Source organism: Pseudomonas sp. P110(2024) (assembly GCF_057480795.1).
Map to the genome: position 1 here is coordinate 1 of NZ_JBLIYT010000015.1, position 57,671 is coordinate 57,671.

The following is a 57,671-nucleotide window of genomic DNA, read 5'->3' on the forward strand; positions in this document are numbered from 1 at the left end:
GGATTCCAGGCGCTTGAGCCAGAGACAGAAACCGTTGCGCTCCCAATAGAGGATCTTCACGCGATTGCGCGGTTTGTTGAGGAACACGAAAAGAACCGGATCGAACACGGCCACCTTGATATCCAGTTCAACCAAGGCTGCGAGGCCATCGATGGATTTTCGAAAGTCGACGGGCTTTGGGTAGAGATAGACTTTTTCGACTTTGGCGTCGGGGCGCATCATGGTAGGCAGGCTCCAGAAAGAAATCGGGAGCACAGCATCGGGGATCAGGTAAGCGCTTTGAATGTGGGGTTCATGGAGCGCTTACGGAATAATTCTAAAAAACCGCTGAATCATGAACGGCACCGGCCGGGTTTTGTCTACAGTCCTCAAGATGACAAAGCCACTAATCAAGAAGAAAAGCGAACCCCCCATTCCACCCCCACCTAGATCCAGGTTGATCGCCCCCCATAATGCAATAGTGGAATGGATATTATCCTGAGGCGTTGTCGGTCCGAAGGCGAATCCCTTTACATCAGGGACCCAACCCCCACAGTCGGGAAGTCATTAATCCCAACTAGAAAAACATGCCCCCCACAACACCAAAAGTACCGCTACCGCTCGTAGTGCATCAAGAAAAACAATTCTAGGCTTCGCAACCTACATCGCGACGCTACTTTCCATCATGCTATTCCCCTAGCCTTCCAAAGCTCTAACTCCGAGAGCGGCCTGTTCTTATTTTTCCACAATGCTCATCACATCAAAACTATAACAATGAGATCAAGCGTAAGCAAAAACTCTCCCACCTCAATAGTACAACGCAGGAGAGACCCCCACCAAAGATATCGGGCACGTGGGGAAGGGGCTAGCCCAACCCCAGTAGAACTTCCTTAATTATCAACGCGTCCGTAGTTATCTTCAAAACGAACAATATCGTCTTCACCCAGATAATCACCGCTTTGCACTTCAATCAGTACAAGTTCGATGACTCCAGGGTTCTGCAACCGATGCTTGTGCCCAGCGCGAATAAACGTGGATTCGTTGGTGTGCAGCATCAGCTCCTGCTGATCATTGATGACCAGCGCAGTACCACTAACCACGATCCAATGCTCGCTACGATGATGGTGCATTTGCAGCGATAGCGACGCCTTGGGTTTCACGACAATACGCTTGATCTTGAAGCGCTCGCCATTCTCCAAGGTAGTATACGTGCCCCACGGCCGGTGCACGGTCTGGTGAAGCAAATGCGCTGCATGCCCATTAGATTTGAGCTGTTTGACGATATGCTTGACGTCCTGGGCATGATCCTTGTGGGCGATCAGCATCGCGTCCGGCGTGTCCACCACCAGCAGGTCCTGCACCCCAACCAGTGCCGTGAGTCGATCCTCACTGTTGACATAGTTGTTGGAGGAGCCATAGGCCAGCACTTCACCCTCAAAACGATTGCCCAAGTCATCAGCCGCCGTCAATTCACTGACAGCATTCCAGGATCCAATATCACTCCAGCCGATGTCGCAGGGTATGGTGGCAACCTTGCGGGACCGCTCCATCAACGCGTAATCGATGGAAATGTCCGGAACACTGGCAAATGACTCGGCATCAAGAGCCAGACAGCTATAACCAGACGACGAAGACGCTCGAGAGTTCTCCAGCGTGCTCTTAACGGCACTCAAGACATCTGGCGCATGCTCCTGCAACTCTTCGAGAACAGTCCCGATGCGGAAGCAGAACATACCTGCATTCCAGAAGTAATTACCGGCAGCGACATAAGCTTCAGCGGTTTTCAAATCAGGTTTTTCAACAAACCTTTCAACTTTCAAACCAACATCGAGGCTACCTCTTTTAGCGGCCTCAATATAACCAAAACCGGTTTCCGGATATTGGGGTTTGATGCCAAACGTCACCAGCCAGCCTTGTTGGGCCAGCTCGACAGCGTGGCTCACGGCAATGCTGAAGGCTGCTTCATCTTGGATAAGATGGTCAGCTGCAAGCACTAGCATATGCGCTTCTGGACCGTGCGTCTGTGCTAACTGCAGAGCCGCGGCCGCCACCGCTGCGGCGGTATTACGCCCGAATGGCTCGAGAATGTAGCCCTGTGCGTGGCCATCAATATTGATCGTCCTGTACTCATCTTCGGTCTTGAAAAGCAGTTCTCGGTTGGTAACTGTCAGTATCTCGGCTACGCCCTGCAGTTTTGCCGCACGCAAAAAAGTCTTCTGTATGAGATTCTGCCCATCAGGCAATGCCATGAACGGCTTGGGATGCGCCTCGCGTGATACTGGCCACAAGCGGCTGCCCACGCCACCGGAGAGAATTACCGGGATCAATTCCATATTTGAATCCTTAACGGCCACCTCATGTGCATCACATGTAGGATCTGGCTACTTCTGTTTGACCCGCCGCGCACGCAGCGGGAGACGTAATCAATGCAGCGCTAAAGGATGTCTAATTGCCATCTTGCGATGCCAAGTCTATCCCTGACAGCACAGAATAACAGAGTTCAATCCGAGTCGCTTGCAACAAGAGTTTTACGCAGGCGTGACTTGAGATCAGCTCCAATCACGGCTCTTGCCGCCGCTGCTGATAAATCCAGTCAACGATCTCCCCATCCGGCGCATAGCCACTCACCATCTCCCTCAGCAGTTGCCGCACCTGGGCGAAGTCATCCGCCGCAATGGCCTTGAGCAGCACGCCCAGCCGCTCCTTCAAACGCTCCCAGCCCAGGTAATCCTCCTGTGCGCTCATGATCATCGGATGCCGAGTAGACACCACGTTGTCACCGATCAGCAGCTCTTCAAAGAGCTTCTCCCCTGGCCGCAACCCGCTGAACTCGATGGAGATGTCGCCATGGGGATTGCTGTCCGAACGCACACTCAGGCCCGACAGGTGAATCATCTTCTCCGCCAGCTCGACAATCCGCACAGGCTCACCCATGTCGAGCACGAAGACGTCGCCCCCCTGCCCCATGGAGCCGGCCTGGATAACCAACTGCGCTGCCTCGGGAATGGTCATGAAATAACGGGTGATCTTCGGATGAGTCACCGTCAATGGCCCGCCCGCCTTGATCTGCTGATGGAACCGCGGAATCACCGACCCGGAGGAGCCCAGCACGTTTCCGAAGCGCACCATGGTGAAGCGAGTCTTGTTCACCCGTGCGACATTGGCCACATCGTTGAACAGCACCGGCGCCTGCTCACGGCTCAGCGCCTGCAGAACCATTTCCGCCAGGCGCTTGGTGCTACCCATGACATTTGTCGGGCGCACGGCCTTGTCGGTGGATATCAGCACGAAGTTGGACACACCCGCCTGCACAGCAGCCTGGGCCGAATTCAGGGTGCCCATGACATTGTTCAGCACGCCTTCGGCGATGTTGTGCTCGACCAACGGCACATGTTTGTACGCAGCCGCGTGATAGACAGTATCCACACGCCAGGTGGACATGACATCCAACAGCTGCACGGGATTACGCACGGAGCCAAGGATCGGCAGGATACGGGTTGGCGACGATGTGCGCTGAGCACAAGCCTCCAGCTCCGAGAGGATGCTGTACAGGTTGAATTCACCGTGGTCGAGCAACAGCAAGGTGCTAGGCTTGAGCGCGAGGATCTGCCGGCACAACTCCGAGCCAATCGAGCCGCCTGCGCCGGTCACCATCACCGTCTTGCCCTTCACGCAGTGCTCGAGAAGATCAGCCTGGGCCGGCACGGCATCGCGCCCCAGCAGGTCCGCAATATCCACTTCCTGCAGGTCATCGACCTTGACTCGGCCGCTGGCCAAGTCCATGAAGCCCGGCACGCTGCGCACATGCAGCGGGTAACCCTCGAGCAGCCCGAGAATCTCCCGCCGACGCGTGCGACTGATCGATGGCACGGCCAGCAACAACTCCTCGGCGCCGGTTTCCTCGATCATGCGCTGGATCTGCCTCGGCTTATAGACATGCAATCCGGCAATCACCCGCCCGGCAATGCTGTCGTCATCATCGATGAAGGCTACCGGACGCATTACCTTGCCCATGCGCAATGCCGCCACCAACTGGTTACCCGCCGATCCTGCGCCGTAGATGGCAACCTTGAGCAGACCATCGTCAAGATTGCTGAACGGTATATGCTGCGCAGCGGCAAACCAGTCGCCGAGGAAATACTGACGCATCGCCAGTCGCAGCCCGCCGATCAACACCAGGCTCAACCACCAGTAGTTGAAGATGACCGAACGCGGCACGAGGTACTGATGATTGGCGGACCAATAAACGATAAGACCGAGGATCAACGCCGACAAGGTCACCGCCTTGGCGATAACCACGAGCGCATCATTGCCGAAGTAACGCATCACCGCCCGGTACATGCCGAAGCGGATGAACAATGGAATCGAGACCAGTGGCGCGCAGGCGAATAGCCAAAGATGATCCTGGGCCAGCTCGAGGGACTCTGCGAAGCCCAGACGCACGACGAAGGCCAGCCACATGGCCATCCATACCAGCAGCACATCGGCCAGTACCTGAATCATTCGCTTCCTGGCCCGCGGCAGCCCTAGCAGAAATGCCCGCATTCTTTCCCAACCCCTTTCGTACACCGTTACTGTCCCTATCTGAGCAAATCTTTCTTGATCGTGAACGCACACACCTGCGTGCCGACCACCGACGTTACTCGACACCGCCCGCGTTGTAGGCCACCGCCAGCGCTACCAGCGGTACATAGGCGATGAGCAACCCGACAAATCCATCCATGCCGAACAGCATGACGCAGGCCGCCACCGGCAACAACCAGCACAGCGTGAGCAACGCAACCGCCACGGTCACAGGTAAATGGCCACCGACACGCCGCGATGCGAACTGATAGGCGTGGCTGCGGTGTGCTTCGTAGACCTTGTCGCCGCGAAACAACCGACGAATCAGCGTGAACGTGGCATCGACCACGAACACACCGAGCAGAATCAACCAGCACCAGAACAGCTGTGACGACGCCCAGGCTGCCTGCAAGGACAGCAGGCCAAGGGCAATGCCGAGGAACCCGCTGCCGGCATCACCCATGAATATCTTGGCGGGCGGGAAATTCCAATATAGAAAGCCGCCCACCGCCATGATCAGAATCACGGGCAGGGCCATCAATTGCTCGAAGCCACTCATCCAGTACAAGACACAAGCGCCCAGGCAGACGCAGGTGGCCTCGACGCTTGCGATGCCATCGATCCCATCCATGAAATTGTAGAGATTGAGCAGCCAGACCAGGTAAACCGCAGCAAGCACCGCGCCCACCCAGCCGAGATCGATCTCGACACCGAACACCGTCAGCGGCGGCAAGCCACCAAGCCAGAACAGCCCCCAGGCTGCAGCGATGAAGTGCCCCAGCAGTCGCCAACGAGCGGCGATATGGCCGTGATCATCCATGAAGCCGATGATAGCGATCAGACCTCCCGCACCGGCGACAGCGAACACCGTGTGCGGATCCAGCACACCTGCAACACCGAGCAGCACCAGTGCCAGCAGGAAAGAAACCACGATTGCCACACCTCCACCACGAGGCGTTGGCACCACATGAGAGCTGCGGGCATTGGGTATGTCGATAATACTTCTGGCCAGTGCATAACGACGCAAACCAGCGGTCATGAGCACGGAAATCAGCAGCACCAGCGGTGCCAGCCACCATTGAGTCATTTGTTCATGTGTCCCTGATAATGGCGGGCGGCTTTCGCCAGCGCCCGGTCCACACTCACGGGAGGCGTCCAGCCAAGCAGTGAGCGCGTTTTTTCGATATCGACCTGCAGCGACCCGCACAAACGCTGCGAGAGCGCACGCCGACCTAGCACGGTAGCGCCGAACGCCAGCAACGTGGCCGGCACAGGCAACAACCTTGCCGGTTTGCCAAGGGCCTTTGCCATACGCTGCAGCAGGCTGGTGGTGGACAGGTCTTCGCCATCGCTGACCAGGAAGGTCTGATTGGCGGCGCCCGGATGAGTCGTGCAGATACGTACCAGGTCGACGAGGTTGTCCAGGGCGACCAGGCTGCGACAGTTATGAATGGCCCCGAATGGCAGGGGTACGCCCCTGTCCAACCAGCGCATCATTGCCAGGAAGTTAGCCTTGACACCTGGGCCGTAGACCAGCACAGGGCGAATAATCACCACCTCCATGCCTGTGTCATTGGCCAGCTCGCGCAACCCCCGCTCCGCCTCCATTTTCGACACGCCGTAGGGGTCGACTGGCGCCGGCTCGTCGTCCGCGCGGTAGGGGCGCCCCGGCAAAGTCCCTTCACCATTGACCTTGATCGAACTGATGAAGATAAAACGCCGAACGCCCGCCGCCGCGGCTTGGCGGGCAAGATTGAGGGTGCCCTGGACATTGACCTTGCGAAAAGCGGCCAGGGGGTCGGCCTCGGTATCGTTCATCACATGCACGCGGGCGGCCGAGTGGATCACCACCTCGACACCGGCAAGGGCGGCCTGCCAGTCAGTCTCACCATCAATCCCGCTGATCGTGAATGCCGTCGCCGCGAGCCCGACCGGGGCCGCGCCACGGAAAGCGGCGTGCAAAGCATGGCCACGCGCAGCGAGTTCGGCCAAGAAAGCCTTGCCGACAAAACCGCTGGCACCGGTCAACAACACTGTGGAGCTCATCAGCAACTCGTCCTTCGCAACGAAGCACCACGCAACAGGGATTCCAGGCGCGACATCAGTTTTTCCTTGGCGTAGCGCTGTTCGTAGTACGCTCGCCCCGCTCGCCCCATGGCTTCCCGCTCAGTCTCACTGACCTGGGCCAGAGAGCAGGTAATTGCAGCCAGGCCGTCGGCATCGCCGGAGTTGCACGCAAAACCTGCGCCCGACTCCTCGATCACCCGAGCAGCCTCGCCATTGATCATGCCAAGCAAGGGCCGCCCCGACGCCAGGTAGGCCTGCACCTTGCCGGGGATGGTCTTTTCGAACACATCATTGGTTTTGAGCGACACCAGCAAAGCGTCAGCCTGGGCGAAAAGCCCCGGCATGGCTGCGAGGGGATGACGCCCGAGCAGATGCACATTATCGAGTTTGCGCAAGGCGACCTGCGCGCTTATCCACTCACTCATACGCCCATCACCAACGATCACCCAGCGTACCGCCACCTTGCCACGCAGGGCCTCAGCGGCATCAAGCACTGCGGGGAAGTCCTGAGCCTCGCCTAGATTGCCGGCGAATACCACGGTGAACAAACCAGGGGTGCGCTGGATCAGTGCAGGTCCGGAAAGGGACGCGAGAGAAAAGTCATCCTCTGCCCAGCTAGGGAAATAGACCAGACGATCTTCGGTGATCGGACGACTGCAATAACGACGTACATTTTCGAAAAAGCCATGGGACTGCAGTAGCAGGTAGTCGGTGCGGTTGTAGATCCACGAGACCACCTTGCCGACCAGTCCCAGCAGGCGAGGGTGCTTGACCACACCGACCGCTCGCAGGGTCTCGGGCCACAGATCCAGAACCCAGACAAATACCGGCGCGCGCTTCAGGCGACCGATCACCAGGGCCGGGATAGCCGCCAGGATGGGCGAGACGGCATACACGAATACAGCATCGAAACGCTGCTTGCGCAGCTTGAATGCGCCCAGCATGGTCGCGCTGAGCACGAATGACAGATAGTTCAACGCCAGGTTGAAACTGCGCTTTCCGCGTGGAACTAGGGGTACGCGAACAATTTCGGCACCCTCATATTGCGCAAACGCCTGAGGTTCTCGCCGGAAACGCTCGAACACCTCACCCTCCGGGTAGTTCGGGAGTCCGGTCAGAACCGTGACCTGATGTCCTTTGGCCGCCAGGTCACGGACCAGGTCATTGATCCGCATGTTTTCCGGCCAGAAGTACTGGGAAACCACCAGTACCCTCAAAGAAGTCTCTGACATGTTCGCTCGATCTGACTCAGTACCGCTTCCAGACGACGCGATTCACGTAGTCGGTATAGCTGTGGAGGATACGCACGACCTTGTCCGCCACATTCGGCATGCTGTAGTCCTCGACCAGACGCAGACTGCGGTTTTCACCCCGGTCCTGATCGGCGAGGATCGCAAGCCCCTGCAACACGCGATCGATTTCGAGGCCTACCATCATGGCGACCGCCTCTTCCATTCCCTCGGGACGCTCGTGAGCCTCTCGAATGTTCAACGCGGGGAAGTTGAGAATCGAGGCTTCCTCGCTGATGGTGCCACTGTCAGACAGTACCGCCCTGGCCTCCATCTGCAGCTTGTTGTAGTCCTTGAAACCCAGCGGTTTGAGCAGCCGCACGTTGCCATGAAATACCACGCCCATGCTGTCGACGCGCTTCTGTGTCCGCGGATGGGTCGAAACAATGACAGGCAGGTCGAATGTCTCGGCAACCGTGTTGAGTACATCCACCAGCTTAAGGAAGTTTTTGTCAGAGTCGATGTTCTCCTCTCGGTGCGCACTGACCACGAAGAACCGACCCTGCTCGAGCCCCAGACGAGCGAGCACATCGGAGGTGGCGATCCCCTCGCGATAGTGGTTAAGCACCTCGTACATCGGACTACCGGTCTTGATCACCCGATCCGGCGACAGGCCTTCGCGCAACAGGTAGTCGCGCGCAATCGTACTGTAAGTCAGGTTGATGTCGGCGGTGTGGTCGACGATGCGGCGATTGATTTCCTCCGGTACCCGCATGTCGAAACACCGGTTGCCGGCCTCCATGTGAAACGTCGGGATCTTCCGACGCTTGGCTGGGATCACCGCCATGCAACTGTTGGTATCGCCCAGTACCAGCAGCGCCTCGGGATCGACCTCGGATAACACGCGATCCACGGCAATGATCACATTGCCGATGGTCTCAGCCCCCGATGAGCCAGCCGCGTTGAGGAAGTGATCCGGTTTACGCATGCCCAGATCCTGAAAAAAGATCTCGTTCAGCTCGTAGTCATAATTCTGGCCGGTGTGGACCAGCACATGGTCACAGTACTCATCCAGCTTCGCCAACACGCGCGATAGGCGAATGATTTCCGGGCGAGTCCCCACCACGCTCATTACTTTCAGCTTTTTCATTGCAAATTCCTGTCGCCGCTCAGGCTTGTTTACCCACCGGACGGGCGTAGGTATCCGGATGCTCGCGGTCAAATATCTCGTTGGCCCAAAGTACCACGATCATCTCGTCATCACCGATATTGGTAATGTTGTGCGTCCACCCCGGCACGGTTTCAACGATTTGCGGCTGATCACCCTGTGTGATGAGCTCGTAAAACTCTCCAGTCACAATATGTCGGAAACAGAAACTCGCCCGCCCTTTGATGACCAGAAACTTTTCCGTCTTTGAATGGTGGTAATGGCCGCCCCGGGTCACACCCGGGTGCGCCGTGAAAAATGAAACCTGCCCCGAGTCGCGGGTCTTGAGCATTTCCACGAACATGCCCCGAGGATCGCTGTAGGCCGGCACCTCGTAGGCAAAGCGTTCCGGCGGCAGATAGCTCAGGTAGGTGGAGTGCAACGCCCTCACCAAGCCGCTACCTACCGCCTCGGTCACCAGCGTCTCGCGGCTATCGCGAAAAGCCTGGAGTTGCTCGGCCAATGCCCCGACAGTCATCTCGTACTGTGGCAACGCATTCACATAAGGCGCGTCATGCACCTCCCCACCCATGATCGCAAGGAACTGACGAACCAGATCGTCGATATAGACGAGCTTCATGCAAGCGGCGGGATCATTGATCTGGATTGGCAGATCCCGACCAATGTTATGACAGAACGTCGCCACAACCGAGTTGTAGTTGGGACGTGCCCATTTCCCGAACACATTGGGCAAACGGAAGATATGCACCGGCGAGCCCTGCGTGTCTCTCAACGCCAGGAGCAGCCGCTCTGCAGCCAACTTGCTGGCGCCGTAGAGGTTCTCCTGCTCAGCTTGGCTGGACGAGGCATAGACAACCGCTATCTTCCGCCCGCAGGACTTGACCGCCGCGCACAGGGCGGCGGTCAGGTCGGTGTTGCCGTGGCGAAACTCCTGAGGATCCTGAGGGCGGTTGACACCGGCCAGATGGAAGATACATTCCACCTGTGACACAAGGCTCGGCAAGCTTTCCAGGGCATCGTCCCGGGTAAAGGACAGCACCTCGACATCCTGTCGCTCAGCAAGGTGCACGACAAGATTCCGGCCGATGAAGCCATTGGCACCGGTAATCAGAACCTTCATGTTCATTCCTCGGGCGTGGCGTGTTCACCGCGTTGAATGGCACGCATGAAGTCCAGTTTCAACAGCAACCGCTGCATGCCAGCCACATCCAGGCGCTCGGTATTGTGCGAGTTGTAGTCTTCCGTGCGGGAAATCTTGGTTTCGCCCTGCTCCACGAACTTTGCATAGTTCAGGTCGCGCAGGTCCGGCGGCACCCGGAAGTACTCGCCCATATCCTCGGCACATGCCATTTCTTCACGGCTAAGCAGCGCTTCGTAGAGTTTCTCGCCATGGCGAGTGCCAATCACCTCGATGGGATGTTCTGGCGCCCCCAGCAGATCGGTAAGTGCGCGAGCCAGCGTTTCCACGGTCGCGGCTGGCGCCTTCTGCACGAACAGATCGCCGTTGTTGCCATGCTCGAAGGCGTAAAGCACCAAGTCCACGGCATCGCTCAGGGTCATCATGAATCGGGTCATGTTGGGGTCGGTCAAGGTCAGCGGCTTGCCTGCCCGGATCTGCTCGATGAACAACGGGATAACCGAGCCACGGGATGCCATGACGTTTCCGTAGCGCGTCCCACAAATAACCGTCTTGCTGTCATCGACGTTACGCGACTTTGCGACCATCACCTTTTCCATCATCGCCTTGGAAATACCCATGGCGTTAATGGGATAGACCGCTTTGTCGGTGCTCAAGCACACCACACGCTTCACTTGGTTCTGGATCGCCGCCTCCAGCACGTTCTCAGTGCCGATGACGTTGGTCTTGACCGCTTCCATGGGATGGAATTCGCACGACGGCACTTGCTTGAGGGCCGCGGCGTGAAAGATATAATCGACACCGCGAGTGGCATTAAGCACGCTTTGATAATCGCGAACGTCACCGATATAGAATTTTAACTTGGTATTGGAATAACGCTTGCGCATGTCATCCTGTTTCTTCTCGTCCCGGCTGAAAATGCGGATCTCGGAAAAACCAGAATCGATAAAACGGCGAAGCACGGCATTACCAAACGACCCCGTGCCACCGGTAATCAAAAGCACCTTGTCAGTGAACATCTATACATCCTTTCTTAATTCTGCAACGCGCTGTAGCAAAGCTGCGTTTTTTGAGCCGGAGTCGGGTAGTTGATCAGCACAGCCCGGTATTTACCCTTGAATACGAACAAGCTTCCTGCCGCAGCGCCCACCACACCCAATCGCTTGATCAGGTGCTCGAGATGTTCTTGGGTCCCCGCGCCTCCGAGCGCGGTCACCGGTACCCTGACAGCAGCCTTGACCGCCGCAGCCAATTCGATGTCGTAGCCCTGCATTGTGCCATCACGATCGACCGCGTTGATCACGATCTCACCCGCGCCGGCGTCCTGCAATTGTCTCGAGAACTCCACGGGGTCGAGCTTGTGCACTCTTTGCGCGTTATGAGTGCATACCTGGTAGCCCTTGGAGAACAACCCCGTCTTCTTGCGTACATCCACCACCGCGACCACCGATTGGCTACCCACAGCCCTGGCCATATCGGTTATCAAGGCTGGCTGGGCAATTGCCGCGGCACTGACCGCAACCTTCTCCACGCCCAGTTCGATAATACGAGCCGCTTGCGCCGCTGTCGTGACTCCGCCGCCATAACACAGGGGCATCCGACACTCGGCAGCCAACTTGGCAATCAGGTCGAAGTTGGGCTCAACGCCTTTGACCGTGGCGTCGATATCCAGCACCATGAGCTCGTCAGCTTCTTTTTCATTGAAAATCTTGACGGCGTTGATCGGGTCCCCCACATACTTGGGGTCCTTGAACAACTGAGTCTTGACCAGCCCCCCCTGGTGGATGAGCAGGCAAGGGATGATTCGTGGCCGTAGCATCAATCAGCACTCCGCAAAATTTTTCAAAAGCTGCGCGCCCCAATGATGGCTTTTCTCCGGATGGCATTGCACACCATGGATATGCCCTCTTGATACCACGGCATCAAAGTCAAAGCCGTAGTGCGCTGTGGCCGCCACATCTTCCTTCTGCTGCGCGTCGAAATAATAGGAGTGCAGAAAATAGAACTGCGGCGCTTCCTCAGCTGCTTGCGCGAACAGCGTACTACCCTCGCGCACCTTGAGTGTGTTCCAGCCCATATGCGGCATGGGTAAATTTTTCGCCTGGGGATGATTGGCGAAGGCACGCACATGCCCCGGAATCCAGTTCAGTCCAGGCAACTTTCCCTCCTCCGAACCGGTAGCCAGCATCTGCATGCCCACGCAGACGCCTACCACCGGGATCTTCGCCTCCAGCACAAGCTCTTCAAGCCGTTCGCGCATCCCGGAATCGTTGAGACGCTGCATGGCATGATCGAAATGCCCCACGCCGGGAAGAATCAGACGCGTGGCGTCGGCTAGAGCCTCTGCATGATTCGCTCGCTGGGCATCCACGCCCAGACGCTTGAAAAGAGTGAGGAAGGCCTGGATGTTGCCCACGCCGTAATCGACGATACGAATCACCGGAAGAACCTCTTTTCCAAGCCCAGCGCACGTAACAAGCTGGCGCCGGAATCAATGATCCAGCGCTTGTTTTTGTAGTCGCGATAGGTTTTTTTCGGGCTCTCGAACAACACACGCAACTCGTCCACCGTCAGGCCCAATTTGTGCGCGACGTACTCAAATTCCTGCTCGAGAAAATGCTCGTCCATTTCCGGGCTGGCGATGCGCTCGAGAGCGGCCTCACGCGTCATCTGCCCAGTCATGATCAGGCTGGAAAAATGCGCGCGACGTTTTTCGAACCCGAACCGGCGCGGCAACCAATAGTCTTCATAAAACCGGGTAAAGCGCGACTCGTGATGCTTGTGCTTGAACGAACGCCAGCCATACAGACGGCCGAGCTCCTCTTCCGCTTCCTGCTTCACATAAGGCACAAGGTTCAGCGGATGATGAACCTTCATTCCCAGGATCTTCTGGTACCAGACCTTGTAGATCAATATGTCGGTCAGGGGGAACGTCTTGAGTTGACCCTCACCATGCTGCTTCCAGATATCGCCGAACAGACGCTTATCGATACCCAGGTAACCGCCCCACTCTTCGGGCTCACGACAGCACTCCGTCGAGAAATTGGAGCCAGTAATAATATGCTTGATGCCATGCTGGCGTGCGAACTTATAAAGACCGGAAAAGAATGCCGCGTCCTGTACCAGATCCTGATCTGGAATGCCTGCGCGCAGGAAGGCAGTCTGCAGCCGGCGCACCTCATCCCAGTTGATCACTTCTGTATAAAGATCAAGCCCCAAGCCGTCTACCAGCTTTTCGATATTGCCCACAGCCTGATCTGTGTTCCAGCCAGCATCAACATGGAACAGCAATGGACGCAAGCCCATCTTTTCCTTGGCGATGTAAGCGGCATAAGAACTGTCCAGCCCGCCACTGAGGCCGATAATGCAGTCAAAGTCCTTGCCCTGGCCAGCTGCCTTTATGGTATGCGCTAGTTGCGACAGACGCTCTTGGCCGACCGCCCCGGTATCCCAGCTGGGTTTAATATTGCGTTCAAAATTATTGCAATATTCACAGACACCAGCCTCATCGAAAGTGATATTAGGATCCGATGTATCCATAATGCACTTAGAGCAAATCATACACTACCCTTATTTTGCAAAATCCGCCCCTGCTCACCGCTATTTTGTGACATCGAAACCTCTCGGCTGCCGCCATGGACAACAGCAGCACCAGCCACCCACTCAACGCGAGTCCGTCAGTGAAGCATGATCGCCTAAAGCGCCAGTGCCGCCCTGTCGATCCCTGCCACTGCAGCCTTTCGCCTCATCAACAGCGATGACGGGATCGACCACCACCCAATGCTCTATATGGGAAACATGAAGTAGGACGGGATCTCGTAAGTACTCGGCGCAGCGGGAACCCCCACGAACAGCTCGGCCAAACGAGCATGGTACAGCAAAAGGCATAGGCGAAAAACGCATGAAACGTGCAAAAGCAGGCGTGCAGGAACGCCCAGCACATGCGCTGGCCGAGAAAGAAGATGCGGCCTGCTCGAGACAGGTCAGCACCAGACCATACCGGCAAAAAGCTCAGGCAGTGCGACCTGCGCGCAAATGACAGCCCCGAAAATACGAAACAAATAGCAGCTCACCCCAGGAAAAACTGTTGGAATATTGTAATCGACCTACCTCTTGCACGAACTTCGCCCTTTGCCGCCGCGCCCACTAACAGGAGGAGTTACTTTCCTTTGCCTTTCCCTCAACGCGCCGCAGGAAAGCCTCTACTTCGGTAACGTCCCCCCCCAGCTCCGAGAGCCTTTCATCCGAGAAGTCCCACCACCTGGCACGTTCCAGCCGTGCGATCACCTCTGGATCGAACCTGTAGCGGATTACTTTCGCGGGACTACCTACCGCAATGGCATAGGAAGGAATATCGCGGGTCACAACTGCTCCCGCCCCTACGACTGCACCATTACCCACCGTCACTCCCGGCAGAATGATCGCGCAGCGGCCGATCCACACATCGTGTCCGATCACAACCGCTCCTGGCGGGGGTAACGGATGCTCGGCGAACTTACGGGTAACGCTATCACGCCCCTTGTAGAAAACCGGAGACATGCTAGCCCACTCCATCGGGTGCCTCGCACCGCCTATCACGACGTCGCTGGCAATGGAGGTGAAGCTACCAATATCGCAATGAGCAATATCGCAGTCGTAGCCACAAAAGCTATATCGCCCCATTCGCGAGGAGACAAAGCTGGTACCCGACTCCACCTTGGAAGTTGCATGCACCTGCGAATCAATCACCGCGGCCAGCCGCAACTTCTTGAGCACCTTTGAAACCAGGTAGGCAAGGCTGTACCTGAAAAACTTCACACGCACCCCCACCTCACAGCACTGTGGACACCGGACGACGCGGATACGCATCCAGCAAGCTCACATCGGTCAAATTGACAATCTTCACACCGTGTTTTTTTGCAAGTTTCGCAATCAAATAGTGAAACTCGGTAGTCAAATGATAGTATTTGAGATAGAAGGCCAAGTTATACGTGACCGCCGCCAGCTCATCATCATCGTCATAACAGTGACCACGACCAAAACTACAGAACGCATTATAGTCGCAGCCCAGCAGATAGATCTCCTTGAACCCCATATACATGGCAGAGACAATGCAGACACTTACGACATTCATCAAACCATGTATGCCCCTATGAAGCTCCAGGCTCACCTCGCTAACCGGGTACTTCTTGGCGTACACGTAAATCGCATCCAGCTCTCGATCAACACTGTCAACCACGGGCTTTGCCCGTGGATCGGTAATAAATACCGGCGCCTGCGCACCATACGCCTGCGCTACCTCAGCATAGGTATGCTGATGAACCTCCCAGTAGTTATTATCGACCAGCGCATAGTAGTCAGGCCGCACAGCCTTGCCGATGTCGGCCTTGTAAAGAGAGTTCAAGCCGAAGGTGCGTTCCCGCTTCAACTTTTCGATCTGCCCACCGCTAAGCTCACTCAGGGAGGGTCCGGTACCCAGAATAAAACAGCGCTCCCCCTGATGCTTGTTCTCATAGGCACGATTCTTCTCAAGCAGTTTTTTCGTCTTAAAACCGCACAAAAAAATCACTGTCACCAAGGCGTTGTACACTCGGAAAACACAGTTATCCAGAAGCTCTTTTATTTTGAATTTATTCATCAACCGCAACCAAATGCTATCTAAAATGAGCCAGCGTCACTGGCGTGTTAGGCTCTACCGCCAGCCGAAGTTCTCGCCCAATAATGTCGTCCATAAACTTGGGGGCCAGCCCAAAGCCCGGCCTGACACTTCTCACCGCATCCGCCGTCAGCCGCTCACCCGCCTTCATCTTCTTCACAAAATAGAGTGAACGACGAAACTTCACATTCCCCTGCTCACTCGACTTACGGCCGTAATCGACCTGCCCCAGCGCCTTCCAGGCCGTCTTGCTGTCACGGCACAGCGCCGCAAGCTCGGCAGGTTCGAGCGAGAAGCTATCGTCCGGCCCACCTCCGTTGCGATCCAGGGTGAAGTGCTTCTCGATGATGGAGGCCCCTAACACCACACTGGCCGTTGCCGTCGTGTTATCCAGCGTATGGTCCGAAAGCCCGGTGACGCACCCGAAGCGTCGCATCATGTCAGGCAAAGTATGAAGATTATAATCCTCCGCCGGTGCGGGGTAGCCGCTGACACAATGCAGGATCGCCAACTCCTTGCAGCCACCTTCACGAGCGGCATCGATCGCCTCCTGTATTTCCTCGGCATCCGCCATACCCGTGGAAATGATCATCGGCTTACCGGTGCTCGCCACATATCTGATCAAGGGCAGATCGACCGCTTCAAACGAGGCGATTTTGTAGGCCGGCGCATTCAAATCCTCCAGCAGATCAACCGCCGAGGGGTCGAAAGGAGAACTGAAAATGGTAATACCAAGCCGGCGCGCATGCTCGAACAAGGGCTGATGCCAAGCCCATGGCATATGCGCCTCCTGGTAGAGCTGATAGAGCGTCTTGCCACCCCACAGGCCGCCCTGAATCTGAAACGCCTCGTCATCACAGTTGAGCGTAATAGTGTCAGCGGTATAGGTTTGCAGCTTGATAGCGTCCGCACCGGCTTTTTTTGCCTCTTCGACAATCTTCAATGCAGTCTGCAGCCGACCATTATGGTTGGCTGACAACTCAGCAATGATATAAGGAGGCTCATCGCGTGCAATACGGCGACCGGCAATCGTGATGCTAGGGTACAAAGACATAGGGTGATCTCACACTATACGGCTTGCCACTCACCGAGCAGCAGACCTAAACAAATAACGTCATGGTAACGCTGGCCATCGAAATGCTGCTGACGCAGCACGCCTTCCCGACTGAAGCCCAGGCGCTCATGAAAACGAATGGAGCGCTCGTTGAAGTCGAGCACTTGACCACACAACTTATGCAGCTTTGCCTCGCAAAATGCATACCGTAATGCGGCGTGTCCCAGCCGCCGGCCAGTTCCCTGTGGGGCGTCGGCGCTAGCATAGAACCCCCAGTCGGCCACCCCACCGCACCCGGACTCATGGATGCTGACAAAGCCCAGAGGCGTGTCATCACACTCAAATACCAAAAGATGGCGCGCACTGTCCTGCGACGCCTTCGCAAACCACCGAGCATGCTCCTCGGGGGTGATCTCATGCTGGGTATACATGTAGCGACGCACTTCAGGGTGGTTGCGCCACATCAGGACTCTCTCCAGATCCTCGCCCTCCATGGGACGCAGTGTCTGCCTGATCATTTCGATTCCTCCAGCAACTTGACCACAACATCGGCGCCACGCCCATCCAACAACCCCGCCGCCACCCTACCCATCCTGCCGAGAGTTCCAAGATCATTGGCCAGCTTTGCCATGTATTCGGGAAGTTGCTCAACACTCCCCTCGTTAGGCCCCAAGACCCAAGCCGCCCCGACAGCCTCAAGCACATTGGCGACCAGACGTTGATTAACTGCCAGCACCATCATCAGGGTAGGCAACCCCAAGCAGCAGCGCTCCCAGGAGGTAGCACCCGCTGCGCCGATCGCCAGATCGCTGTCAGCCATCAACTGCCCCATATTGCTGACACCCACCAGCACTCGAGTACTCCATGGCATGCCCTCGGCGAGGCTACGGACCTCCGACAACCAGGGAGCACTCGGCCCCAGAACCACTGTAATTCGACAAGGAGCAGGCAATTCGCAGTACCGTAACGCTTCCAGTACCTGTCCTGTTGCATTGTCTTTGTCGACCCCCCCCATGGTGACCAACAGCTCAAGCAATCGCGGGGTCGACCGTCGCTCAAGACTGGCGGCACGAAGAGCGGCGAATTCCGGGCGCAATAGCGCATATTGAACACCACACAGTACGACACAGTGCGCAGGCACCCAAGGCCGATAGTGTCCCTCATCACGCCCCAGCGTCTGATCCAGCAGCATGTCGCAATCATGCGATCTATCTGCAAGATCATCGATAACCAGGAGCTTTTTGCAGTAAGGCTTCAACTCGCGTTCCCAACGACTGTCGAGCGCATAGTGATCGACAATCAACCAGTCGGGCTGCAACACCGCCATGATGGCACGACAGGCCTGAACGTCATCAGGCTGAGTGCTTCCCAGCCAAGCGCCGTGAGCCACCCCGTCATCTTCGACGGACCCTGCTGGCTCACAGGGCAGCACGTGGACGCAATACCCTCTCTCCCGTACCTGCTCAATAAGGTGCCCTGGATGCTCACGACTGATGAAATGGCACTCAACACCACGCTGGCGCAGGGCGTCTGCCAAGGTCAGGCAGCGCATGACATGACCCACGCCAATCTCCAGCGAGGCATCAGCACGCAGAACGACCTTGCGCATCAATTCCCCGCCTGCATCGCTTTGAACAACCACTCAGCCCGAATCCAGTCTTCCAGCGTATCGATATCCTGGACACGGTGACGCGGCATTACTACCGGCACGGAACAAGGCCCGAAGATGGGTCGTCCTTCAAGCCAGGCGGATGTGCGCCCCCAATAGAATTGCCCGGCATCGTGAAACGCCTCCTCGAGATCCTGGGAGCGTGTACCGAGATGCTCCGGCTGGAACATTTCAATTCGGTTCTGCGCCGTTACACGCACGGCACGCTGGATGGGAAACGGGTAGCTGGCTACCGAAAAGGCGTAATCCACTGCTGCGTCAGCCATCAGCGCAAACCCACGCTTGATATCAGCCGCATTGACAAAAGGCGCCGTCGCGTAAATACAGCAGACATAGGCCGGCACCTTACCTTCGGCACTCAACTGCTCAATAGCGTGGCGAATGACCGGGACAGTGCCAGTATAATCGTCCGACAACGCGCCCGGGCGCAGGAACGGAACGCTTGCACCGTACTCACGCGCAAGGGCTGCTATCTCGCTGTCATCCGTTGAAACGACCACTTTTTCAAAACAGCCACTGGCCAGGGCTGCCTCGATGGAATAAGCAATCATTGGCTTTCCGCAAAAGACCTTTATATTCTTTCGCGGAATGCGCTTGCTGCCTCCACGCGCAGGAATGATCGCAACGTTCACACGAGCAACTCTTGTAGCTTTTCGATGACAGCATCCTGCTGCGCCTCGGTCAGCCCCGGGAACAATGGGATACTGATAGCCTCTTGATAGTATCGCTCCGCTTCTGGGAACTGCCCCTGCCGAAAGCCCATTTTTTTATAATAAGGCTGTGTATGAACGGGGATATAATGCAGATTCACCATTATCCCTGCTTCGCGCATCGACGTAAAAATATCGACGTGTTTGGCCTTGATGCGATCCAGTTGAACCCTGACGACATAAAGGTGATACGCAGAGTAATTATCGGGGTACTGATAAGGCAGTGTCAGCGGCAAATCCTGGAGCTTCTCGTTGTACCGTTGGGCCAGCTGATGGCGCTTACTGACAAATTCATCCAAACGCTCAATTTGAGCGACCCCCAGCGCAGCCTGCAGGTCGGTCATACGATAGTTGAAACCAAGCTCAACTTGCTGATAGTACCAAGGGCCGTCCATCTCATGAGTCATCAGATGCGGCTCACGGGTTATACCATGGCTCCGCAAAAGCCCCATTTTTTCGGCCAACTGCGGATCATTCGTGACAGCCATGCCACCTTCTGCCGTCGTGATGATCTTTACCGGATGAAAACTGAATATTGTGATATCGCTGAGGCCGCATCCACCAATGTACTGCCCCTGGTATTTACCACCAATCGCATGAGATGCATCTTCAATAACCTTGAAACCATACTCATGACTCAATGCGCGAATCGCATGCATGTCGCAGGACTGTCCAGAGAAATGCACCGGCACCACCACCTTGGGCAGTGTGCCCGAAGCCTTGGCGCGCTTCAGCTTCTCCTCAAGACGCACAGGACATAGATTGTAGCTTTTCGGGTCAATATCGACGAAGTCGACTCGAGCCCCGCAGTACAACGCGCAGTTTGCAGAAGCGACAAATGTATTGGGGGTCGTCCACAACCAATCCCCTTCGCCCAAACCCAATGCCAGGCATGCGATGTGCAACGCCGAGGTCGCACTATTGGTCGCCAGCGCATAACGGGCACCGCAGACGGCCTTCACGGCATCTTCGAATTGCGCAATCCTCGGCCCCTGAGTGAGGTTCGTCGATTGCAGCGCAGCCACCACCGCATCAATATCGGCTTGCGTAATTTCTTGCCGCCCGTAGGGTATCATTTGCCGATTTTCCTCAAACTTTAGTAAAGCAAGCACACGATTAAATATTAAATATTTTTTGTCACCGCAGGACTTCGCCCCTGGCGGCCGGGTACCGATAGGCACAGTATTTATAGAGCAGCATGAATACATAAGCCACTCCCCCCCCTACCGGCACCGCATAAAACGCATCCCAGCGGGCTGTCAACCACACCGCCAGAATGAATACCGGAACACTCAACACATGCGCCCCGACAATGGCACGATCTCGCCCCTGCGCATAAAGTGCATAGTGTGGAATATAACTCAGCGCCTGGAAGATCATGGCCAGCAAAAAGACATACAAAATACTTTTCATTCCAGAGTACACATCCCGTTGTAGCAACAACAAGATCCAATCAATGCACAGCAAAACGCCTAGCGCAAACGCCACAGCCAGCACGACGGTCTGAACCAACATCTTCCGCAGGTTACTCCTGAAAAGATCCTCATTTCCGGCACTGTGCGCAGCAACAATAGACGGGTACATAAAGAAGAAAACCCCAGCCTCTAGAAACGACATCATGGCGGCAGAGATCGACATAAAGAATACATAGCCGCCGAGCATTTCACGCCCCTGCAACGACTCGAACCAATACCGATCAACACTGGTAACGAAGTTTAGGGAAATGGTGCCAATAAACATGGGAATAGCAACTCTCAACCCCCGCCGTATCCAACGCCAGTCCACTGCTTCCGACAGGAAGCCGCCCCCTCCCAACGCCTTGACCAAGGCAAAAGCAGACATAATCACTGCCGCAGTCGCGCCCGCTACCCAGGCCATCAGGACATTGCTAAACTGGCGATATTCCGGATCCAACGCCATCAGCACAATCACCACGCAAGCCCACAAACCCTGGCGAACGAACAGCGTAATGCTGGCAACCAACTGCTTTTCAAGCGCAATAAGTAGACGCATCATTTCCTGACAGGCATGCTCCAGCACCACCAGGACAAAGAACCAGGGAGCCATTTGCCATGACAGGAAGTCAAAATAAAAAATCAAGAGCAACAACGGTAAAGCAATAACGTATAGCCAGCCATGCAAGGCCAGTTGATTTTTAAAAACTCGACCCCGGCCTTTTGGCTCGATCCTTATTATTTCACGGGAACTATAAGCATAGAAATCCAGTCCCAATGGATAAGTGGCATAAGCAATAGTAACAACCAAAAGTCCATACAGACCAACATCTTGCGGTGCGAGATACTTTGCCAGAAAAAACAACAAAACAAACTTCCCGACCAGCGTCATGCCGCGGAGGCCCATGTTTAACAATCTGTGAAAATAGTGCGCCAACGTCATAGTAGCTGCTTATTCTGCGGACTGCATTCCGTGCCGTGACTCCAGGGCACCCCCGGCCTCACGACCAGCCGTACCTCGTAAAAACCCACACGCTCATATTCAGGCACCCAGAACCTCATGGATTTCCTCTACAGCCCGAGATCGGCGGCCTTGCACATTCAGTGCTGATAGTGGACTGCAAGCAATCACCGCAATGTGGCACAACAATTACGTGCTACAAAAGGATGACGAGCACCGAAGCCCATCAAGGCGCAGGCAGTGTCGGCCGCTCGTCTTGAATCTTTAATGGGCGCAAACACACCCAAGGCCAGGTCATCGAGGGCAAGCCCACAAGGACGCCCCTTGCCGCACGCGCCGCTACTGAGCGCCATCCCACTGGCGATCATTACCCGACACTTTGATGCTCCAGCTACGCAAACCGGGGATTTTAACAAAATCGGGGGTACGCCACATCATTTAAACACTCAGCATCGATCGACAGCCGCAACGGGTTATCGGGAGCACCCAACGCTCCAGAGAGCACATGAGCGTGCCGCCATCACAGCAGCGCACACCGCACTCAAGCAGAACCAGGCAGCGCCCCACACACTGAAGGCGCATTACATCAACATGATCGAGATAAACATCAATGACGACTAATGCCTGAATGCCGCGATATCAAAACCAGTTGCCGCGACTGTCGCCCTAGCAGCCGCCCTCTGCACCAACCCGCGATCAATCAGCAGGCTGATCGTCGATTACAGGTACAGAGCCGGTGACGCCAAGGACACTAATGCGATGCGAAAGAAATGGATAGGTCATCACACCAAGGCTTTGATTCAGGGAAAGGAGCGCCCTATCAAGCACCCGTCATCCACCAACAACCACGATGCAGGCAGGAAGCTTCTTAATGCTCAACCACGGCACCCTTGCGGGCATTTGCCCGAATCTTGCGCTTGCCGCGCATCAGTCCATAGGCACCCAATAGCGGACCAACCACCAGACCGAGCAGCAGAGCCGCGATCACCAAGACCGCCACCGGTATCGCCGGTGCCGACCAACCAAAAATCACCAGGGAAACAGCCTGTTGGTTCTCCAGCACGAAGAAAAGCACCACTGCTGCCAGCAATAGCACGAACAGCGCAGCCAGCGCGCGCTTGAGGTTACGCATCGAATCGCTCCTTGAATGACTCAACCAGGCTCATGCTCTTCTTCATTAACCCGATCTCGCAGCTCCTTGCCGGGCTTGAAGTGCGGCACGTACTTGCCTTCGAGGCTGACCGACTGGCCGGTCTTGGGATTGCGCCCTACCCGCGGTGCGCGGTAGTGCAGGGAAAAGCTGCCAAAGCCACGGATCTCGATGCGATCCCCGGTCGCCAGGCACTGCGACATCTGCTCAAGCATGGTCTTGATGGCCAGCTCGACGTCCTTGGACGAGAGCAGCCCCTGATGGGTGACAATTCGTTCGATCAGCTCCGACTTCGTCATATTTTTCCCTTCGTTATCAAGCAGCTAGATCATTGCTTAATCAGTTTGTAGCACGCCCCGGCGGATTTGAACAGTGTGGTTCTTGACTAAACAAAAAAAATCAAGATAAGACGCAGCACGGGCAATCCTCACTCCGCACGACCCCAAGCGCACTGAGACGCGACTTTGCGGGCAAGCGGGAAAGCCTACCGCCCACGCATCACGCACACCCGCAGAAATAGCCACAAACCCTGTAGGAACAAGCTTCTTTGGCCCAACCAGGCAAATCGCAGGTACAAAAAAGGGCGACCCGAGGGTCGCCCTTTTTACCGATCAAACAGAACTCAGTTCTGCTTGGCCATTGCTTCGCGCAGCAGCGCAGCCATGGTGGTATCGGCAGCCGCTTCCGGAGCGTTTTTCAGGCTCTGGATGGCTTCGCGCTCTTCAGCGTCGTCCTTCGACTTGATGGACAGGCTGATAACGCGGGACTTGCGGTCGACGCTGATGATCTTGGCTTCGATCTCTTCGCCTTCCTTCAGCACGTTACGGGCGTCTTCAACGCGGTCACGGCTGATTTCGGAAGCCTTCAGAGTAGCTTCGATGTCGTCGGCCAGGGTCACGATAGCGCCCTTGGCGTCAACTTCCTTGACGATACCTTTAACGATAGCGCCCTTGTCGTTGACAGCAACGAAGTTGGAGAACGGATCGTCTTCCAGCTGCTTGATGCCCAGGGAGATGCGCTCGCGCTCTGGATCAACCGACAGGATGACGGTTTCCAGCTCGTCGCCCTTCTTGAAGCGACGCACGGCTTCTTCGCCAGCTTCGTTCCAGGAGATGTCGGACAGGTGAACCAGACCGTCGATGCCGCCGTCCAGACCGATGAAGATACCGAAGTCGGTGATCGACTTGATGGTACCGGTGATCTTGTCACCCTTGTTGAACTGGCCGGAGAAGTCTTCCCATGGGTTCGATTTGCACTGCTTGATACCCAGGGAGATACGACGACGCTCTTCGTCGATGTCCAGAACCATGACTTCCACTTCGTCGCCAACCTGAACGACTTTCGACGGGTGGATGTTCTTGTTGGTCCAGTCCATTTCGGAGACGTGCACCAGGCCTTCAACGCCTTCTTCCAGCTCAGCAAAGCAGCCATAGTCGGTCAGGTTGGTGACGCGAGCCATGACGCGGGTGCTTTCTGGGTAACGGGCTTTGATAGCAACCCATGGGTCTTCGCCCAGTTGCTTCAGACCCAGCGAAACGCGGTTGCGCTCGCGATCGTACTTCAGGACCTTGACGTCGATCTCGTCACCAACGTTGACGATTTCCGACGGGTGCTTGATACGCTTCCAGGCCATGTCGGTGATGTGCAGCAGACCATCGACGCCGCCCAGGTCAACGAACGCACCGTAGTCGGTGAGGTTCTTGACGATACCTTTGACCTGCTGGCCTTCCTGCAGCGATTCCAGCAGAGCTTCGCGCTCGGCGCTGTTTTCGGCTTCCAGGACGCTGCGACGGGAAACGACAACGTTGTTGCGCTTCTGGTCCAGCTTGATGACCTTGAATTCCAGCTCTTTGCCTTCGAGGTGGGTGGTGTCGCGCACTGGGCGGACATCAACCAGGGAGCCCGGCAGGAACGCACGGATGCCGTTAACGTCGACAGTGAAGCCGCCTTTAACCTTACCGTTGATAACGCCCTTGACCACTTCTTCGGCAGCGAAAGCAGCTTCCAGAACAATCCAGCACTCGGCGCGCTTGGCTTTTTCACGGGACAGCTTGGTTTCGCCAAAGCCGTCTTCGACCGCGTCCAGCGCAACGTGAACTTCGTCACCGACCTTGATGGTCAGCTCGCCAGCTTCGTTGATGAACTGCTCGAGCGGGATGACGCCCTCGGACTTCAGGCCAGCGTGAACGGTAACCCAGTCGCCGTCGATGTCGACAACGATACCGGTGATGATGGCACCCGGCTGAAGATTGAGGGTTTTCAGGCTTTCTTCAAAGAGTTCTGCAAAGCTTTCGCTCATTTTAATTCCTGTAGATTCGGGCGAAACAAACGCCCATAGCCACATTCCAGACAATGTGGGTTTCGTTAAGTAAAGAAGAACTGGCAGGACGTTGACTGGTGCCCCTGCCCGCTCTCCTCTCCATCAGGCCAGGTCGCGCAGGGCGAGCTCGCTTCTGATGCGTTGCAGCACCTGCTCGATGGACAACTCCGTGGAATCCAGCTGAATGGCATCGGCCGCCGGCTTAAGCGGGGCCACTGCGCGCTGGGTGTCACGCTCATCGCGCGCACGGATCTCATCTAGCAGACTTGACAGACTAACATCTTCACCCTTGCCCTTCAACTGCAGGTAGCGGCGACGGGCACGCTCCTCGGCGCTGGCGGTGAGGAAGACCTTGAGCGGCGCGTCGGGGAACACCACGGTGCCCATATCGCGACCGTCGGCAATCAAACCCGGCGCCTCGCGGAAGGCGCGCTGACGCTGCAGCAGCGCCTCGCGCACCGCCGGCAGCGAGGCGACCATCGATGCGCCGGCACCGACGGTCTCGGTACGGATGACATGACTGACATCCTCGCCCTCGAGAATGATCTGCTGCAATTTGCCCGGCTCGGCAGCGATGAACTGCACGTCCAGATGGGCGGCCAGGGCCTTGAGCAGCTCTTCGTTGGTCAGGTCGACGCCATGATTGCTGGCATTGAACGCCAGCAGGCGGTACAGGGCGCCGGAATCGAGCAGGCGCCAGCCCAGCTCGCGGGCCAGCAGGCCCGCCACGGTACCCTTGCCCGAGCCGCTCGGCCCGTCGATGGTGATGACCGGTGCTTGCGAATTCACGACTTGCCCTCTTCGGCGACGCGGATTCCGACTTCCTTGCACAGCGCCAGGAAGTTGGGGAACGACGTGGCGACGTTGGCACAGTCATGGATCACGATCGGCGCGCTGGCGCGCAGCGAGGCGATGCTGAAGGCCATGGCGATGCGATGGTCACCGTGGCCGTGCACTTCGCCGCCGCCGATCGGGCCGCCGTCGATGATAATGCCGTCCGGCGTCGGCTCGCACTTCACGCCCAGGGCGATCAGGCCGTCGGCCATCACCTGGATGCGGTCCGACTCCTTGACCCGCAGCTCTTCGGCGCCACGCAGCACCGTGCGCCCTTCGGCGCAGGCAGCGGCGACGAACAGCACCGGGAACTCGTCGATGGCCAGCGGCACCAGGTGCTCGGGAATCTCGATACCCTTGAGCTTGGCGCCGCGCACGCGCAGGTCGGCCACCGGCTCGCCGCCGACTTCACGCTGGTTCTCAAGGGTGATGTCGCCACCCATCAGGCGCAGGATGTCGATCACGCCGGTGCGGGTCGGGTTGATACCGACGTGCTCCAGGACCAGCTCGGAACCTTCAGCGATGGAGGCCGCCACCAGGAAGAATGCCGAGGAGGAAATGTCCGCCGGCACTTCGATGCGGGTAGCGGTGAGCTTGCCACCAGACTGCAGGGAGGCCACCGGGCCGTTCGACTCGACCGCGTAGCCGAAGCCGCGCAGCATGCGCTCGGTGTGGTCACGGGTCGGCGCAGGCTCGGTGACGGTGGTGGTGCCCTCGGCGTACAGGCCGGCCAGCAGCAGGCAGGATTTGACCTGGGCGCTGGCCATCGGCAGCGTGTAGTTCAGCGCCTTGAGCTTATGACCACCACGGATGGTCAGCGGCGGACGGCCTTCAGGGCCGGTCTCGACCACAGCGCCCATTTCGCGCAACGGATTGGCCACGCGGTTCATCGGGCGCTTGGACAGCGAGGCGTCGCCAGTCATGGTGGTGTCGAACGGTTGCGCCGCCAGCAGGCCGGACAACAGGCGCATCGAGGTACCGGAGTTGCCGACATACAGCGGGCCGGGTGGCGGCTTGAGGCCGTGCAGGCCGACGCCATGGATGGTCACGCGTCCGTGGTGCGGACCTTCGATGACCACGCCCATGTCACGGAAGGCCTGCAAGGTGGCCAGGGCGTCCTCGCCCTCGAGGAAACCTTCCACCTCGGTGGTGCCTTCGGCCAGCGAGCCGAGCATGATCGAGCGGTGGGAAATCGACTTGTCGCCAGGTACGCGGATCCGTCCGGACACGCGGCCACCCGGTTGGGCCAGGAAAATCAGATCGTTGGCGTTCATAGCGTCCACATAGGCCCGGCGGGCCAGGATTTTACTGAAATGCTCGCGGGCAACCCGGGCGCGGGTGAACACACCCAGCAGTTGGTGCCCGTCCCCAGCATCGACCGCGTCGCGCAAGGCGTCGAGGTCGCTGCGAAATGTATCGAGAGTGCGCAGGACCGCCTCGCGGTTGGCGAGGAAGATGTCGTGCCACATGATCGGGTCGCTACCAGCGATTCTCGTGAAATCGCGAAAGCCCCCCGCAGCGTACCGGAAGATCTCCAGGTTTTCATTGCGCTTGGCCAGCGAATCGACCAGGCCGAAGGCCAGCAGGTGCGGCAGGTGGCTGGTGGCGGCCAGGACTTCGTCATGGCGCTCCACCGGCATGTGCTCGACATCTGCGTCCAGCGCGCGCCAGAGGCGGTCGACCAAGGCCAGCGCCTGCGGGTCGGTGTCCACCAGCGGCGTGAGGATCACCTTGTGGCGACGGAACAACGCGGCATTGGAGGCCTCAACGCCGCTTTGCTCGGAGCCGGCGATCGGGTGCCCGGGCACGAAGCGCGGCAAGCGCTCGGCGAACGCTTCGCGCGCTGCACGCACGACGTTGCCCTTGGCGCTGCCCACGTCGGTGATCACCGCGTCACCCAGGTCGAGCTGGGCCAGCCGGGCCAGGACTTTCTCCATGGCCAGGATCGGTACCGCCAGCTGGATGACATCGGCGCCGACACAAGCGACGGCCAGGTCCGCCTCGCAACGGTCGACCACGCCCAGCGCCACGGCCTGCTTGCGCGACTCGGCATCCAGGTCGACGCCGACCACCTCGCGGCACAGGCCGCTTTCACGCAAGCCCTTGGCGAACGAGCCGCCGATCAGGCCGAGGCCGACCACGACCAAGCGGCCGACAATCGGTGCGGATTTGTTTGTTACAGCATCAACCACGAGTACGAACCCTGTTCAGAAATCTAGGCAATCTGCGAGACCCACTGGGGCTGCGTTGCAGCCCATCGCGACGCAAGGCCGTTCCCACAGGACTCAGTACAGCTTCAAGGCCTGCACAATACCTGTGGAAGCGGCCTTGTGTCGCGATGGGGCGCGAAGCGGCCCCGGCAATCTCAAATCAAAGCACCGCCTTCGGATACGAACCCAGCACCTTCAGCGCCACAGCCTCCTGGCTGATCTGCTCCAGCACCGCCTTGATCAGCGGATCGCGGTGATGGCCGACGAAGTCGATGAAGAACACGTAGGTCCACTTGCCGCTGCGCGACGGACGGGTCTCGATGCGCGTCAGGTCGATGCCGTTCTCGTGGAACGGCACCAGCAGCTCATGCAGCGCGCCCGGCTTGTTGCTCATGGAAACGATGATCGAGGTCTTGTCGTCGCCGGTCGGCGGTACTTCCTGGCTGCCGATCATGAGGAAGCGCGTGGAGTTGTCCGGGCGGTCCTCGATCTTCTCGGCCAGGCGGGTCAGCCCGTACAGGTTGGCCGCCATGTCGCCAGCGATCGCCGCCGAGTTCCACTCGCCCTTGACCCGCTTGGCCGCCTCGGCGTTGCTGGAGACAGCCACGCGCTCGACGTTCGGGTAATGGGCGTCCAGCCACTTGCGGCACTGGGCCAGCGACTGGGCATGGGAGTAGATGCGGGTGATGCTGTCGGTCTTGGTGTTCTCGCCCACCAGCAGGTGGTGGTGGATACGCAGCTCCACCTCGCCGCAGATCACCATGTCGTGCTCGAGGAAGCTGTCCAGCGTATGGCTGACCGCGCCTTCGGTGGAGTTTTCCACCGGCACCACGCCAAAGTTGACGGCACCGGCCGCCACTTCGCGGAACACCTCGTCGATGGCCGCCATCGGGCGGCTGACCACGGCGTGACCGAAGTGCTTCATGGCGGCCGCCTGGGTGAAGGTGCCTTCCGGGCCGAGGTAGGCGACTTTCAGCGGCTCTTCCAGGGCCAGGCAGGAGGACATGATCTCGCGGAACAGCCGCGCCATCTCTTCGTTGTCCAGCGGCCCCTTGTTGCGCTCCATGACACGCTTGAGCACCGCGGCTTCACGCTCGGGGCGATAGAACACCGGCGCCTCGCCTTCGGCCAGCGACGCGGTCTTGACCTTGGCCACTTCCTGGGCGCAACGGGCGCGCTCGCTGATCAGCTCGAGGATCTTCTCGTCGAGGCTGTCGATGCGCACGCGCAGGGCCTTGAGTTCCTGGTCGGACATCAGCCGTGCTCCTTCTCGAATTCAGCCATGTACTGCACCAGCGCCTCGACGGCCTCCAGGCCCAAGGCGTTGTAGATCGAGGCGCGCATGCCGCCCACCGAACGGTGCCCCTTGAGGTTCAGCAGGCCACGGGCGTCGGCGCCAGCCAGGAAGGCCTTGTCCAGGCGCTCGTCGGCCAGGCGGAACGGCACGTTCATCCACGAACGGGCGTTGTGGCTGATCGGATTGGTGTAGAACTCGCTGCCGTCGATGAAGCCGTACAGGCGGTCCTTCTTGGCGCGGTTGCGCTGCTCCATGGCCTCGACGCCACCCTGCTCCTTGAGCCACTCGAACACCAGGCCCGAGAGGTACCAGGAATAGGTGGCCGGGGTGTTGTACATCGAGCCGTTGTCGGCCGCGATCTTGTAGTCGAGCATGGTCGGGCAGCTGCTGCGGGCGTGGCCCAGCAGGTCTTCACGGACGATCACCACCACCAGGCCGCTGGGGCCGATGTTCTTCTGCGCGCCGGCGTAGATCAGGCCGAACTGCGACACGTCGGTCGGGCGCGAGAGGATGTCGGAGGACATGTCGACCACCAGCGGGACGTCGCCAGTCTCGGGCACCCAGTCGAACTGCAGGCCGCCGATGGTCTCGTTGGACGCATAGTGAACGTATGCCGCGTTCTTGGTCAGTTTCCACTCGTTCTGGCCTGGGATGGCCAGGTAGTCGTAGGGCTTGGCGCTGGCGGCGATGTTGACGTTGCCGAAACGACGCGCTTCCTCGATGGCCTTCTTCGACCAGATGCCGGTCTCGACGTAGTCGGCGGTGCCATTCTCCGGCAGCAGGTTCAGAGGAATCTCGGCGAACTGCTGGCTGGCGCCGCCCTGCAGGAACAGCACCTTGTAGTTGGAGGGGACGGACAGCAGGTCGCGCAGGTCCTGCTCGGCCTTTTCGGCAATGGCCACGTAGTCGTCGCTGCGATGGCTCATTTCCATTACCGACAGGCCCTTGCCGCGCCAGTCCAGCATCTCGGCCTGGGCACGCTGCAGGACAGCATCGGGAAGCGCGGCGGGGCCGGCGCAGAAGTTAAAGGCTCGTTTGCTCACATCCACTCTCGCTCTGCCAAATAGAACAAATCGTCACTCACAGACCCCGCCAACCCCTGCAGGAGCGAGCGTTGCCTGTTCCAATCAGTCAAACGGGGCGACCTTGGTCGCCCCGTTCGGGTTGTTGCTTCGGTTATTCCTGAGGTGCCTCTTCGGCGCCTGCGGTGTCCTCGCCCACTGCATCGAGCGGGGCGCCCTCCTCGTCCGTCTCGACCAGGTCGTCGAGTTCTTCCTCGGATGGCTCCTGGACACGCTCCAGGCCCACCAGTGTTTCGTCCGTGGCCAGCTTGATCAGCGTAACACCCTGGGTGTTACGGCTCAGGCTGGACACTTCGCCGACCCGCGTGCGCACCAGGGTACCCTGGTCGGAAATCAGCATGATCTCCTCGCCTTCCTGCACCTGGATGGCGCCGATCAGCAGGCCGTTGCGCCCCTTGGTGCCCATGGCGATCACGCCCTGGCCGCCACGACCGCGACGCGGGAACTTGGACAGCGGGGTGCGCTTGCCGAAGCCACGCTCGGAGGCAGTGAGGATTTGCGCGCCGGACTCGGGGATCAGCATGGAGATGATCTGCTGGCCCTTGCCCAGTTTCATGCCGCGCACGCCACGGGCATTACGACCCATCTCGCGCACCACGCTCTCGGCGAAGCGGATCACCTTGCCGGCGTCGGAGAACATCATGACTTCCTTGGCGCCATCGGTAATGGCTGCGGCGATCAGGGTGTCGCCTTCCTTGAGCTTCAGGGCGATCAAGCCGTTGGAGCGCGGACGGGCGAACTGCACCAGCGGGGTCTTCTTGACGGTACCGGAGGCGGTGGCCATGAAGATGTAGGCGCCGGTCGGTTCGGCGGCCCACTCTGGGGTGTCGCCGTCTTCCTCGTCGATCTCTTCGGCCTCAACCAGCTCGCCTTCAATCACGCTGTCATCGCTGTCTTCCAGCTCTTCCTCAGGGTCTGCGTGCTGCTGCAGCGCTTCCAGGTCGATCTGCAGCATGGCGGTGATGCGCTCACCCTCCTCCAGCGGCAGCAGGTTGACCAGCGGACGACCGCGGGCGGCGCGGGAGGCCTCGGGGATTTCGTAGGTCTTCTTCCAGTACACCTTGCCCTTGCTGGAGAACAGCAGCAGGGTGGCGTGGCTGTTGGCGACCAGCAGGTGCTCGATGTAGTCCTCGTCCTTGACGCCGGTGGCCGACTTGCCCTTGCCGCCGCGGCGCTGGGCCTGGTAGGCGGACAATGGCTGGGTCTTGGCGTAACCACCGTGGGAGATGGTCACCACGCGCTCTTCTTCCGGGATCATGTCACCGTAGTTGAGGTCGTGGCTGGCGTTGAGGATCTCGGTGCGTCGGGCATCACCGTACTCGGCGCGGATCGCTTCGAGTTCTTCGCGGATCACTTCCATCAGGCGCTCGGCGCTGCTGAGGATGCGGATCAGCTCGCCGATCTGCTCGAGGATCTCCTGGTACTCGGCCAGCAGCTTCTCGTGCTCCAGGCCGGTCAGGCGGTGCAGGCGCAGCTCGAGGATGGCCTGGGCCTGCTCCGGCGACAGGTAGTACTTGCCTTCACGCAGACCGTACTGCTCCGGCAGGTCTTCCGGACGGCAGGACTCGGCGCCGGCGCGCTCGACCATGACCTGCACCGCGCTGGACTCCCAGGCGGTGCTGATCAGCGCTTCCTTGGCTTCGGACGGGGTCGGCGAGGCCTTGATCAGGGCGATGACCGGGTCGATGTTGGACAGCGCGACCGCCTGGCCTTCAAGGATGTGGCCACGCTCGCGGGCCTTGCGCAGCTCGAACACGGTGCGGCGGGTGACCACTTCGCGACGGTGGCGAACGAACGCCTCGAGCAGGTCCTTGAGGTTCAGCAGGCGCGGGCGACCGTCGATCAGGGCGACGATGTTGATGCCGAACACGCTCTGCAGCTGGGTCTGCTGGTAGAGGTTGTTGAGCACCACTTCCGGCACCTCGCCGCGACGCAGCTCGATGACGATGCGCATGCCATCCTTGTCGGACTCGTCGCGCAGCTCGGTGATGCCTTCGATCTTCTTCTCTTTGACCAGCTCGGCGATCTTCTCGATCAGACGCGCCTTGTTCAGCTGGTACGGCAGCTCGGTGACGACGATCTGCTGGCGACCACCGACCTTGTCGATGTCCTCGATCTCGGAACGGGCGCGCATATAGATGCGGCCACGGCCGGTGCGATAGGCCTCGATGATGCCCTGGCGGCCGTTGATCAGGCCGGCGGTAGGGAAGTCCGGACCCGGGATGAACTGCATCAGTTCATCGACCGTGATGTCGGAGTTGTCGATCAGCGCCAGGCAGCCATCGATCACTTCGCCGAGGTTGTGCGGCGGGATGTTGGTGGCCATGCCCACGGCGATACCGCTGGAACCGTTGACCAGCAGGTTGGGGATCTTGGTCGGCATGACCGCCGGGATCTGCTCGGTACCGTCGTAGTTGGGCACCCAGTCGACGGTTTCCTTGTGCAGGTCGGCCAGCAGCTCGTGGGCCAGCTTGGCCATGCGCACTTCGGTGTATCGCATGGCCGCGGCGTTGTCACCGTCCACCGAACCGAAGTTGCCCTGGCCATCGACCAGCAAGTAGCGCAGCGAGAAGGGCTGGGCCATGCGCACGATGGTGTCGTACACAGCGGTGTCGCCGTGCGGGTGGTACTTACCGATCACGTCACCGACCACACGGGCGGATTTCTTGTACGGCTTGTTCCAGTCGTTGCCCAGTTCGCTCATCGCATACAGAACGCGGCGATGCACGGGCTTCAAGCCGTCACGCGCATCGGGCAGCGCTCGCCCGACAATAACGCTCATCGCGTAGTCGAGGTAAGACTGTCTCAGTTCGTCTTCGATATTGACCGGGAGGATTTCTTTGGCCAGTTCGCCCATGAGAAGCCTGATTCCTTTTTCTGGTGAAACTTCGCCTGATCCCTCGAAGGACGAACGAAGCTCGCCGCCGCAGCGCATATGGGGTGCGACGACTTACGACAAATCAATGAGTTGTGACATGGATCTGCGCAATGAAGGCCGCCGCAAAGAGCGGCCTTGGAAACTGCCGGATGGTATCACAAACACGGGACGCATGGGAGATATGGCAGGTTGCCTTGAAGCGCCATCCAAACGGGTGAAAAAACACCTCAATGCAGGCGTTTGCGGCACATCAACTGGGCGATTTTCGCCGTATCCGGACGCTCGACCACCCCCCTCTCGGTGACGATCACGTCGATCAGGTCCGCCGGGGTGACATCCACCACCGGGTTGTAGGCCTCGACATCGGCCGTCACCTGGATGCCCGCGACTTCCAGCAACTCTTCTTCGCCACGGGTCTCCAGCGGAATGTCCTCGCCGGTGGCCAGGTTCAGGTCGACGCTGGTGCTCGGCGCCACCACCATGAAGCGCAGGCCGTGGTGCATGGCGGTCACCGCCATCTGGTAGGTGCCGATCTTCGCCGCCACGTCGCCATTGGCGGCGATACAGTCGGCACCAACCACCACCCAGGTGATGCCCTTGGTCTTCATCAGGTGTCCCATGGCCGCGTCGGCGACCACGGTCACCGGCACACCATCGGCGGCCAGCTCCCAGGCGGTCAGGCGCGAGCCCTGCAACCAGGGCCGCGACTCGCAGGCATAGACCTGCTCAACCATGCCTTCCAGGGTGGCAGCGCGGATCACCCCCAAGGCGGTGCCGAAGCCGCCGGTGGCCAAGGCCCCGGCGTTGCCATGGGTGAGCAGAGCCTGTTCGCTGCCCTGGTGGCGACGAATCTGCTCGACGCCGAACTGGGCCATGGTCAGGTTGGCCTCGCGATCGCTTTCATGGATGGCCACCGCCTCGGCCTCCATCACCGCCAGCACATCCTCCCCTGAACGCAGGCGCTGCAGGCGTTCACGCATGCGGTTGAGCGCCCAGAACAGGTTGGCCGGGGTCGGGCGCGCCTCGCCCAGCAGCATGAAGTCCTCCTCGAGGGACTCCTCCCAGCCGTCACCCTCGGCCAATCGCTGGCGCAAAGCCAGCACCAGGCCATAGGCGGCGCAGATTCCGATCGCCGGGGCGCCGCGTACAGCCATGTCGCTGATTGCCTCGGCCACCTCGTACGCCTGCGTGCAGGCCAGCCAGCACTGCTCCAGCGGCAGCAGGCGCTGGTCGAGCAGGTGCAACACGCCGTCGCGCCATTCGATGCCCGTCACCGTCTCCGCCGCCATCAGTTGCTCGCGCATCGCCTCTCCCCGTCGCCCTGACATCAAAAGCCGGCGATTATAGCGACCCTCAGCCGCGGACGCTCGGGTATACTGCGCGTTTAGCCGAACCAACCCAGGTATATGCCGCGCATGCCCACCGCCATCCCTCTCCTCGACCTGCTGCTTGTGCCGGACTGGCTGGTCCCCGTGGAGCCGGCCGGCGTGGTGCTCGAAGGCCATGCACTGGGTGTGCTGGACGGCCAGATCGCCTGGCTCGGCCCCCGCGAACGGGCACCCCGGGCCCGGGAAGTGCGCGAACTGCCCGACTGCGTGCTGACGCCCGGGCTGGTCAACGCCCATGGTCACGCCGCCATGGCCCTGTTCCGTGGCCTGGCCGATGACCTGCCGCTGATGACCTGGCTGCAGGAGCATATCTGGCCGGCCGAGGGCCGCTGGGTGGACGAAAACTTCGTGCGTGACGGCACCGACCTTGCCATCGCCGAGCAGCTCAAGGGCGGCATCACCTGCTTTGCCGACATGTACTTCTTCCCCCGCGAAGCCTGCGACCGCGTGCACCAGAGCGGTATCCGCGCGCAGATCGCCGTGCCGCTGCTGGACTTCCCGATCCCCGGCGCGCGCACCCCGGACGAGGGCCTGCACCTGGCCATCGAGCTGTTCGGCGACCTGCGCCACCACCCGCGCATTACCGTCGCCCTTGGCCCGCACGCGCCGTACACGGTCAGCGATGCGAACCTTGAGAAGATCCGGGTAATCGCCGACCAGCTCGACGCACCGCTGCACATGCATATCCACGAGACCGCCGGCGAAGTCGAGCAGGCGCTCAAGGACAGCGGCGAGCGCCCACTGGCCCGCCTCGCCCGCCTGGGCCTGCTGGGGCCGAACCTGCAGGCGGTGCACATGACCCAGGTCAGCGACGAGGATCTGGCCCTGCTGGTAGAAAGCAACACCAGCGTGGTTCACTGCCCCGAGTCCAACCTCAAGCTGGCCAGCGGCTTCTGCCCGGTGGAGCGCCTGTGGCAGGCCGGAGTGAACGTGGCGGTGGGCACCGACGGCGCCGCCAGCAACAATGACCTCGACCTGCTCGGCGAAACCCGTACCGCCGCGCTGCTGGCCAAGGCCGTCGCCGGCTCGGCCACCGCCCTGGACGCCCATCGGGCGCTGCGCATGGCCACGCTCAACGGCGCCCGGGCGCTGGGCCTGGAGGCGACGACCGGCTCGCTCGAGGTAGGCAAGGCCGCCGACCTGGTCGCCTTCGACCTGTCGGGGCTGGCGCAGCAGCCGGTGCACGACCCGGTCTCGCAATTGATCTACGCCACCGGCCGCGATTGCGTGAAGGACGTCTGGGTCGCCGGCCACGCCCTGGTGCTGGACCGCCGCCTGACGCGGATGGACGAGCGGGCCCTGGCCGCCAATGCCCGCGCCTGGGGAGCCCGCATCGGCGGGCGCAACGAATAACCGGGCGCCAGCCACGGCTGGCGCCCCGTGACACTTTCATAGAAGCTTCAGAGGACTGTTCAGATGAGCAACGTCGACCACGCCGAAATCGCCAAGTTCGAAGCCCTGGCTCACCGCTGGTGGGACCGCGAGAGCGAATTCAAGCCACTGCACGACATCAACCCACTGCGGGTCAACTGGATCGACGAGCGCGTCGCCCTTGCCGGCAAGAAGGTGCTGGACGTCGGCTGCGGCGGCGGCATCCTCAGCGAGGCGATGGCCCAGCGCGGCGCCACCGTGACCGGTATCGACATGGGCGAGGCGCCACTGGCGGTGGCCCAACTGCATCAGCTGGAGTCCGGCGTGGCGGTGGAGTACCGGCAGATCACCGCCGAGGCCCTGGCCGAAGAGATGCCCGAGCAGTTCGACGTGGTCACCTGCCTGGAGATGCTCGAGCACGTGCCCGACCCTTCGTCGGTGATCCGTGCCTGCTACCGCATGGTCAAGCCGGGCGGCCAGGTGTTCTTCTCGACCATCAACCGCAACCCCAAGGCCTACCTGCTGGCAATCATCGGCGCCGAGTACATCCTCAAGATGCTGCCGCGCGGCACCCATGACTTCAAGAAATTCATCCGCCCCTCCGAGCTGGGCGCCTGGAGCCGCGCCGCGGGCCTCGAGGTCAAGGACATCATCGGCCTGACCTACAACCCGCTGACCAAGCACTACAAGCTCAGCAACGACGTCGACGTCAACTACATGATCCAGACCCTGCGCGAGGAATGAGCATGCGCCTGCGAGCAGTACTCTTCGACATGGACGGCACCCTGCTGGACACGGCGCCGGACTTCATCGCCATCTGCCAGGCGATGCTCGCCGACCGCGGCATGCCGGCCATCGACGACGAACGCATCCGCGAGGTGATCTCCGGCGGCGCCCGCGCCATGGTCGCCGCAACCTTCGCCATGGACCCCGAGGCCGACGGCTTCGAGGCCCTGCGCCTGGAATTCCTCGAGCGCTACCAGCGCGACTGCGCGGTGCACAGCAAGCTGTTCGACGGCATGCCGGAGCTGCTGGCCGACATCGAGAAAGGCAACCTGCTGTGGGGCGTGGTCACCAACAAGCCGGTGCGCTTCGCCGAACCGATCATGCAGCGCCTGGGCCTGGCAGAGCGCTCGGCCCTACTGATCTGCCCAGACCACGTGAAGAACAGCAAGCCCGACCCCGAACCGTTGATCCTGGCGTGCAAGACCCTGGACCTGGACCCGGCCAGCGTGCTGTTCGTCGGCGATGACCTGCGTGACATCGAGTCTGGCCGCGACGCCGGCACCCGCACCGCAGCGGTGCGCTATGGCTATATTCATCCAGAGGACAACCCCAACAACTGGGGCGCTGACGTGGTGGTGGACCACCCGCTGGAACTGCGCAAGGTGATCGACAGCGCGCTGTGCGGCTGCTGAACCTTCGCGCAGCCCCCATTGATCGCAACCGATTTAAGGACAGACCGATGTTCGACTACACCGCCCGCCCCGACCTGCTCAAGGACCGGATCATCCTGGTCACCGGCGCCGGTCGCGGCATCGGCGCCGCCGCCGCCAAGGCCTACGCCGCCCTGGGCGCCACCGTGTTGCTGCTGGGCAAGACCGAGTCCAACCTCAACGAGGTCTACGACCAGATCGAGGCCGCTGGCCATCCGCAGCCGGTGGTGATCCCGTTCAACCTGGAAACCGCCCTGGCGCACCAGTACGACGAACTGGCGGCGATGATCGAGGAGCAGTTCGGTCGCCTCGACGGCCTGCTCAACAACGCCTCGATCATCGGCCCGCGCACGCCGCTGGAGCAGCTCTCGGGCGATAACTTCATGCGCGTGATGCACATTAACGTCAACGCCACCTTCATGCTCACCAGCACCCTGCTGCCGCTGCTGAAACTGTCCGAGGACGCCTCGGTGGTGTTCACCTCCAGCAGCGTCGGGCGCAAGGGCCGGGCCTACTGGGGTGCCTACGGGGTGTCGAAGTTCGCCACCGAGGGACTGATGCAGACCTTGGCCGACGAGCTGGAAGGCGTGGCGCCGGTACGCTCGAACAGCATCAACCCGGGCGCCACGCGCACGGCGATGCGCGCCCAGGCCTACCCAAGCGAGAACCCGCAGAACAACCCGCTGCCCGAGGACATCATGCCGGTGTACCTGTACCTGATGGGGCCGGACAGCAAGGATGTGAACGGACAAGCGCTGAACGCGCAGTAAGGCCCACTTCGCCGGCAAGCCAGCTCCTACGGAATCGACTGTAGGAGCCGGGTTGCCGGCGAACTGTTTCAGCCCGCCACCAATGCCGGGCGCAGACGCCCCTGCTGACGCCCCTCGAGCTGCATGCAACGCTCCAAAAACAGGAACATGCAGTCATAGCTCTTGCAGATCGCCCGACGCAGTTCGGTGCGCAACCCCAACGTGGGGTTCTCGCCGGCCAGGGTGCAGATGATCTCAAGCGCTTCCCAAGGGTGCGCATCATCGTACTGCGCATGCATCTTCAGCCACTTCATCGCGCGCTTGCGGGTGTCCTCGGGGAACCCTTGGGCATAGGTGTCCTCAGCGCACACCACCGCCGACCACTCGCCGGTGGCACCTTCGATGGCGTAGTTGGTGGCCGCCATGGCGATAGCCAACGACTCGGTGGCGCATACCCGCCAGCACCAGTCGTTGAGGCCGTTGAGCTCAGGCGGCACTTCCTGGGACTGCAATTCATGCAGATGGATACCGTGTGCCTGGCACCAGTTCACCCAGTAGTCGGCATGGTTGAGCTCGACCCGGATGTTGCGCATCAGCCAGCGGCGCGCCATGTCTTCGCCAGGGTGCCGGGCGTAGCGGGTCTTGGTGAGGTTGTGGGCCATGTAGAGAGAAAACTGCTCGACCACCGGCCAGCCACCGATCAAGTACTGGCGGATGGTCGACTGCTTGAGCTGGCCATCGCGCAGTCGCTGGTAGAACTCATGCTCCACCACCCGGCGCTTGCTTTCGCGGCAATCCTCTATCAGTTGTTGAGCCCACTGCGGATAACTGGCCGGATCCATCAATGGTCCGATCCTTACGAACGCGTCGATCACTGTCAGCTCCTTGATTCCCTGTGATTTCCGGGCGTTGTTCAGCGAAAGGTCCCCGGCGCCCGGTGCAGAAGGGGCCTCGCGGCAATCCGTTGGCGCTGCAGGCTGTCGCAGGTGAAAACCTGCGGGCGTTCGATAAGGTATCCCTGGGCGTAGTCAACGCCGATCTCCTGCAAAGCCTGCTCGATCAGCGGTGTCTCGACAAACTCGGCGATGGTCCGCTTGCCCATGACGTGACCGATGTGATTGATCACCTCGACCATCGCCCGGTTGATCGGATCATCGAGCATGTCCTTGACGAAACTTCCGTCGATCTTCAGGAAGTCTACAGGCAAATGCTTCAAATAGGCGAATGACGACATTCCGGCGCAGAAGTCGTCGAGCGAAAATTTGCAGCCCAGTCCTTTCAATTCATTGATGAATCGGATCGCACTGCCCAGATTGGCGATGGCGCTGGTTTCGGTAATTTCGAAACAGATCAGTCGAGGCGGGATGTCGAACTCGCCAAACAGGCGTTGCAAGTACTCGAGGAACTTGTCATCGCCGATACTTGAGCCGGATAAATTGATGGCGCACATCGCCAGGGGGCCCTCCCGGCCTTCGTCCACGCACTGGCGGATCACCTGGAACACACTGCGCACCACCCAACGGTCGAGCGCGGTCATCAGCCCATAGCGCTCCGCTGCGGGGATGAAACTGTCGGGCAGGATGGTGCGCCCGCTTTCGTCGTGCAAGCGCAGGAGGATCTCGATATGCCCGGGGCCCTCATGGGGATGCAAGGGCGCGATCTCCTGGGCGTAGAGGCAGAAACGGTTCTCCTCCAGCGCCACGTGCAATCGCTGGATCCAGGCCATTTCGCCAAAGCGCATAGACAGCTCACTGTCATCGGCATGATAGACCTGGACCCGATTGCGTCCCTTCTCCTTGGCCATGTAGCAGGCCATGTCCGCCGCGCGCAACGAAGCTTCCAGGGTACTGGGCACCTGGGCGATGTGCACCAGGCCGAGGCTGACCGTGGTTACGAAGGGGCGCCCCTTCCATACGAAATGCAGGCTCTGCACGGACTGGCGCAACTGTTCGGCAATGCGCTCGGCCTGCTCCGGCGGGCAATTCTCCAGGAGCACGCCAAACTCGTCGCCACCCAGGCGCGCGAGGGTATCACCCTCGCGCAGGCCCGACTGCAGCACCGCGCAGATATGCCGCAGCAATTCGTCACCAGCGGCATGGCCGCAGGTATCGTTGACCAGCTTGAACTGGTCGAGGTCGAGGAACATCAGCGAATGGCGCCCGGCCTGGCGCGCCAGGCCGTTGAGCGCCTGCTCCAGGCGATACTCGAACTCCCGGCGGTTGGCCAACCCGGTCAGGGCGTCATGGGTGGCCTGCCAGGACAAATTGGCAATGTACTGGCGCTCCTGGGTCATGTCGTGTAACACCACCACGACGCCACTGACCTGCCCTTCGGTGAGGATGGGCGAGCCCACCAGGTTAACCGACACCGTGCTGCCGTCCAGGCGCTGGATCAGCCGGGCGTGCTCGGCGCCGCCCTTGAGGCTGCCGCTGAGCACCTGCTCGACCAGCGTCAGGCTGTCACCCTCGGCGTTCTCGTCGAGCAGGCTGAACAACGCCGTCAGCGGCAGCCCCTGGGCCTGCACCGCCTGCCAGTGGGTCAACTGCTCCGCGGCCGGGTTCATATAGCTGATGCAACCGTCGACATCGGCGGTGATCACCGCATCGCCGATCGATTCCAGGGTGATCTGCGCCCGCTCCTTCTCCTCCTGCAGTGCACTGGCGAACGCCTGGCGCTGGGCCAGCAGCTTGCTCGAACGTCGCCAGGCCATGGCGATCAGGAACAGCGCGGTGGCCAGGTTGGTGAGCATCAGCACCTTGAGCAACATCCGCGAGCCTTCACCCAAGGCATCGCTGAACGCCTTGGCGGCGGGGGTGACACCGTCATTGATGGCGACGATGCGCGCCTTCCAGTTGGCCACCTGGTGGGGATCGATAACACCGCTGGCGAAACCTTGACGCATCTGCTGGGCCAGCACGTCGAGCTGGCGCAGGTAGTCGTCACCGATGTTCCAGTAATCGATGGCGGTTTCCATATAGCTGATATGACGGAAGTTGCGGTAGAACCAGATGATCCGGGCAACGTCCTCAGGGTGGTTGCCGCCCTGTAGCACGCCCTGGCGCGCCGCCTCCAGGTCCGGCTCGGGTCGATCCAGGGCCAGGCGCAGGTTATGGTCGCCCTGGGGCACCAGGATGGCCCGGCGGTAGCGAGCATAGGTCAACGGATCGCGGTCGTCGGCGTAGAGGTTGAGGTAATAGATGGCGTCCTTCTGCGCCTTGGACCACAAACTCTCGCCTGCCACGTAGGCGCGCACGGCGGACAATGCATAAAGGCTCAGACTGCCCAGCAGCACCTGGAAAACCACAACGGCGACGAAAGGCCAGATGATACCCAGCAGCCTTGGCGCTTCGAGAGTCCGATTTACCTTCATGTAGTCCCTGTCATGGCGGCAGATAAGGCACGAATCGACCTAGACAAGCACAGCGTAGGCCATTTGCCATGAAGGAGCGACAAGCTACCAGCGCCAAGCAGCAAGAAAAAGTGTGCTGACTGCGACTTGCCGCTTGCAGCTCGAACCTTGAGGCTGTTTTCAGGTCTGCTGCAGATGGCCGTAGAGCTTGGCGTACAGGCCGCCCTCGGCGATCAGTTGCTGATGGCCGCCGTCCTCGGCGACATGGCCGCCGTCGAACACCAACACGCGGTCGGCCTGCTTCACCGCCGACAGGCGGTGGGCGATGATCAGCGTGGTGCGACCGCTGAGGAACCGCGCCAGGGCCTGGTGCAGGTTGTACTCGGTGGCGGCGTCCAGCGCCGAGGTGGCTTCGTCGAGAATGACCACCTTGGGCTCGGCCAGCACCATGCGAGCGATCGCCAGACGCTGGCGCTGGCCGCCGGACAGGCGCACGCCGGAACGCCCGACGATGCTGTCCAGGCCCTGGGGCAGCGCGGCGATGGTGGCGTCCAGCTGGGCGATGCGCAGCGCCTGCCAGCAGGCATCGTCACTGCAATCGCGGCCCATGGTCAGGTTGGCGCGCACACTGTCGTTGAACAGCGACGGGTGCTGCAGCACCACCGCGACGTGCTCGCGCAGGGTCTCCAGGCCGATCTCCTGCAGGCTGGCGCCGCCGAAACGGATGGTCCCGGCCTGGGCGCTGTACAGCCCCAGCAGCAGCTGCACCAGGGTGCTCTTGCCGCCGCCGCTGGCGCCAACGATAGCGACCTTCTCACCCGGGGCGATGGACAGGTTCAGCTGGTCCAGCACCGGCTCGTCGGCGTAGGCGAAGCGCAGGTCGCGCACCTCGATGCCGACCGTCTCGCGCCCGGCGAACGGGTCGCTGGCCGCCGGGTACTGCGGCTCATCGGCCCGCGCCAGCAGCTCATTGAGGCGACTGAGCGCGCCACCAGCGGCGTAGTAGGCATATTGCAGGTTCAGCAACTGCTCCACCGGGCCGATCATGAACCACAGGTAGCTGAACACCGCCAGCATCTGGCCGATCGACAGGTCGGAGAACAGCACGGTGAGCATCGCTGCGGCGCGGAAGATGTCGATGCCGAACTGGAACAACAGGCCGCTGGCCCGGCCACTGGCATCGCTCTTCCACTGCGAGGCCACGGCATAGTCGCGCACCTCGCGGGCGCGCAGGCCCAGGCGACCGAGGAAATACCCCTGACGGTTGCCGGCGCGGATCTCCTGGATCGCATCGAGGGTTTCGGTCAGCGCTTGGGTGAAGCGTGCGGTGCTGTCGTTCTCGAGCTTCTTCAAGTGCTTGACGCGCTTGCCCAACTGCACGGTGAAGTAAATCACCAGCGGGTTGAACAAAAGGATCAACAGCGCCAGCTGCCAGTGCATCCAGATCAGGATGGCGGCGGTGCCGGTCAGGGTGAGCACAGCCACCAGGAAGCGGCTGAGGGTTTCGCCGACGAACTTGTCGAGGGTGTCCAGGTCGGTGACCAGATGGGTGGTGACCGTACCGCTGCCCAGGCTTTCGTATTCCTTGAGCGAAATACGCTTGAGCCGCTCGATCAGGCGGATGCGCAGGCGGTAGACGATGTCCTTGGCCAGGCCAGCGAACAGTTTGGCCTGGACCACGTTGAACGCCAACGCCGCCAGGCGCAGGCCCAAGGTGGCGCACAGCATCAGGCCGATATAGCCCGCGGCCACCTGCCAGCCTGCGGGCAGGAAGTTGTTCATCCACTTCAGTGCGGCGTCGCCATGCCCCAGCAGCACTTCATCCACCAGCAACGGCAGCAGCAAGGGGATGGGCACGCTGCACAGGGCAGCGAGCACGGCCACCAGGTTGGCGGTCCACAGGGCTCGCTTGTGGCGCAGGGCCAGGCGGCGGATTTCCGCCCAGCTCAGGCGATCGGGCACAGCGGGGGACTTCCCTGGCACAGGGTCTGGCGACCCTGGCAGGTCAAGCACAGGCGGCCTGCTGCAGCCAGCGGCCGAGCAGCGGCTGCAGGCTGTCCAGCGACTGGTAGCCGTTGGTCAGCAGGGCCAGCTGGCCATTGCGCTCGGCCAGCAGCGTCGGAAAGCCGGCGATGCCCAGGTCCTGCACCCAGCCGAAGTCGGCACTGGTGGCGGCACGGGTATCGGCGCTGGTGAAGCGCTGCGAGAACGCCTCGCGGTCGAAACCGGCCTGTTCGGCCAGCTCCACGAGTTGCGGGGCGCGGGTGACATCCAGCCCCTGCTCGTAGAACGACCGCTGGATCAGCTTGAGCAACGCCCAGGCCCGCTCATCGTCCAGCTCGCGCGCCGCGACCAGCGCGCGGCACGCAGGCTCGGTGTCGTAGACGAAACCGTCAGGCATCGCGCCATCGAAACGAAACGGCTGCCCGGTGGCGTCATGCACCGCCTGCCAGTGCTCGAGGATGTACTTGCGGGTCGAGGCATCCAGGGCGCTGCCGCCGCTGCGCAGGCCACCGGGCACCAGGCGGGTGACGACGCCCGCCTCACGCGCCTGGGCGATCAGCGCCTCGGCCACCGGGGCAAAACCCCAGCACCAGGAGCACATCGGGTCCATCACATAGAGCAGGCGTGCGGACATGCATCAGGCCTCGGCTTTGTAGTTGTAGCCGATCGGGTGTGGCTGGTTGCGCGCCTTGGCCAGTTCAATCTGCTTCTGGCGGTCGATGGCGCTGCGCCGGGTCTTCTCGCTCAGGCTGTCCCAGCAATGCGGGCAGCTCACGCCTGGCGAATAGTGCTCCGACTCCCGGTCCTTCACGTCGATCGGATGGCGGCAGGCATGGCACTGGTCGTACTCGCCCTCGCTCAGGTCGTGACGCACGGTGACCCGGTTGTCGAAGACGAAACAGTCGCCGTCCCAGAGGCTTTCTTCCTGGGCTACTTCCTCGAAGTATTTCAGGATGCCGCCCTTAAGATGATAGACGGCTTCGAAGCCCTCACCGAGCATGTAGCTGGAGGCCTTTTCGCAACGGATGCCACCGGTGCAGAACATGGCGACCTTCTTGTGCTTGCTCGGGTCGAAGTTGGCCTTGATGTAGTCGGGGAACTCGCGGAAGGTCTCGGTCTTCGGGTCGATCGCGCCCTTGAAGGTGCCGATGGCCACTTCGTAGTCGTTGCGGGTGTCGATCAGCAGCACTTCAGGGTCGCTGATCAGCGCGTTCCAGTCTTTCGGATCGACGTAGGTGCCGACCGCCTTGTTCGGGTCCACGCCCGGCACGCCGAGGGTGACGATCTCTTTCTTGAGCTTGACCTTGGTGCGATAGAACGGCTGCTCGTCGCAGTACGACTCTTTATGGTCGACATCCACCAGGCGTGGGTCGCTGCGCAGCCAGGCCAGCAGCGCGTCGATGCCTTCACGGGTGGCCGAGACGGTGCCGTTGATGCCTTCGTTGGCCAGCAGCAGGGTGCCTTTGACGCCGTTGTCGACCATGGCCTTGAGCAGCGGCTCACGCAGTTCGACGTAGTCTTCCAGGGTGACGAACTTGTACAGCGCCGCCACGACGATCGGTTGGGTCATGAATCTGAAACTCCTGGTGGTTGCCCTCGTAAGGGGCGGACCGGGGTTGACATGAAAAAGCATAGGGGCGCCTTACGCCCCTTTCGCGACACAAGGCCGCTTCCACAGGGGGATGCGTATTCCTGTGGGAGCGGCCTTGTGCCGCGAAAGGGCCGCAAAGCGGCCCCGGATTTTGCGAAATTGTACCAGAACGACGGAAAGGATTCAGTGCCCACCGCCGGCGCACACCGGCGAGGCAGGCGCCACGCCGACCGCCGCCCACTCCTCGGGCGTATAGGTGTGGATCGCCAGGGCGTGGATCTCGCCCATCAGATCACCCATGGTGGCGTAGACCTTCTGGTGGCGCTTGACGCTATTCAGCCCGGCGAACTGCTCGCTGACCAGCACCGCCTTATAGTGCGTTTCCTGGCCACGGCTGTGCATGTGGCTTTCGTTGCGCACTTCGAGGTGGTCTGTGCCCAGCGGCGCCAGCTGCTGCTCGATGCGTTGCTGCATGTTCATCGCGTCAGGCTCACTTCTTAGCCGGAGCGGCTGCCTTGCCAGCGCTCGGGTCGAGTTCCTTGGTCATGTCGTCGAGCAGCTTGTTGACCACCGGCACCGCCGGCTCCAGGCTCTGCTGGGTCAACTGGGCCGACTGCTGGGTGACCTTGGGCATCTCGCGCAGGACTTTCTTGCCCAGCGGCGACTCGTAGAACTTGACCAGGTCGTTCAGCTCGGCCTCGGTGAAGGTCGCGGTGTACAGGTCGACCATCTTCGGCTTGAGCTTCTTCCAGCCGATGGCGTTGTCCAGGGCGGCGTTGGCCTTGGCCTGGTAGCTGTCGAGCACGGTTTTCTTGGCAGCCGGCGCCTTGGTCTGTTCGAAACGCTGGGCGAACATCTGCTGGACCTGCATGTACACCGGGGTGCCCAGCTTGTCGGCATTGGCCAGGGTCAGGAATTTCTCGGCAGCGGCATTGTGGCTCGCGGTGGCGGCGAGTACCTGGCCGCTGGCGCAGGCCAGGGCAACGGCAGCACAGAGGACACGAAGACGGGTCATTGCATTTCCTTCAAGAAAGGGAGGCGGGTACCTCAGAGTAGAGCATTCTGCGCCGTGGTGGCGAAGTGCTCAAGTGGCACGACGAGCGACTGAACCGCTGCGACGAATCAGGGCCTAAACTGCGATTTCTGACTACAAAGGAGTGAGCGCAGCATGAGCCGTATCGAGACAGACAGCCTGGGCCCGGTCGAAGTTCCAGAGGACGCCTACTGGGGTGCGCAGACCCAGCGTTCGCTGATCAACTTCGCCATCGGCAAGGAGCGCATGCCGCTGGCGGTGCTGCACGCCCTGGCGCTGGTCAAGAAAGCCGCTGCCCGGGTCAATGACCGCAACGGCGACCTGCCCGCCGACATCGCCCGGCTGATCGAGCAGGCCGCCGACGAAGTGCTCGACGGCGATCACGACGACCAGTTCCCACTGGTGGTGTGGCAAACCGGCAGCGGCACCCAGAGCAACATGAACGTCAACGAGGTGATCGCCGGGCGCGCCAACGAACTGGCCGGCAAGGGCCGTGGCGGCAAGGTACCGGTGCACCCGAACGATCACGTCAACCGCTCGCAAAGCTCCAACGACTGCTTCCCCACCGCCATGCACATCGCCGCCGCCCAGGCCGTGCACGACAAGCTGCTGCCGGCGATCGCCGAACTGTCGGCGGGCCTGGCCGAGCTGTCGGCGCGCCACATGAACCTGGTCAAGACCGGGCGCACCCACATGATGGACGCCACGCCGATCACCTTCGGCCAGGAGGTGTCGGCCTTTATCGCCCAGCTCGACTACGCCCAGCGCGCTATCCGCGCAACGCTGCCGGCGGTCTGCGAACTGGCCCAGGGCGGCACCGCGGTGGGCACCGGCCTCAATGCCCCGCACGGTTTCGCCGAAGCCATCGCCGCGGAGTTGGCGGCCCTGTCAGGGCTGCCGTTTGTCACCGCGCCAAACAAGTTCGCCGCCCTCGCCGGTCACGAGCCGCTGACCAGCCTGGCGGGCGCGCTGAAAACCTTGGCCGTGGCGTTGATGAAGATTGCCAACGACTTGCGCCTGCTGGGTTCGGGCCCGCGCGCCGGGCTTGCCGAAGTACGCCTGCCAGCCAACGAACCCGGTAGTTCGATCATGCCCGGCAAGGTCAACCCGACCCAGTGCGAGGCCTTGTCGATGCTGGCCTGCCAGGTGCTTGGCAACGACGCGGCGATCGGCTTTGCCGCCAGCCAAGGCCACCTGCAGTTGAACGTGTTCAAACCCGTGATCATCCACAACCTGCTGCAGTCGATCGAGCTGCTGGCCGATGGCTGTCGCAACTTCCAGCAGCACTGTGTGGCCGGTATCGAGCCGGACGCCGGGCAGATGGCCGCGCACCTTGAGCGCGGCCTGATGCTGGTGACGGCGTTGAACCCGCATATCGGTTACGACAAGGCGGCGGAAATCGCCAAGAAGGCCTACAGCGAGGGCAAGACCCTGCGCGAGGCGGCGCTGGAACTGAAGTACCTGACCAACGAGCAGTTCGACCAGTGGGTAAGGCCGGAAAACATGCTGGCGCCTGGCGGCAAGGGCTGATCCGGTGGCCTCATCGCGGGGCAAGCCCGCTCCCACGCCAGCCACAAAACGCAGCGTGGGAGCGGGCTTGCCCCGCGATGAAATTATCAATCAACCCGCACCCGACGTACCTTCCACCCCGCGATCAGCGACGGCCCCAAGGCCACCAACGCCGACCCCAGCACCACCGTCACCGCCCCTACATAGCCCAGGCCATTGATCTGCTCGGCATGCACGTATTCCGGCCACAGCCAGGCCGCCAGCGCCACCGCAACAAAGGTCACCAGCGGTGTCAGCGCCAGGGTCGCGCTGACCCGCGAGGCCTCCCAATGCGCCAGCGCCTCGGCGAACGCGCCATAGGCCACCAGCGTGTTCAGGCAGCAGGCCAGCAGCAACCAGCCCTGCACCGGACTGAGCTGCAACGCCTCCAGCGGATGCACCCAGGGCGTGAGCAGCAGCGCGCAGCACAGGTAGATCACCATCATCACCTGCTGCGAATTCCACACCGTCAGCAGCTGCTTCTGGCTCAGGGCATAGAACACCCAGATGCTGGTCGCCAGGATGATGGTCAGCACACCGGTGGTGTAGGTGCCAAGCGAAGTGAGCAGCTCTTCCAGGCGCTGGTTGAAGAACAACCCGAACCCCACCAGCAACACCAGCAGCCCCAGGCCCTGCCCCAGGCTGAAGCGCTCCTTGAACACAAACACGCTGGCCACCAGCAACAGCACCGGCCCCAGCTGGACCACCAGTTGCGCGGTGCCGGGGCTAAGCAGGTTCAGGCCGACCAGGTACAGCACATAGTTGCCGACCAGTCCGGCCACCGCGACGGCCACCAGGCCCTTACCCTTGATTCCGAGGCGGCTGAACGATGGCAACCTCCGATTAGCCGCCAGCCAGGCGAACAACAGGCCGCCGGAAACACTCAGGCGGTACCAGGTGACGGTTACCGGGTCCATCACCTGCAGCACCTGCTTGAGCTTGATCGGCAGGATGCCCCAGAGAAACGCCGTCAACAGCGCCAACAGAAGGCCCTGGACCCAGCGTCCGGAAGAAATGTGCATGGTGTCCTCGAGTCGGACCTTGGTGGGGGAAGGTGCAGTCTAAAGGCTTGCCGGGGAGGATGTGGCGGGAAAAGATTTCATCAGGTCATTCCCTGGACGCATGCTCAATGCCCGGGCGGGCTATCGTGGAGCAGGCTTGCCCCGCTAAAAGCCAAGCCCCCCCTGCACGATCCGCCTACTTCTTGTCCTTGGCGAACGCCGCCTCCAACGCCTGATTGATCGTGCGCAGCACCTTCACCCGCGCCCAGCGCTTGTCATTGGCCTCCACCAGGGTCCACGGCGCGATCTCGGTGCTGGTGCGGTCGACCATGTCGCCCACCGCCTCGGAATAGATGTCCCACTTGTCGCGGTTGCGCCAGTCTTCCTCGGTGATCTTGTAGCGCTTGAACGGAATCTGCTCGCGCTCCTCGAAACGCTCCAGCTGGGTAAGCTGGTCGATGGCCAGCCAGAACTTGACCACCACCACCCCAGCGTTGCTCAGTTGCTCCTCGAAGTCGTTGATCTCGCCATAGGCACGCATCCAGTCCGCCGGGCTGCAGAAACCCTCGACCCGCTCCACCAGCACCCGGCCATACCAGGAGCGGTCGAAGATGGTGAACTTGCCCCGTGCCGGGATGTGCCGCCAGAACCGCCACAGGTAAGGCTGGGCACGCTCTTCCTCGGTGGGCGCGGCAATCGGCACGATGCGGTACTGGCGCGGGTCCAGCGCCGCCGCCACGCGGCGGATCGCCCCGCCCTTGCCGGCCGCGTCATTGCCTTCGAACACCGCCACCAGGGCGTGGCGGCGCATGCGCTTGTCGCGCAGCAGGCCGGCCAGGCGCGCCTGTTCGGTGACCAGCTGTTCCTGGTAGTCGTGCTTGTCCAGGCGCAGGGTCATGTCCAGGGCGCCGAGCAGGCTCTTCTGGTCGATGCTGCGCCCCAGCGGCGCGACGTTGCCCTGATGCTTGCCTTTGGGGTTGTTGGCCAGGGCCGCCTGCAGGCTCTCCAGCAGGATCCGCCCCACTGCCAGGCTGCGGTAATGCGGGTCGACGCCCTCGACCACATGCCAGGGCGCGTAATCGCGGCTGGTGCGGCGCAGCACCCGCTCGCCGAAACGCACGAAGCGGTCGTAGGTTTCCGACTGCTGCCAGTCCAGCGGACTGATGCGCCAGTTGTGCAACGGGTCATCCTTGAGCGCCTTGAGCCGGGCTTTCATCTGTTTCTTGGACAGATGGAACCAGAACTTGATGATCAGCGCGCCTTCGTCGCAGAGCATCTGCTCCAGGCGCTCGGCCCCGGCGATGGCCTGGTCGAGCACGGCATCCTTGAACTGGCCATGCACGCGGCCCTCGAGCATCTGGCTGTACCAGTTGCCGAAGAACACGCCCATCCGCCCCTTCGGTGGCAGCGCCCGCCAATAGCGCCAGGCCGGTGGCCGGGCCAGTTCCTCGTCGGTCTGCTGGTCGAAGGTGCGCACTTCGATCAACCGCGGGTCCATCCACTCGTTGAGCAGCTTGACCGTCTCACCCTTGCCGGCGCCCTCGATGCCGTTGATCAGCACGATCACCGGGAAGCGTGCCTGCTGCTTGAGATCATACTGGGCTTCGAGCAGCGCCTCGCGCAGGGCGGGGACTTCCGCTTCGTAGGTGTCCTTGTCGATGCTGTGACCGATTTCGGCGGATTCGAACATGGAGCGCTCCTTCAATGGATAAGCAAGATTAGCGGATTTGCGCCATGCGTATCGATTCTGTCGCGCCTTGCGATAGGGCCGACACTCGCCACGCGAATCGCTTAAAATCCGTCATCCGCTGCAACCGAGCCGACCATGTCCGATACCACCCTCCCCCAGCACGCCCAGATCGACTGGGACGACCAGGGCCGCCCCCACTCTCGGCAATACGACGATGTCTATTTCGCCATCAACGAAGGCATCGACGAGACCCTGCACGTGTTCATCGAGCAGAACCATCTGCGCCAGCGCTTTGCCGAGCTGGCGCCGCGGGACTGCCTGGTGATCGGGGAAACGGGCTTCGGCACCGGCATGAACTTCTTCTGCGCCTGGCAGTTGTTCGAAGAGCTGGCTCACGCCGAGGCGCGCCTGCACTTCGTCAGCGTGGAAAAATACCCCCTGAGCCGCGCCGACCTGGAGCGCGCCATGCAGTTGTGGCCAACACTGGCGGCCTTCACCCGGCCCCTGCTCGATCAGTACGTGGCGATCCATCCGGGTTTCCAGCAACTGAGCCTCGATGACGGCCGCGTCACCCTGACGCTGATGATCGGCGATGCGCTGGAGCAACTGCCACAACTGGACGCGCGCATCGACGCCTGGTTCCTGGACGGCTTTGCCCCGGCGAAGAACCCCGACATGTGGACGCCCGAGCTGTTCGCCCAGCTGGCGCGCCTGTCATACCCCGGCACCACCCTCGGCACCTTCACCACCACCGGCTGGGTGCGCCGCTCGCTGATCGAGGCCGGGTTCACCATGAAGAAGGTGCCCGGTATCGGCAAGAAGTGGGAGGTAATGCATGGCGTCTACAGCGGCGCGCCCGCCGCCCCTGCGGCGCCCTGGTACGCACGCCCAGCACCCTTGCCGGGGCCACGCGAGGCGCTGGTGATCGGTGCCGGCCTGGCGGGCAGTGCCACCGCGCGCAGCCTGGCGGCCCGGGGTTGGCAAGTCTGCGTGTTGGAGCGCCACGACGGGCCGGCCCAGGAGGCCTCGGGCAACCCCCAGGGCGTGCTGTACCTCAAACTGTCCGCCCACGGCACCGCCCTGTCGCAGATGATCCTTTCCGGCTTCGGCTACACCCGTCGCTGGCTCGAGCACCTGCAACGCGGCCAGGACTGGGACGCCTGCGGCGTGCTGCAACTGGCCTTTGACGACAAGGAAGGCGAACGTCAGGCCAAGCTGGCAAGTGCCTTCGACAACAGCCTGCTGCGCCAGCTCGACCGGGCACAAGCCGAAGCCGCGGCGGGCGTGGCGCTGGCCAGCGGCGGCCTGTTCTACCCCGAAGGTGGTTGGGTACACCCACCGGCGCTGTGCCAGGCCCAACTGGAGCATCCACGCATCCGCCTGCTTGGCCATGCCAACGTCATCGCGCTGCGCAAGACCGACGGCCTGTGGCAGGCCTGGGACGGCGAGCGCCTGCTGGCCAGCGCGCCGCTGGTGGTGTTGGCCGGGGCTGCCGATGTCCGTCAGTTCCCGGCCTGCGCCGGGCTGCCGCTCAAGCGCATACGCGGGCAGATCACCCGCCTGCCGGCCACCGTGGCAAGCCGGGAGCTGCGCACGGTGGTTTGCGCCGACGGCTACGTGGCGCCATCTCGTGGCAATGAACATACCCTGGGCGCCAGCTTCGACTTTCACAGCGAGGACTTGGCGCCGACCGTGGCCGAGCACCGGGGCAACCTGGCGCTGCTGGATGATATTTCCGCAGACGTGGCCACCCGCCTGCGCACCGCCGAACTGGACCCGGCACAACTGCAGGGCCGGGCGGCGTTCCGCTGCACCAGCCCGGACTATCTGCCCATCGTCGGGCCGCTGGCCGATGTCGAGGCGTTCAACCAGGCCTACGCCATGTTGGCCAAGGATGCACGACAGGTGCCGGATGTGGCCTGCCCGTGGCTGGAGGGGCTGTATGTGAACAGTGGGCATGGCTCGCGGGGATTGATCACCGCACCGTTGTCGGGTGAGCTGATCGCCGCCTGGGTCAGCGGCGAGCCCTTGCCGCTGCCCAGGGCGGTGGCCGAGGCCTGTCATCCCAACCGTTTCTCGCTGCGCCGGCTGATTCGCGGCAAGTAGCACTACCGCAGGGGGGCGCCTTGCGCTCCCGGGACCACTCACCCCATATAACAGATCGATCTAAAACTCTCACAACCTACCTCGGTCCCTACCTAAGTGTCCCTTATTTCGGGCACCTTCCCCAACGGCAAAACCGGTAAGGACTTATGTGCGGATTAGCAGGAGAGTTACGTTTCACCCCCATCGACCAAGCCCCACGCCCGGCGGACCTCGCCGCGGTGGAGCGCATCACCCACCACCTGGCGCCCCGCGGCCCCGACGCCTGGGGCTTCCATAGCCAGGGCCCGATCGCCCTCGGCCACCGGCGCCTGAAGATCATGGACCTGTCCGACGGCTCGGCCCAGCCCATGGTCGACAACACCCTGGGCCTGGCACTGGCTTTCAACGGCGCCATCTACAACTTCCCGGAACTGCGCCAGGAGCTGCAGGCCCTGGGCTACAGCTTCTGGTCCGACGGTGACACCGAGGTGCTGCTCAAGGGCTATCACGCCTGGGGCGCGGCGTTGCTGCCCAAGCTCAACGGCATGTTCGCCCTGGCCATTTGGGAGCGCGACAGTCAGCGCCTGTTCCTGGCCCGCGACCGCCTGGGCGTCAAGCCTCTGTACCTGTCGCGCAACGGCGAGCGCCTACGCTTCGCCTCAACCTTGCCGGCACTGCTCAAGGGCTGCGATATCGACCCGATGATCGACCCGGTGGCACTGAACCACTACCTGAATTTCCACGCCGTGGTGCCGGCGCCGCGCACGCTGCTGGCCAATGTGCAAAAGCTCGAGCCCGGCACCTGGATGCGTATCGACCGCCATGGCGAGGTCGAGCGCCAGACCTGGTGGCAACTGCACTACGGCCCGAACCCGGACGAGCGCGAGCTCGACCTGGAGGGCTGGACCAGCCGCGTGCTCGATGCCACCCGCGACGCCGTGGCGATCCGCCAGCGCGCCGCAGTGGACGTCGGCGTGCTGCTCTCCGGCGGCGTCGACTCCAGCCTGCTGGTCGGCCTGCTGCGCGAGGCAGGCGTGGACGACCTGTCGACCTTCTCCATCGGTTTCGAGGACGCCGGCGGCGAGCGCGGCGACGAGTTCCAGTATTCCGACCTGATCGCCAGCCATTACCACACCCGCCACCACAAGCTGCGCATCGCCGAGCACGAGATCATCGAGCAGTTGCCAGCGGCCTTCCGCGCCATGAGCGAACCGATGGTCAGCCATGACTGCATCGCCTTCTACCTGCTCTCGCGGGAGGTGGCCAAGCATTGCAAGGGCGTGCAGAGCGGACAGGGCGCCGACGAGCTGTTCGCCGGCTACCACTGGTACCCGCAGGTGAACGGTGCCGAGGACGCCTTCGGTGCCTATCGCGACGCGTTCTTCGACCGCAGCCACGCCGAATACCGCGACACCGTGCAGGCGCCGTGGCGCCTGGACAACGACGCGGCCGGCGACTTCGTTCGCGAGCACTTCGCCCGCCCCGGCGCGCCGGACGCGGTGGACAAGGCCTTGCGCCTGGACAGCACGGTGATGCTGGTGGACGACCCGGTCAAGCGGGTGGACAACATGACGATGGCTTGGGGCCTGGAAGCGCGCACGCCGTTCCTCGACTACCGCCTGGTGGAGCTGTCGGCGCGCATACCGGCGCGCTTCAAGCTGCCCGACGGTGGCAAACAGGTGCTCAAGCAGGCGGCGCGCCGAGTCATTCCACACGAAGTGATCGACCGCAAGAAGGGCTACTTCCCGGTGCCCGGCCTCAAGCATCTGCAAGGCGCCACCTTGGACTGGGTGCGCGAGCTGCTGACCGACCCCAGTCAGGATCGCGGGCTGTTCGATCCGGCCATGCTCGACCGCCTGCTGAGCAACCCCCACGGCCAGCTTACCCCGCTGCGCGGCTCCAAGCTGTGGCAGCTGGCGGCCTTGAACCTGTGGCTCAGCGAACAAGGAATCTGACCAATGAAAGCCCACGAGATCGCCTACGGCCAACGCCTGCTGCGCGGTCAGGCGCCGTCTTACGAGCGCCTGCAGGCACGCCTGGCCGGTGACGGCAGCGAGCCCCATGACCAGCCACGGGCCGTGCATTGTGGCTGGGGGCGGCTGCTGATCGGGCACACCTACCCCGATCCGCTCAGCCTGGCCGAAGCGCTGCTGCAAGAACAGGCCGGCGAGCGCGATATCGCCCTGTACGTCGCCGCGCCGCAGCAGGTGCTGGCTCAGGCGCCGCAACAGCTGTTCCTCGATCCTTCGGACACCTTGCGCCTGTGGTTCAGCGACTACCGGCCAGCGCAACGCGTGTTTCGCGGCTTTCGCATTCGGCGGGCGCAAGGTGCGGCGGACTGGCAGGCAATCAATGCGCTGTACCAGGCCCGCGGCATGCTGCCGGTCGATCCCGAGCTGCTGACCCCGCGCCACCTCGGCGGCCCGGTGTACTGGCTGGCCGAGGACGAAGACCGCCACACGGTAATCGGCAGCGTCATGGGCCTGGACCACGGCAAGGCCTTCGACGACCCCGAACACGGCTGTAGCCTGTGGTGCCTGGCGGTGGACCCACACTGCACCCGCCCGGGCGTCGGCGAAGTGTTGGTACGCCACCTGATCGAACACTTCATGAGCCGCGGCCTGGCCTGTCTCGACCTATCGGTGCTGCACGACAACCGCCAAGCCAAGCGGCTGTACAAGAAGCTTGGGTTCCGCACCCTGCCGACCTTCGCCATCAAGCGCAAGAACGGCATCAACCAGCCGTTGTTCCTCGGCCCAGGGCCCGAGGCCGGCCTCAACCCCTATGCACGGATCATCGTCGACGAGGCATTGCGCCGAGGCATCGAAGTTCAGGTCGATGATGCCGATGCCGGGCTGTTCACCCTGAGCCTGGGCGGACGGCGCATCCGCTGTCGCGAATCGTTGAGTGACCTGACCAGCGCCGTCACCATGACCCTCTGCCAGGACAAGCGCCTGACCCGCCAGGCCTTGCACAACGCTGGCCTGCAGGTACCGGCGCAGCAACTGGCGGGGAGCGTCGATGACAACCATGCGTTCCTCGACGAGCATGGCGCGGTAGTGGTCAAGCCGGTGGATGGCGAACAGGGTCAGGGAGTGGCGGTCAATATCACCACCCTCGAAGCGCTGAGCCATGCCGTGGAGCAAGCCCGCGCCTTCGACAGCCGCGTGCTGCTGGAGAGCTTCCATGCAGGCGTCGACCTGCGCATCGTGGTGATCGGCTACGAGGTGGTGGCGGCAGCAATCCGCCATCCGGCCCAGGTGATCGGCGACGGCAGGCACAGCCTGCGTGCCCTGATCGAGGCCCAGAGCAGACGCCGCCAGGTGGCCACCGGTGGCGAAAGCCGCATTCCACTGGACGAAGAGACCGCGCGCACGCTCAAGGACGCGGGGCTGGGCTACGACGACATCCTGCCCGCCGGGCAACGGCTGGCCGTGCGCCGTACCGCCAATCTGCACACCGGCGGCACCCTGGAGGATGTCACCGCGCGCCTGCACCCGGTGCTGGCCGATGCCGCCGTACGTGCCGCCCGCGCCCTGGAAATCCCGGTGGTGGGCCTGGACTTGATGGTCCGCGATGCCGAGCACCCGGACTACGTGATCATCGAGGCCAACGAGCGTGCGGGATTGGCCAATCATGAACCGCAGCCTACGGCCGAGCGCTTTGTCGACTTGTTGTTTCCCCACAGCCGCCCCTTGGCCTGACAGTTCCTCGGATCTTTGTGGGAGCGGCCTTGTGTCGCGAAAGGCCCGCAAAGCGGGCCCGGCAGTAGATGCAGCGAAGCTGACATCCCGGGGGCGCTTCGCCCCCCCCTTTCGCGACCCAAGGCCGCTCCCACAAGACCTTGCCCACAGTTTGAAAATTTCACCCCGACCGGAGACCTGGACATGTCCGAACGACTTCCCGAACCCGATCTCGACTACCTCAAACGTGTACTGCTGGAGATGCTCGCCATCCCCAGCCCCACCGGCTTCACCGATACCATCGTGCGCTATGTCGCCGAGCGCCTGGACGAACTGGGCATCCCCTTCGAGCTGACCCGTCGCGGCACCATCCGCGCTACCCTCAAGGGCCGCCAGAGCTCGCCCGACCGCGCCGTCTCGGCGCACCTGGACACCATCGGCGCCAGCGTGCGCCAGTTGCAGGACAACGGTCGCCTGGCGCTGGCGCCGGTGGGGTGCTGGTCGAGCCGCTTTGCCGAGGGCAGCCGGGTCAGCGTGTTCACCGACACCGGCGTCTACCGCGGCAGCGTGCTGCCGCTGATGGCCAGCGGGCACGCGTTCAACACAGCCATCGACCAGATGCCGATCAGCTGGGAACATGTGGAGGTGCGCCTGGACGCCTACTGCGCTACCCGCGCCGACTGCGAGGCGCTGGGGATCGCCATCGGTGACTGCGTGGCCTTCGACCCGTTGCCGGAGTTCACCGAAAGCGGCCATATCAGCGCCCGCCACCTGGACGACAAGGCCGGCGTGGCGGCCTTGCTGGCGGCGCTCAAGGCCGTGGTGGAAAGCGGCCGCCAGCCCCTGATCGACTGCCATCCCTTGTTTACCATCACCGAGGAGACCGGCTCCGGCGCCGCCGCTGCCCTGCCCTGGGACGTCAGCGAGTTCGTCGGCATCGACATCGCCCCGGTGGCGCCGGGGCAGGCGTCCAGCGAACACGCGGTGAGCGTGGCCATGCAGGATTCCTCCGGGCCCTACGACTATCACCTGTCGCGTCACCTGCTCAAGCTGGCCGGCGATCAGGACCTGCCGGTACGCCGTGACCTGTTCCGCTACTACTTCAGCGACGCCCACTCGGCGGTGACCGCCGGGCACGATATCCGCACCGCCCTGGTGGCCTTCGGCTGCGATGCCACCCATGGCTACGAGCGCACCCATATCGACAGCCTGGCGGCGCTGAGCCGTCTGCTCGGTGCCTACCTGCTCAGCCCGCCGGTATTCGCCAGCGACTCGCAACCGGCCAATGCCTCACTGGAGCGCTTCAGCCACCAACTGGAACACGACACGCAGATGGAAAGCGACA

At 61.5% G+C, this 57,671-nt stretch carries 47 protein-coding genes (1 of these 47 running past the window's edge); 9 read left to right on the forward strand and 38 right to left on the reverse strand.

The annotated features are described in order from the left end of the window. From tnpB to mtnA, 29 genes are all read right to left on the reverse strand, one after another. Positions 1-222: IS66 family insertion sequence element accessory protein TnpB (gene tnpB, locus AC25ND_RS21840; protein WP_240054492.1), on the reverse strand; the 222-nt coding region annotated here is incomplete at its 3' end. A gap of 647 nt (positions 223-869) precedes the next feature. Continuing rightward, positions 870-2,312, reverse strand: a complete 1,443-nt coding sequence (locus AC25ND_RS21845) for a mannose-1-phosphate guanylyltransferase/mannose-6-phosphate isomerase (protein ID WP_186596646.1) — start codon at positions 2,310-2,312, stop codon at positions 870-872. A gap of 226 nt (positions 2,313-2,538) precedes the next feature. Next, a complete protein-coding gene (locus AC25ND_RS21850; protein ID WP_186596648.1) occupies positions 2,539-4,524 on the reverse strand; it encodes a polysaccharide biosynthesis protein in 1,986 nt (661 codons plus the stop codon). 94 nt (positions 4,525-4,618) lie between these two features. Beyond that, positions 4,619-5,629 carry an MraY family glycosyltransferase gene (locus AC25ND_RS21855; RefSeq protein WP_186596650.1) on the reverse strand — a complete coding sequence of 337 codons (1,011 nt, stop codon included), beginning with the start codon at positions 5,627-5,629 and terminating at the stop codon, positions 4,619-4,621. Next, positions 5,626-6,588, reverse strand: a complete 963-nt coding sequence (locus tag AC25ND_RS21860) for a UDP-glucose 4-epimerase family protein (RefSeq protein ID WP_186596652.1) — start codon at positions 6,586-6,588, stop codon at positions 5,626-5,628. Before AC25ND_RS21860 ends, AC25ND_RS21855 begins: the two co-directional genes overlap by 4 nt. Further along, complete coding sequence (locus AC25ND_RS21865; RefSeq protein ID WP_280092599.1) at positions 6,588-7,841, reverse strand: glycosyltransferase family 4 protein; 1,254 nt, start codon at positions 7,839-7,841, stop codon at positions 6,588-6,590. Before AC25ND_RS21865 ends, AC25ND_RS21860 begins: the two co-directional genes overlap by 1 nt. A gap of 16 nt (positions 7,842-7,857) precedes the next feature. Beyond that, on the reverse strand, positions 7,858-8,988 hold the full coding sequence (gene wecB, locus AC25ND_RS21870) for a non-hydrolyzing UDP-N-acetylglucosamine 2-epimerase (RefSeq protein ID WP_186596656.1): 1,131 nt from the start codon (positions 8,986-8,988) through the stop codon (positions 7,858-7,860). 19 nt (positions 8,989-9,007) lie between these two features. Then, entirely contained in the window at positions 9,008-10,126 is a 1,119-nt protein-coding gene (wbjC, locus tag AC25ND_RS21875) for a UDP-2-acetamido-2,6-beta-L-arabino-hexul-4-ose reductase (RefSeq protein WP_096048429.1), read from the reverse strand. Between the two features lie 2 nt (positions 10,127-10,128). After that, entirely contained in the window at positions 10,129-11,163 is a 1,035-nt protein-coding gene (locus tag AC25ND_RS21880; protein WP_096048430.1) for a polysaccharide biosynthesis protein, read from the reverse strand. A gap of 14 nt (positions 11,164-11,177) precedes the next feature. After that, positions 11,178-11,963: an AglZ/HisF2 family acetamidino modification protein gene (locus AC25ND_RS21885; protein ID WP_186596658.1), complete on the reverse strand. Its 786-nt coding sequence runs from the start codon at positions 11,961-11,963 to the stop codon at positions 11,178-11,180. A gap of 3 nt (positions 11,964-11,966) precedes the next feature. Continuing rightward, positions 11,967-12,584, reverse strand: coding sequence for an imidazole glycerol phosphate synthase subunit HisH (gene hisH / locus AC25ND_RS21890; RefSeq protein ID WP_280092596.1), 618 nt, complete (start codon positions 12,582-12,584; stop codon positions 11,967-11,969). Continuing rightward, positions 12,581-13,705, reverse strand: a complete 1,125-nt coding sequence (locus AC25ND_RS21895; RefSeq protein WP_096048433.1) for an N-acetyl sugar amidotransferase — start codon at positions 13,703-13,705, stop codon at positions 12,581-12,583. The genes hisH and AC25ND_RS21895 overlap by 4 nt, the downstream gene beginning before the upstream one ends. A 585-nt stretch (positions 13,706-14,290) precedes the next feature. Beyond that, positions 14,291-14,941 (reverse strand): CatB-related O-acetyltransferase, encoded by a 651-nt coding sequence (locus tag AC25ND_RS21900; RefSeq protein WP_238348138.1) that lies wholly within the window; start codon positions 14,939-14,941, stop codon positions 14,291-14,293. 13 nt (positions 14,942-14,954) lie between these two features. Continuing rightward, positions 14,955-15,761: a 6-hydroxymethylpterin diphosphokinase MptE-like protein gene (locus AC25ND_RS21905; protein ID WP_186596664.1), complete on the reverse strand. Its 807-nt coding sequence runs from the start codon at positions 15,759-15,761 to the stop codon at positions 14,955-14,957. Positions 15,762-15,777: 16 nt separating this feature from the next. Further along, positions 15,778-16,833 carry a pseudaminic acid synthase gene (gene pseI, locus AC25ND_RS21910; protein ID WP_186596666.1) on the reverse strand — a complete coding sequence of 352 codons (1,056 nt, stop codon included), beginning with the start codon at positions 16,831-16,833 and terminating at the stop codon, positions 15,778-15,780. Positions 16,834-16,847: 14 nt separating this feature from the next. Beyond that, positions 16,848-17,351, reverse strand: coding sequence for a UDP-4-amino-4,6-dideoxy-N-acetyl-beta-L-altrosamine N-acetyltransferase (pseH, locus tag AC25ND_RS21915; RefSeq protein WP_096048437.1), 504 nt, complete (start codon positions 17,349-17,351; stop codon positions 16,848-16,850). Further along, a complete protein-coding gene (gene pseG, locus AC25ND_RS21920; RefSeq protein WP_186596668.1) occupies positions 17,348-18,442 on the reverse strand; it encodes a UDP-2,4-diacetamido-2,4,6-trideoxy-beta-L-altropyranose hydrolase in 1,095 nt (364 codons plus the stop codon). The genes pseH and pseG overlap by 4 nt, the downstream gene beginning before the upstream one ends. Further along, entirely contained in the window at positions 18,442-19,134 is a 693-nt protein-coding gene (gene pseF, locus AC25ND_RS21925; RefSeq protein WP_186596670.1) for a pseudaminic acid cytidylyltransferase, read from the reverse strand. Before pseF ends, pseG begins: the two co-directional genes overlap by 1 nt. Next, the gene (gene pseC / locus AC25ND_RS21930; protein ID WP_186596672.1) at positions 19,131-20,288 is read right to left on the reverse strand and encodes a UDP-4-amino-4,6-dideoxy-N-acetyl-beta-L-altrosamine transaminase; all 1,158 of its coding nucleotides are present in this window, start codon (positions 20,286-20,288) and stop codon (positions 19,131-19,133) included. Before pseC ends, pseF begins: the two co-directional genes overlap by 4 nt. 61 nt (positions 20,289-20,349) lie before the next feature. Beyond that, the gene (locus AC25ND_RS21935; protein ID WP_186596674.1) at positions 20,350-21,609 is read right to left on the reverse strand and encodes a lipopolysaccharide biosynthesis protein; all 1,260 of its coding nucleotides are present in this window, start codon (positions 21,607-21,609) and stop codon (positions 20,350-20,352) included. 886 nt (positions 21,610-22,495) lie between these two features. Beyond that, positions 22,496-22,759, reverse strand: coding sequence for a lipopolysaccharide assembly protein LapA domain-containing protein (locus AC25ND_RS21940; RefSeq protein ID WP_096048442.1), 264 nt, complete (start codon positions 22,757-22,759; stop codon positions 22,496-22,498). 20 nt (positions 22,760-22,779) lie between these two features. Then, positions 22,780-23,076 carry an integration host factor subunit beta gene (gene ihfB, locus AC25ND_RS21945; RefSeq protein WP_062573197.1) on the reverse strand — a complete coding sequence of 99 codons (297 nt, stop codon included), beginning with the start codon at positions 23,074-23,076 and terminating at the stop codon, positions 22,780-22,782. 323 nt (positions 23,077-23,399) lie between these two features. Further along, a complete protein-coding gene (gene rpsA / locus AC25ND_RS21950; protein WP_028690822.1) occupies positions 23,400-25,076 on the reverse strand; it encodes a 30S ribosomal protein S1 in 1,677 nt (558 codons plus the stop codon). 123 nt (positions 25,077-25,199) lie between these two features. Next, positions 25,200-25,886: a (d)CMP kinase gene (cmk, locus tag AC25ND_RS21955; RefSeq protein WP_028690823.1), complete on the reverse strand. Its 687-nt coding sequence runs from the start codon at positions 25,884-25,886 to the stop codon at positions 25,200-25,202. After that, positions 25,883-28,090: a bifunctional prephenate dehydrogenase/3-phosphoshikimate 1-carboxyvinyltransferase gene (locus AC25ND_RS21960; protein WP_236179196.1), complete on the reverse strand. Its 2,208-nt coding sequence runs from the start codon at positions 28,088-28,090 to the stop codon at positions 25,883-25,885. The genes cmk and AC25ND_RS21960 overlap by 4 nt, the downstream gene beginning before the upstream one ends. A 211-nt stretch (positions 28,091-28,301) precedes the next feature. Beyond that, positions 28,302-29,396: a prephenate dehydratase gene (gene pheA / locus AC25ND_RS21965; protein ID WP_028690825.1), complete on the reverse strand. Its 1,095-nt coding sequence runs from the start codon at positions 29,394-29,396 to the stop codon at positions 28,302-28,304. Beyond that, positions 29,396-30,481, reverse strand: a complete 1,086-nt coding sequence (gene serC / locus AC25ND_RS21970) for a 3-phosphoserine/phosphohydroxythreonine transaminase (protein WP_186596676.1) — start codon at positions 30,479-30,481, stop codon at positions 29,396-29,398. The genes pheA and serC overlap by 1 nt, the downstream gene beginning before the upstream one ends. A gap of 133 nt (positions 30,482-30,614) precedes the next feature. Beyond that, positions 30,615-33,377, reverse strand: a complete 2,763-nt coding sequence (gene gyrA / locus AC25ND_RS21975) for a DNA gyrase subunit A (RefSeq protein ID WP_062361520.1) — start codon at positions 33,375-33,377, stop codon at positions 30,615-30,617. A 248-nt stretch (positions 33,378-33,625) separates the two neighbouring features. Next, the gene (gene mtnA / locus AC25ND_RS21980; protein WP_028690828.1) at positions 33,626-34,702 is read right to left on the reverse strand and encodes an S-methyl-5-thioribose-1-phosphate isomerase; all 1,077 of its coding nucleotides are present in this window, start codon (positions 34,700-34,702) and stop codon (positions 33,626-33,628) included. 111 nt (positions 34,703-34,813) lie between these two features. Here mtnA and AC25ND_RS21985 point away from each other — a divergent pair, with 111 nt between their 5' ends. The 4 genes from AC25ND_RS21985 (at position 34,814) to AC25ND_RS22000 (ending at position 38,363) form a co-directional block, all read left to right on the forward strand. Further along, complete coding sequence (locus AC25ND_RS21985; RefSeq protein ID WP_486976586.1) at positions 34,814-36,139, forward strand: TRZ/ATZ family hydrolase; 1,326 nt, start codon at positions 34,814-34,816, stop codon at positions 36,137-36,139. Between the two features lie 63 nt (positions 36,140-36,202). Further along, positions 36,203-36,901 (forward strand): bifunctional 2-polyprenyl-6-hydroxyphenol methylase/3-demethylubiquinol 3-O-methyltransferase UbiG, encoded by a 699-nt coding sequence (ubiG, locus tag AC25ND_RS21990; protein ID WP_028690830.1) that lies wholly within the window; start codon positions 36,203-36,205, stop codon positions 36,899-36,901. A 2-nt stretch (positions 36,902-36,903) separates the two neighbouring features. Then, complete coding sequence (gene mupP, locus AC25ND_RS21995; RefSeq protein WP_028690831.1) at positions 36,904-37,575, forward strand: N-acetylmuramic acid 6-phosphate phosphatase MupP; 672 nt, start codon at positions 36,904-36,906, stop codon at positions 37,573-37,575. A 47-nt stretch (positions 37,576-37,622) separates the two neighbouring features. Continuing rightward, entirely contained in the window at positions 37,623-38,363 is a 741-nt protein-coding gene (locus AC25ND_RS22000; protein WP_028690832.1) for a YciK family oxidoreductase, read from the forward strand. A 68-nt stretch (positions 38,364-38,431) separates the two neighbouring features. On the opposite strand, the gene AC25ND_RS22005 is transcribed toward AC25ND_RS22000, so the two are convergent. The 7 genes from AC25ND_RS22005 to AC25ND_RS22035 form a co-directional block, all read right to left on the reverse strand. Continuing rightward, complete coding sequence (locus AC25ND_RS22005; protein WP_197866350.1) at positions 38,432-39,217, reverse strand: iron-containing redox enzyme family protein; 786 nt, start codon at positions 39,215-39,217, stop codon at positions 38,432-38,434. A 38-nt stretch (positions 39,218-39,255) separates the two neighbouring features. Beyond that, a complete protein-coding gene (locus AC25ND_RS22010; RefSeq protein WP_028690834.1) occupies positions 39,256-41,712 on the reverse strand; it encodes an EAL domain-containing protein in 2,457 nt (818 codons plus the stop codon). A 159-nt stretch (positions 41,713-41,871) separates the two neighbouring features. Continuing rightward, entirely contained in the window at positions 41,872-43,704 is a 1,833-nt protein-coding gene (locus AC25ND_RS22015; protein WP_028690835.1) for an ABC transporter ATP-binding protein, read from the reverse strand. Further along, on the reverse strand, positions 43,697-44,329 hold the full coding sequence (locus tag AC25ND_RS22020) for a DsbA family protein (RefSeq protein WP_028690836.1): 633 nt from the start codon (positions 44,327-44,329) through the stop codon (positions 43,697-43,699). Before AC25ND_RS22020 ends, AC25ND_RS22015 begins: the two co-directional genes overlap by 8 nt. 3 nt (positions 44,330-44,332) lie before the next feature. Then, positions 44,333-45,265: an oxygen-dependent tRNA uridine(34) hydroxylase TrhO gene (gene trhO / locus AC25ND_RS22025; protein WP_062361509.1), complete on the reverse strand. Its 933-nt coding sequence runs from the start codon at positions 45,263-45,265 to the stop codon at positions 44,333-44,335. Positions 45,266-45,469: 204 nt separating this feature from the next. Beyond that, positions 45,470-45,766: a BolA family protein gene (locus AC25ND_RS22030; protein ID WP_028690838.1), complete on the reverse strand. Its 297-nt coding sequence runs from the start codon at positions 45,764-45,766 to the stop codon at positions 45,470-45,472. 10 nt (positions 45,767-45,776) lie between these two features. Further along, positions 45,777-46,301, reverse strand: a complete 525-nt coding sequence (locus AC25ND_RS22035) for a DUF2059 domain-containing protein (protein WP_028690839.1) — start codon at positions 46,299-46,301, stop codon at positions 45,777-45,779. 153 nt (positions 46,302-46,454) lie between these two features. Between AC25ND_RS22035 and AC25ND_RS22040 the strand changes: the two genes are divergently transcribed. Beyond that, complete coding sequence (locus AC25ND_RS22040; RefSeq protein WP_062361501.1) at positions 46,455-47,849, forward strand: class II fumarate hydratase; 1,395 nt, start codon at positions 46,455-46,457, stop codon at positions 47,847-47,849. A gap of 86 nt (positions 47,850-47,935) precedes the next feature. Here the strand turns inward: AC25ND_RS22040 and AC25ND_RS22045 are convergent, their stop codons facing one another. Both AC25ND_RS22045 and pap read right to left on the reverse strand, forming a co-directional pair. After that, entirely contained in the window at positions 47,936-48,889 is a 954-nt protein-coding gene (locus AC25ND_RS22045) for a DMT family transporter (protein ID WP_486976587.1), read from the reverse strand. Positions 48,890-49,064: 175 nt separating this feature from the next. After that, complete coding sequence (gene pap / locus AC25ND_RS22050; protein ID WP_486976588.1) at positions 49,065-50,558, reverse strand: polyphosphate:AMP phosphotransferase; 1,494 nt, start codon at positions 50,556-50,558, stop codon at positions 49,065-49,067. Between the two features lie 135 nt (positions 50,559-50,693). Between pap and mnmC the strand changes: the two genes are divergently transcribed. The 4 genes from mnmC to AC25ND_RS22070 all read left to right on the forward strand — a co-directional run. Then, positions 50,694-52,664, forward strand: a complete 1,971-nt coding sequence (gene mnmC, locus AC25ND_RS22055) for a bifunctional tRNA (5-methylaminomethyl-2-thiouridine)(34)-methyltransferase MnmC2/FAD-dependent 5-carboxymethylaminomethyl-2-thiouridine(34) oxidoreductase MnmC1 (RefSeq protein ID WP_486976589.1) — start codon at positions 50,694-50,696, stop codon at positions 52,662-52,664. 146 nt (positions 52,665-52,810) lie between these two features. Next, a complete protein-coding gene (locus AC25ND_RS22060; RefSeq protein WP_486976590.1) occupies positions 52,811-54,598 on the forward strand; it encodes an N-acetylglutaminylglutamine amidotransferase in 1,788 nt (595 codons plus the stop codon). A gap of 3 nt (positions 54,599-54,601) precedes the next feature. Further along, on the forward strand, positions 54,602-56,347 hold the full coding sequence (ngg, locus tag AC25ND_RS22065) for an N-acetylglutaminylglutamine synthetase (protein WP_062361491.1): 1,746 nt from the start codon (positions 54,602-54,604) through the stop codon (positions 56,345-56,347). A 183-nt stretch (positions 56,348-56,530) separates the two neighbouring features. Next, on the forward strand, positions 56,531-57,671 hold the 5' portion of the coding sequence (locus AC25ND_RS22070; RefSeq protein ID WP_028690846.1) for an osmoprotectant NAGGN system M42 family peptidase. Its footprint extends 44 nt past the window's final position; the window shows 1,141 of its 1,185 coding nt (coding positions 1-1,141); its start codon is at positions 56,531-56,533; its stop codon lies beyond the right edge, outside the window.

What these genes read in the sequence shown, in the direction of transcription:
- AC25ND_RS21845 (WP_186596646.1), bottom strand. Translation starts at nt 2,312, where the DNA reads ATGGAATTGATCCCGGTAATTCTCTCCGGTGGCGTGGGCAGCCGCTTG.
- AC25ND_RS21850 (WP_186596648.1), bottom strand. Translation starts at nt 4,524, where the DNA reads ATGCGGGCATTTCTGCTAGGGCTGCCGCGGGCCAGGAAGCGAATGATT.
- AC25ND_RS21855 (WP_186596650.1), bottom strand. Translation starts at nt 5,629, where the DNA reads ATGACTCAATGGTGGCTGGCACCGCTGGTGCTGCTGATTTCCGTGCTC.
- AC25ND_RS21860 (WP_186596652.1), bottom strand. Translation starts at nt 6,588, where the DNA reads ATGAGCTCCACAGTGTTGTTGACCGGTGCCAGCGGTTTTGTCGGCAAG.
- AC25ND_RS21865 (WP_280092599.1), bottom strand. Translation starts at nt 7,841, where the DNA reads ATGTCAGAGACTTCTTTGAGGGTACTGGTGGTTTCCCAGTACTTCTGG.
- wecB (WP_186596656.1), bottom strand. Translation starts at nt 8,988, where the DNA reads ATGAAAAAGCTGAAAGTAATGAGCGTGGTGGGGACTCGCCCGGAAATC.
- wbjC (WP_096048429.1), bottom strand. Translation starts at nt 10,126, where the DNA reads ATGAAGGTTCTGATTACCGGTGCCAATGGCTTCATCGGCCGGAATCTT.
- AC25ND_RS21880 (WP_096048430.1), bottom strand. Translation starts at nt 11,163, where the DNA reads ATGTTCACTGACAAGGTGCTTTTGATTACCGGTGGCACGGGGTCGTTT.
- AC25ND_RS21885 (WP_186596658.1), bottom strand. Translation starts at nt 11,963, where the DNA reads ATGCTACGGCCACGAATCATCCCTTGCCTGCTCATCCACCAGGGGGGG.
- AC25ND_RS21895 (WP_096048433.1), bottom strand. Translation starts at nt 13,705, where the DNA reads ATGATTTGCTCTAAGTGCATTATGGATACATCGGATCCTAATATCACT.
- AC25ND_RS21905 (WP_186596664.1), bottom strand. Translation starts at nt 15,761, where the DNA reads ATGAATAAATTCAAAATAAAAGAGCTTCTGGATAACTGTGTTTTCCGA.
- pseI (WP_186596666.1), bottom strand. Translation starts at nt 16,833, where the DNA reads ATGTCTTTGTACCCTAGCATCACGATTGCCGGTCGCCGTATTGCACGC.
- pseH (WP_096048437.1), bottom strand. Translation starts at nt 17,351, where the DNA reads ATGATCAGGCAGACACTGCGTCCCATGGAGGGCGAGGATCTGGAGAGA.
- pseG (WP_186596668.1), bottom strand. Translation starts at nt 18,442, where the DNA reads ATGCGCAAGGTCGTTCTGCGTGCTGATGCCTCGCTGGAGATTGGCGTG.
- pseC (WP_186596672.1), bottom strand. Translation starts at nt 20,288, where the DNA reads ATGATACCCTACGGGCGGCAAGAAATTACGCAAGCCGATATTGATGCG.
- AC25ND_RS21935 (WP_186596674.1), bottom strand. Translation starts at nt 21,609, where the DNA reads ATGACGTTGGCGCACTATTTTCACAGATTGTTAAACATGGGCCTCCGC.
- AC25ND_RS21940 (WP_096048442.1), bottom strand. Translation starts at nt 22,759, where the DNA reads ATGCGTAACCTCAAGCGCGCGCTGGCTGCGCTGTTCGTGCTATTGCTG.
- ihfB (WP_062573197.1), bottom strand. Translation starts at nt 23,076, where the DNA reads ATGACGAAGTCGGAGCTGATCGAACGAATTGTCACCCATCAGGGGCTG.
- rpsA (WP_028690822.1), bottom strand. Translation starts at nt 25,076, where the DNA reads ATGAGCGAAAGCTTTGCAGAACTCTTTGAAGAAAGCCTGAAAACCCTC.
- pheA (WP_028690825.1), bottom strand. Translation starts at nt 29,396, where the DNA reads ATGTCCGACCAGGAACTCAAGGCCCTGCGCGTGCGCATCGACAGCCTC.
- gyrA (WP_062361520.1), bottom strand. Translation starts at nt 33,377, where the DNA reads ATGGGCGAACTGGCCAAAGAAATCCTCCCGGTCAATATCGAAGACGAA.
- mtnA (WP_028690828.1), bottom strand. Translation starts at nt 34,702, where the DNA reads ATGCGCGAGCAACTGATGGCGGCGGAGACGGTGACGGGCATCGAATGG.
- AC25ND_RS21985 (WP_486976586.1), top strand. Translation starts at nt 34,814, where the DNA reads ATGCCCACCGCCATCCCTCTCCTCGACCTGCTGCTTGTGCCGGACTGG.
- ubiG (WP_028690830.1), top strand. Translation starts at nt 36,203, where the DNA reads ATGAGCAACGTCGACCACGCCGAAATCGCCAAGTTCGAAGCCCTGGCT.
- mupP (WP_028690831.1), top strand. Translation starts at nt 36,904, where the DNA reads ATGCGCCTGCGAGCAGTACTCTTCGACATGGACGGCACCCTGCTGGAC.
- AC25ND_RS22000 (WP_028690832.1), top strand. Translation starts at nt 37,623, where the DNA reads ATGTTCGACTACACCGCCCGCCCCGACCTGCTCAAGGACCGGATCATC.
- AC25ND_RS22010 (WP_028690834.1), bottom strand. Translation starts at nt 41,712, where the DNA reads ATGAAGGTAAATCGGACTCTCGAAGCGCCAAGGCTGCTGGGTATCATC.
- AC25ND_RS22020 (WP_028690836.1), bottom strand. Translation starts at nt 44,329, where the DNA reads ATGTCCGCACGCCTGCTCTATGTGATGGACCCGATGTGCTCCTGGTGC.
- trhO (WP_062361509.1), bottom strand. Translation starts at nt 45,265, where the DNA reads ATGACCCAACCGATCGTCGTGGCGGCGCTGTACAAGTTCGTCACCCTG.
- AC25ND_RS22030 (WP_028690838.1), bottom strand. Translation starts at nt 45,766, where the DNA reads ATGAACATGCAGCAACGCATCGAGCAGCAGCTGGCGCCGCTGGGCACA.
- AC25ND_RS22035 (WP_028690839.1), bottom strand. Translation starts at nt 46,301, where the DNA reads ATGACCCGTCTTCGTGTCCTCTGTGCTGCCGTTGCCCTGGCCTGCGCC.
- AC25ND_RS22040 (WP_062361501.1), top strand. Translation starts at nt 46,455, where the DNA reads ATGAGCCGTATCGAGACAGACAGCCTGGGCCCGGTCGAAGTTCCAGAG.
- AC25ND_RS22045 (WP_486976587.1), bottom strand. Translation starts at nt 48,889, where the DNA reads ATGCACATTTCTTCCGGACGCTGGGTCCAGGGCCTTCTGTTGGCGCTG.
- pap (WP_486976588.1), bottom strand. Translation starts at nt 50,558, where the DNA reads ATGTTCGAATCCGCCGAAATCGGTCACAGCATCGACAAGGACACCTAC.
- mnmC (WP_486976589.1), top strand. Translation starts at nt 50,694, where the DNA reads ATGTCCGATACCACCCTCCCCCAGCACGCCCAGATCGACTGGGACGAC.
- AC25ND_RS22060 (WP_486976590.1), top strand. Translation starts at nt 52,811, where the DNA reads ATGTGCGGATTAGCAGGAGAGTTACGTTTCACCCCCATCGACCAAGCC.
- ngg (WP_062361491.1), top strand. Translation starts at nt 54,602, where the DNA reads ATGAAAGCCCACGAGATCGCCTACGGCCAACGCCTGCTGCGCGGTCAG.